General features: G+C 72.7%; 51 protein-coding genes. 21 read left to right on the top strand and 30 right to left on the bottom strand.

Features of this window, described 5'->3' with window-relative positions:
* Positions 1-11: 11 nt before the first annotated feature.
* The 4 genes from ilvD to ACZ5DC_RS12615 form a co-directional block, all read right to left on the bottom strand.
* On the bottom strand, positions 12-1,865 hold the full coding sequence (gene ilvD / locus ACZ5DC_RS12630) for a dihydroxy-acid dehydratase (protein ID WP_366750287.1): 1,854 nt from the start codon (positions 1,863-1,865) through the stop codon (positions 12-14).
* A gap of 95 nt (positions 1,866-1,960) precedes the next feature.
* Positions 1,961-2,596 (bottom strand): TetR/AcrR family transcriptional regulator, encoded by a 636-nt coding sequence (locus tag ACZ5DC_RS12625; RefSeq protein WP_468652035.1) that lies wholly within the window; start codon positions 2,594-2,596, stop codon positions 1,961-1,963.
* On the bottom strand, positions 2,593-3,414 hold the full coding sequence (locus ACZ5DC_RS12620) for a sugar phosphate isomerase/epimerase family protein (protein ID WP_165951822.1): 822 nt from the start codon (positions 3,412-3,414) through the stop codon (positions 2,593-2,595). Before ACZ5DC_RS12620 ends, ACZ5DC_RS12625 begins: the two co-directional genes overlap by 4 nt.
* Before the next feature lie 127 nt (positions 3,415-3,541).
* The gene (locus ACZ5DC_RS12615; protein ID WP_468652033.1) at positions 3,542-4,474 is read right to left on the bottom strand and encodes a Ppx/GppA family phosphatase; all 933 of its coding nucleotides are present in this window, start codon (positions 4,472-4,474) and stop codon (positions 3,542-3,544) included.
* Between the two features lie 71 nt (positions 4,475-4,545).
* Here ACZ5DC_RS12615 and ACZ5DC_RS12610 point away from each other — a divergent pair, with 71 nt between their 5' ends.
* Entirely contained in the window at positions 4,546-5,397 is an 852-nt protein-coding gene (locus ACZ5DC_RS12610; protein WP_468652031.1) for a DUF3109 family protein, read from the top strand.
* A gap of 90 nt (positions 5,398-5,487) precedes the next feature.
* Here ACZ5DC_RS12610 and ACZ5DC_RS12605 read toward each other — a convergent pair whose 3' ends face one another.
* Entirely contained in the window at positions 5,488-7,455 is a 1,968-nt protein-coding gene (locus tag ACZ5DC_RS12605; RefSeq protein WP_468652029.1) for a BACON domain-containing protein, read from the bottom strand.
* A gap of 222 nt (positions 7,456-7,677) precedes the next feature.
* On the opposite strand from ACZ5DC_RS12605, the gene radA reads away from it, so the two are divergent.
* Both radA and disA read left to right on the top strand, forming a co-directional pair.
* Positions 7,678-9,087, top strand: coding sequence for a DNA repair protein RadA (gene radA, locus ACZ5DC_RS12600; RefSeq protein ID WP_468652027.1), 1,410 nt, complete (start codon positions 7,678-7,680; stop codon positions 9,085-9,087).
* Between the two features lie 80 nt (positions 9,088-9,167).
* Positions 9,168-10,292 (top strand): DNA integrity scanning diadenylate cyclase DisA, encoded by a 1,125-nt coding sequence (gene disA / locus ACZ5DC_RS12595; protein WP_015493313.1) that lies wholly within the window; start codon positions 9,168-9,170, stop codon positions 10,290-10,292.
* Positions 10,293-10,380: 88 nt separating this feature from the next.
* Here disA and ACZ5DC_RS12590 read toward each other — a convergent pair whose 3' ends face one another.
* Positions 10,381-11,220 carry a hypothetical protein gene (locus ACZ5DC_RS12590; protein ID WP_468652025.1) on the bottom strand — a complete coding sequence of 280 codons (840 nt, stop codon included), beginning with the start codon at positions 11,218-11,220 and terminating at the stop codon, positions 10,381-10,383.
* A gap of 181 nt (positions 11,221-11,401) precedes the next feature.
* Between ACZ5DC_RS12590 and ACZ5DC_RS12585 the strand changes: the two genes are divergently transcribed.
* The 5 genes from ACZ5DC_RS12585 to cseC all read left to right on the top strand — a co-directional run bounded on the left by ACZ5DC_RS12585 (position 11,402) and on the right by cseC (position 15,909).
* Positions 11,402-12,277 carry an A/G-specific adenine glycosylase gene (locus ACZ5DC_RS12585; RefSeq protein ID WP_171154015.1) on the top strand — a complete coding sequence of 292 codons (876 nt, stop codon included), beginning with the start codon at positions 11,402-11,404 and terminating at the stop codon, positions 12,275-12,277.
* A gap of 285 nt (positions 12,278-12,562) precedes the next feature.
* On the top strand, positions 12,563-13,102 hold the full coding sequence (locus tag ACZ5DC_RS12580; protein ID WP_468652023.1) for a SigE family RNA polymerase sigma factor: 540 nt from the start codon (positions 12,563-12,565) through the stop codon (positions 13,100-13,102).
* Positions 13,090-13,743 carry a hypothetical protein gene (locus tag ACZ5DC_RS12575; RefSeq protein ID WP_366750278.1) on the top strand — a complete coding sequence of 218 codons (654 nt, stop codon included), beginning with the start codon at positions 13,090-13,092 and terminating at the stop codon, positions 13,741-13,743. The genes ACZ5DC_RS12580 and ACZ5DC_RS12575 overlap by 13 nt, the downstream gene beginning before the upstream one ends.
* Positions 13,744-13,805: 62 nt before the next feature.
* Positions 13,806-14,510 (top strand): two-component system response regulator CseB, encoded by a 705-nt coding sequence (cseB, locus tag ACZ5DC_RS12570; protein ID WP_366750277.1) that lies wholly within the window; start codon positions 13,806-13,808, stop codon positions 14,508-14,510.
* Between the two features lie 13 nt (positions 14,511-14,523).
* Entirely contained in the window at positions 14,524-15,909 is a 1,386-nt protein-coding gene (gene cseC, locus ACZ5DC_RS12565) for a two-component system sensor histidine kinase CseC (RefSeq protein WP_468652020.1), read from the top strand.
* Positions 15,910-16,252: 343 nt separating this feature from the next.
* Here cseC and ACZ5DC_RS12560 read toward each other — a convergent pair whose 3' ends face one another.
* Complete coding sequence (locus ACZ5DC_RS12560) at positions 16,253-17,851, bottom strand: MDR family MFS transporter (RefSeq protein ID WP_468652018.1); 1,599 nt, start codon at positions 17,849-17,851, stop codon at positions 16,253-16,255.
* Positions 17,852-17,976: 125 nt separating this feature from the next.
* On the opposite strand from ACZ5DC_RS12560, the gene ACZ5DC_RS12555 reads away from it, so the two are divergent.
* Positions 17,977-18,576: a TetR/AcrR family transcriptional regulator gene (locus ACZ5DC_RS12555; protein ID WP_468652015.1), complete on the top strand. Its 600-nt coding sequence runs from the start codon at positions 17,977-17,979 to the stop codon at positions 18,574-18,576.
* Positions 18,577-18,589: 13 nt separating this feature from the next.
* Here ACZ5DC_RS12555 and ACZ5DC_RS12550 read toward each other — a convergent pair whose 3' ends face one another.
* Complete coding sequence (locus ACZ5DC_RS12550) at positions 18,590-19,141, bottom strand: M23 family metallopeptidase (protein ID WP_366750272.1); 552 nt, start codon at positions 19,139-19,141, stop codon at positions 18,590-18,592.
* Between the two features lie 586 nt (positions 19,142-19,727).
* Complete coding sequence (locus tag ACZ5DC_RS12545) at positions 19,728-22,250, bottom strand: ATP-dependent Clp protease ATP-binding subunit (RefSeq protein WP_014674145.1); 2,523 nt, start codon at positions 22,248-22,250, stop codon at positions 19,728-19,730.
* A gap of 448 nt (positions 22,251-22,698) precedes the next feature.
* Here ACZ5DC_RS12545 and ACZ5DC_RS12540 point away from each other — a divergent pair, with 448 nt between their 5' ends.
* Positions 22,699-23,343 carry an SCO3374 family protein gene (locus tag ACZ5DC_RS12540; protein ID WP_468652013.1) on the top strand — a complete coding sequence of 215 codons (645 nt, stop codon included), beginning with the start codon at positions 22,699-22,701 and terminating at the stop codon, positions 23,341-23,343.
* Here the strand turns inward: ACZ5DC_RS12540 and ACZ5DC_RS12535 are convergent.
* The 10 genes from ACZ5DC_RS12535 to ACZ5DC_RS12490 form a co-directional block, all read right to left on the bottom strand.
* Positions 23,322-23,657: a histone-like nucleoid-structuring protein Lsr2 gene (locus ACZ5DC_RS12535; RefSeq protein WP_103817333.1), complete on the bottom strand. Its 336-nt coding sequence runs from the start codon at positions 23,655-23,657 to the stop codon at positions 23,322-23,324. The two genes, ACZ5DC_RS12540 and ACZ5DC_RS12535, sit on opposite strands and share 22 nt — an antisense overlap.
* A 203-nt stretch (positions 23,658-23,860) precedes the next feature.
* Positions 23,861-24,394 (bottom strand): amino-acid N-acetyltransferase, encoded by a 534-nt coding sequence (locus ACZ5DC_RS12530; protein ID WP_366750268.1) that lies wholly within the window; start codon positions 24,392-24,394, stop codon positions 23,861-23,863.
* 9 nt (positions 24,395-24,403) lie between these two features.
* On the bottom strand, positions 24,404-24,826 hold the full coding sequence (locus ACZ5DC_RS12525; protein WP_468652082.1) for a BlaI/MecI/CopY family transcriptional regulator: 423 nt from the start codon (positions 24,824-24,826) through the stop codon (positions 24,404-24,406).
* Positions 24,827-25,040: 214 nt separating this feature from the next.
* Positions 25,041-25,220, bottom strand: coding sequence for a hypothetical protein (locus ACZ5DC_RS12520; protein ID WP_366750266.1), 180 nt, complete (start codon positions 25,218-25,220; stop codon positions 25,041-25,043).
* A 60-nt stretch (positions 25,221-25,280) separates the two neighbouring features.
* Positions 25,281-25,949 (bottom strand): hypothetical protein, encoded by a 669-nt coding sequence (locus ACZ5DC_RS12515; protein WP_468652080.1) that lies wholly within the window; start codon positions 25,947-25,949, stop codon positions 25,281-25,283.
* Positions 25,950-26,126: 177 nt separating this feature from the next.
* Positions 26,127-26,924 carry a type III pantothenate kinase gene (locus ACZ5DC_RS12510; protein WP_171154041.1) on the bottom strand — a complete coding sequence of 266 codons (798 nt, stop codon included), beginning with the start codon at positions 26,922-26,924 and terminating at the stop codon, positions 26,127-26,129.
* A 5-nt stretch (positions 26,925-26,929) separates the two neighbouring features.
* Positions 26,930-27,907, bottom strand: coding sequence for a carboxylating nicotinate-nucleotide diphosphorylase (gene nadC, locus ACZ5DC_RS12505; RefSeq protein ID WP_468652010.1), 978 nt, complete (start codon positions 27,905-27,907; stop codon positions 26,930-26,932).
* A 28-nt stretch (positions 27,908-27,935) separates the two neighbouring features.
* Positions 27,936-29,633 carry an L-aspartate oxidase gene (locus ACZ5DC_RS12500; protein WP_468652008.1) on the bottom strand — a complete coding sequence of 566 codons (1,698 nt, stop codon included), beginning with the start codon at positions 29,631-29,633 and terminating at the stop codon, positions 27,936-27,938.
* Entirely contained in the window at positions 29,630-30,622 is a 993-nt protein-coding gene (panC, locus tag ACZ5DC_RS12495; RefSeq protein ID WP_468652006.1) for a pantoate--beta-alanine ligase, read from the bottom strand. The genes ACZ5DC_RS12500 and panC overlap by 4 nt, the downstream gene beginning before the upstream one ends.
* Positions 30,619-31,659: a Rossmann-like and DUF2520 domain-containing protein gene (locus tag ACZ5DC_RS12490; RefSeq protein ID WP_468652004.1), complete on the bottom strand. Its 1,041-nt coding sequence runs from the start codon at positions 31,657-31,659 to the stop codon at positions 30,619-30,621. Before ACZ5DC_RS12490 ends, panC begins: the two co-directional genes overlap by 4 nt.
* A 185-nt stretch (positions 31,660-31,844) precedes the next feature.
* Between ACZ5DC_RS12490 and ACZ5DC_RS12485 the strand changes: the two genes are divergently transcribed.
* On the top strand, positions 31,845-33,017 hold the full coding sequence (locus ACZ5DC_RS12485) for a threonine aldolase family protein (RefSeq protein WP_468652002.1): 1,173 nt from the start codon (positions 31,845-31,847) through the stop codon (positions 33,015-33,017).
* Here the strand turns inward: ACZ5DC_RS12485 and ACZ5DC_RS12480 are convergent.
* On the bottom strand, positions 33,014-33,241 hold the full coding sequence (locus ACZ5DC_RS12480; RefSeq protein WP_468652000.1) for a hypothetical protein: 228 nt from the start codon (positions 33,239-33,241) through the stop codon (positions 33,014-33,016). The two genes, ACZ5DC_RS12485 and ACZ5DC_RS12480, sit on opposite strands and share 4 nt — an antisense overlap.
* Before the next feature lie 161 nt (positions 33,242-33,402).
* On the opposite strand from ACZ5DC_RS12480, the gene ACZ5DC_RS12475 reads away from it, so the two are divergent.
* The gene (locus ACZ5DC_RS12475) at positions 33,403-34,506 is read left to right on the top strand and encodes a DUF5937 family protein (RefSeq protein ID WP_468651998.1); all 1,104 of its coding nucleotides are present in this window, start codon (positions 33,403-33,405) and stop codon (positions 34,504-34,506) included.
* Between the two features lie 679 nt (positions 34,507-35,185).
* Here ACZ5DC_RS12475 and ACZ5DC_RS12470 read toward each other — a convergent pair.
* Both ACZ5DC_RS12470 and ACZ5DC_RS12465 read right to left on the bottom strand, forming a co-directional pair.
* Complete coding sequence (locus tag ACZ5DC_RS12470) at positions 35,186-35,857, bottom strand: response regulator (protein WP_468651996.1); 672 nt, start codon at positions 35,855-35,857, stop codon at positions 35,186-35,188.
* 31 nt (positions 35,858-35,888) lie between these two features.
* A complete protein-coding gene (locus tag ACZ5DC_RS12465) occupies positions 35,889-37,094 on the bottom strand; it encodes a sensor histidine kinase (RefSeq protein WP_468651994.1) in 1,206 nt (401 codons plus the stop codon).
* 118 nt (positions 37,095-37,212) lie between these two features.
* Between ACZ5DC_RS12465 and ACZ5DC_RS12460 the strand changes: the two genes are divergently transcribed.
* Positions 37,213-38,352 (top strand): SAM-dependent methyltransferase, encoded by a 1,140-nt coding sequence (locus tag ACZ5DC_RS12460; protein WP_468651992.1) that lies wholly within the window; start codon positions 37,213-37,215, stop codon positions 38,350-38,352.
* Positions 38,353-38,376: 24 nt separating this feature from the next.
* Here the strand turns inward: ACZ5DC_RS12460 and ACZ5DC_RS12455 are convergent, their stop codons facing one another.
* Positions 38,377-39,528 (bottom strand): NADH-quinone oxidoreductase subunit D, encoded by a 1,152-nt coding sequence (locus tag ACZ5DC_RS12455; protein ID WP_468651990.1) that lies wholly within the window; start codon positions 39,526-39,528, stop codon positions 38,377-38,379.
* Between the two features lie 31 nt (positions 39,529-39,559).
* On the opposite strand from ACZ5DC_RS12455, the gene ACZ5DC_RS12450 reads away from it, so the two are divergent.
* On the top strand, positions 39,560-40,063 hold the full coding sequence (locus tag ACZ5DC_RS12450) for a PH domain-containing protein (protein WP_468651988.1): 504 nt from the start codon (positions 39,560-39,562) through the stop codon (positions 40,061-40,063).
* A complete protein-coding gene (locus ACZ5DC_RS12445) occupies positions 40,060-41,454 on the top strand; it encodes a PH domain-containing protein (RefSeq protein WP_468651986.1) in 1,395 nt (464 codons plus the stop codon). The genes ACZ5DC_RS12450 and ACZ5DC_RS12445 overlap by 4 nt, the downstream gene beginning before the upstream one ends.
* Before the next feature lie 118 nt (positions 41,455-41,572).
* Here the strand turns inward: ACZ5DC_RS12445 and ACZ5DC_RS12440 are convergent, their stop codons facing one another.
* Entirely contained in the window at positions 41,573-42,835 is a 1,263-nt protein-coding gene (locus ACZ5DC_RS12440; protein ID WP_468651984.1) for a hypothetical protein, read from the bottom strand.
* Positions 42,836-42,932: 97 nt separating this feature from the next.
* Positions 42,933-44,060 (bottom strand): alpha/beta hydrolase, encoded by a 1,128-nt coding sequence (locus ACZ5DC_RS12435; RefSeq protein ID WP_468651982.1) that lies wholly within the window; start codon positions 44,058-44,060, stop codon positions 42,933-42,935.
* Positions 44,061-44,287: 227 nt separating this feature from the next.
* Here ACZ5DC_RS12435 and ACZ5DC_RS12430 point away from each other — a divergent pair, with 227 nt between their 5' ends.
* From ACZ5DC_RS12430 to ACZ5DC_RS12405, 6 genes are all read left to right on the top strand, one after another.
* Positions 44,288-46,102, top strand: a complete 1,815-nt coding sequence (locus ACZ5DC_RS12430) for a phosphatidylglycerol lysyltransferase domain-containing protein (RefSeq protein WP_468651980.1) — start codon at positions 44,288-44,290, stop codon at positions 46,100-46,102.
* A gap of 143 nt (positions 46,103-46,245) precedes the next feature.
* A complete protein-coding gene (gene folP / locus ACZ5DC_RS12425; RefSeq protein WP_468651978.1) occupies positions 46,246-47,160 on the top strand; it encodes a dihydropteroate synthase in 915 nt (304 codons plus the stop codon).
* Positions 47,157-47,690, top strand: a complete 534-nt coding sequence (locus ACZ5DC_RS12420; protein WP_468651976.1) for a nuclear transport factor 2 family protein — start codon at positions 47,157-47,159, stop codon at positions 47,688-47,690. The genes folP and ACZ5DC_RS12420 overlap by 4 nt, the downstream gene beginning before the upstream one ends.
* Before the next feature lie 228 nt (positions 47,691-47,918).
* A complete protein-coding gene (gene folB / locus ACZ5DC_RS12415; protein WP_366750247.1) occupies positions 47,919-48,278 on the top strand; it encodes a dihydroneopterin aldolase in 360 nt (119 codons plus the stop codon).
* Complete coding sequence (gene folK, locus ACZ5DC_RS12410; RefSeq protein ID WP_171154073.1) at positions 48,275-48,886, top strand: 2-amino-4-hydroxy-6-hydroxymethyldihydropteridine diphosphokinase; 612 nt, start codon at positions 48,275-48,277, stop codon at positions 48,884-48,886. The genes folB and folK overlap by 4 nt, the downstream gene beginning before the upstream one ends.
* A gap of 73 nt (positions 48,887-48,959) precedes the next feature.
* Positions 48,960-49,448 carry a DUF3180 domain-containing protein gene (locus tag ACZ5DC_RS12405; protein WP_468651973.1) on the top strand — a complete coding sequence of 163 codons (489 nt, stop codon included), beginning with the start codon at positions 48,960-48,962 and terminating at the stop codon, positions 49,446-49,448.
* Positions 49,449-49,485: 37 nt separating this feature from the next.
* Here ACZ5DC_RS12405 and folE read toward each other — a convergent pair whose 3' ends face one another.
* The 5 genes from folE to ACZ5DC_RS12380 form a co-directional block, all read right to left on the bottom strand.
* Positions 49,486-50,091, bottom strand: a complete 606-nt coding sequence (gene folE, locus ACZ5DC_RS12400) for a GTP cyclohydrolase I FolE (RefSeq protein WP_468651971.1) — start codon at positions 50,089-50,091, stop codon at positions 49,486-49,488.
* Positions 50,092-50,223: 132 nt separating this feature from the next.
* Positions 50,224-52,263 (bottom strand): ATP-dependent zinc metalloprotease FtsH, encoded by a 2,040-nt coding sequence (gene ftsH / locus ACZ5DC_RS12395; protein WP_468652078.1) that lies wholly within the window; start codon positions 52,261-52,263, stop codon positions 50,224-50,226.
* A 195-nt stretch (positions 52,264-52,458) separates the two neighbouring features.
* Positions 52,459-53,019: a hypoxanthine phosphoribosyltransferase gene (hpt, locus tag ACZ5DC_RS12390; RefSeq protein WP_030342680.1), complete on the bottom strand. Its 561-nt coding sequence runs from the start codon at positions 53,017-53,019 to the stop codon at positions 52,459-52,461.
* A 110-nt stretch (positions 53,020-53,129) separates the two neighbouring features.
* Entirely contained in the window at positions 53,130-54,188 is a 1,059-nt protein-coding gene (tilS, locus tag ACZ5DC_RS12385; RefSeq protein ID WP_468651969.1) for a tRNA lysidine(34) synthetase TilS, read from the bottom strand.
* A gap of 191 nt (positions 54,189-54,379) precedes the next feature.
* Entirely contained in the window at positions 54,380-55,480 is a 1,101-nt protein-coding gene (locus ACZ5DC_RS12380) for a zinc-dependent metalloprotease (protein WP_468652077.1), read from the bottom strand.
* Positions 55,481-55,731: the final 251 nt, after the last annotated feature.

Below are 55,731 nucleotides of genomic sequence, written 5' to 3'. Positions count from 1 at the left end.
GGTGCCCCGGCTCAGCCCAGGCGGGACACGTCGCGCACCGCGCCCTTGTCCGCGCTCGTCGCCATCGCCGCGTAGGCGCGCAGGGCGGCGGAGACCTTGCGTTCGCGGTTCTTCGGGGCGTAGACGCCGTTCAGGGCCTGCTCGCGGCGGGCCAGCTCGGCCTCGTCGACCAGCAGCTCGATGGTGCGGCCCGGGATGTCGATGCGGATCCGGTCGCCGTCCTGGACCAGCGCGATGGTGCCGCCGGAGGCCGCCTCGGGCGAGGCGTGGCCGATGGAGAGGCCGGAGGTGCCGCCGGAGAAGCGGCCGTCGGTGATCAGGGCGCAGGACTTGCCGAGGCCGCGGCCCTTCAGGTACGAGGTCGGGTACAGCATCTCCTGCATGCCGGGGCCGCCCTTGGGGCCCTCGTAGCGGATGACGACGACGTCGCCGTCCTTGACCTCCTGGGTGAGGATGCGCTGGACGGCCTCCTCCTGGGACTCGCAGACGACGGCCGGGCCCTCGAAGGTCCAGATCGACTCGTCCACGCCGGCCGTCTTGACCACGCAGCCGTCGACGGCGAGGTTGCCGCGCAGGACCGCGAGGCCGCCGTCCTTGGAGTACGCGTGCTCGGCGGAGCGGATGCAGCCGTTCTCGGCGTCGTCGTCCAGGGCCTCCCAGCGCTCGGACTGGGAGAACGCCTCGGCGGAGCGGACGCAGCCGGGCGCCGCGTGCCACAGCTCCACGGCCTCCTGGGACGGGGAGCCGCCGCGCACGTCCCAGGTCTTCAGCCAGTCGGCGAGGGACGGGCTGTGGACGGCGTGGACGTCCTCGTTGAGCAGGCCGGCGCGGTGCAGTTCGCCGAGGAGGGCGGGGATGCCGCCGGCGCGGTGCACGTCCTCCATGTAGTACGTGCGGTTCTTGGCGACGTTGGGGGCGACCTTGGCCAGGCACGGCACGCGGCGCGAGACGGCGTCGATCTGGTCCAGGCCGAACGGGACGCCCGCCTCCTGCGCGGCGGCCAGCAGGTGCAGGATCGTGTTGGTGGAGCCGCCCATCGCGATGTCCAGGGCCATGGCGTTCTCGAAGGCCTGGAAGGTGGCGATGTTGCGGGGCAGGACGGTGTCGTCGTCCTGCTCGTAGTAGCGGCGGGTGAGGTCCATGACCGTGCGGGCCGCGTTCTCGTACAGGGCGCGGCGCGCGGTGTGGGTGGCGAGGACCGAGCCGTTGCCGGGCAGGGACAGGCCGATGGCCTCGGTCAGGCAGTTCATCGAGTTGGCGGTGAACATGCCGGAACAGCTGCCGCAGGTCGGGCAGGCGTTCTCCTCGATGCGGAGGATGTCCTCGTCGGAGATCTTGTCGTTGACGGCGTCGGAGATCGCGTCGACCAGGTCGAGGGTGCGGACCGTGCCGTCCACGAGGGTGGCGCGGCCGGACTCCATGGGGCCGCCGGAGACGAAGACCGTCGGGATGTTCAGGCGCAGGGCCGCCATCAGCATGCCCGGGGTGATCTTGTCGCAGTTGGAGATGCAGACCAGGGCGTCGGCGCAGTGCGCCTCGACCATGTACTCGACCGAGTCCGCGATCAGGTCGCGGGAGGGCAGGGAGTACAGCATGCCGCCGTGGCCCATGGCGATGCCGTCGTCGACGGCGATCGTGTTGAACTCGCGCGGGATGCCGCCGGCCTCCTTGATCGCCTCGCTGACGATGCGGCCGACGGGCTGGAGGTGGGTGTGGCCCGGCACGAACTCGGTGAAGGAGTTGGCGACGGCGATGATCGGCTTCCGGCCGATGTCCGCACCGGGTACACCGGAGGCGCGCATAAGGGCGCGGGCGCCCGCCATGTTGCGGCCGTGGGTGACTGTGCGGGACCTCAGCTCGGGCATCGTCGCTCGCTCCTTCAGACGGATGTGGCTGTTGTCGAGCGTACGCCGGTCATCCAGTGGGCGGGACAAGGTGTCCGCATCGCGGGATGCGCGTTTCACGGAGCCGTCAGGTGCCCCTGTACGACGGGGGCGACCCGGGCGATGATCCGCTCCAGGTCGGCCGACGCCAGCGGCTCCACCTTGATCACGTACCGGAGCATGGCGCAGCCCACGAGCTGGGCGGCCGCCAGCTCGGCGCGCAGCTCGGCGTCCGGCAGCTCCAGCTGGGCGGCGATGCGGCGCAGCAGCTGGGTGGCGACCAGGCGGCGGAAGACGGCGGCGGCCGTGTCGTTGTTGACGGCGGAGCGCACGATCGCGAGCAGCGGGGTGCGGGTGGTGGGGTTCTCCCAGATGCCGAGGACGAACCGGGTCAGCCGCTCGCCGACGGCGTCCGGGGGGCCTTCGGCGACCGCCTCCGGCGCGTTCAGCGCGGGGGCGAAGGCGACCTCGATGGCGGCTTCGAAGACCTGTTCCTTGGTGCCGAAGTAGTGGTGGACGAGTGCGGAGTCCACGCCGGCGGCCTTGGCGATGCCGCGTACGGACGTCTTCTCGTAGCCGCGCGCGGAGAACTCCTCGCGGGCGGCGGCGAGGATGCGGTCCCGGGTGCCGGCGGACTCGGTGCGCGGGGGGCGGCCCCGGCGCCGGGCGGGCGGCTCGGGGGCGGTGTCGTGCGCCGGCGGGGAGGCGGTCATCGGCGGGTCACCCGTACGGCCGCGGCGGCCAGGTGCTTGCGGGTGTACTCCAGGGCCTCGGCGAGGTCGGCCTCGCGCTCGGCGCCGGACATCGCCCGCCGGGTGTTGACCTCGATGACGACATGGCCGTCGAAGCCGGTGTGCACCAGGCGCTCCAGCAGTTCGGCACAGGGCTGGGTGCCCCGGCCGGGCACCAGGTGCTCGTCCTTGGCGGAGCCCCGGCCGTCGGCGAGGTGGACGTGCCCGAGCCGGTCCCCCATGCGGTCGATCATGCCCAGGGCGTCGGTGCGGGCCGTCGCCGTGTGGCTGAGGTCGATCGTGAAGTGCCGGTAGTCGTCGTGGGTGACGTCCCAGTCGGGGGCGTAGGCGAGCATCTCGCGGTCGCGGTAGCGCCAGGGGTACATGTTCTCGACGGCGAAGCGCACGTCCGTCTCGTTCGCCATCCGCCAGATCCCGTCGACGAACTCCCGGGCGTACTGCCGCTGCCAGCGGAAGGGCGGGTGGACGACGACGGTGGAGGCGTCCAGCTTCTCCGCCGCCGCCCGGGCCCGCTGGAGCTTGACCCAGGGGTCGGTGGACCAGACGCGCTGGGTGATCAGCAGGCAGGGGGCGTGGACGGCCAGGATCGGGATGCCGTGGTAGTCCGACAGGCGACGCAGGGCCTCGATGTCCTGGCTGACCGGGTCGGTCCACACCATGACCTCGACGCCGTCGTAACCGAGGCGCGCGGCGATCTCGAAGGCCGTCGCCGTCGACTCGGGGTAGACGGAGGCGGTCGAGAGCGCGATGCGCACGTCTGCGTCCCTTGGTTCAGCCACGTCCGTCACCATACGGCGCTGAGGGGCTCGGGTGTTGGGTGGCTATTCGCCGTTGTGAGGTTTGCCATTTGCCTGGTGCGGGCGCGTGGTCGCTTCCCGCGCGGTTCCCCGCGCCCCTTCGGGGGCGCTAATCCGAACCCATGTGGTCGAGGCGCCGCAGGATCACGCCCTCCCTCAGGGCCCAGGGGCAGATCTCCAGTTGCTCCACGCCGAAGAGGTCCATCGCGGCCTCTGCCACCAGGGCGCCGGCGAGGAGCTGGCCGGCCCTGCCGTCCGAGACGCCGGGGAGTTCGGCGCGCTGCTCCACGGTCATGCCGGCCAGGCGCGGGACCCACGCCTCCAGCGACTCGCGCTTGAGTTCGCGCTGGACGTAGAGGCCCTCGGCGCTGCGGGCCGCACCAGCGATGCGGGCGAGCTGCCGGAAGGTCTTGGAGGTGGCGACCACGTGGTCGGGGGCGCCGAAGCGGCTGAACTCGCCGACCGTGCGGGCGATCTCCGTGCGGACGTGGCGGCGCAGGGCGCGGACGTCCTCGGGGGCGGGCGGATCGCCGGGCAGCCAGCCGACGGTGAGACGGCCGGCGCCGAGCGGGAGGGAGACGGCCGCGTCCGGTTCCTCGTCCATCCCGAAGGCGATCTCCAGGGAGCCGCCGCCGATGTCCAGGACCAGCAGCTTCCCGGCGGACCAGCCGAACCAGCGGCGTACGGCGAGGAAGGTGAGCCGGGCCTCCTCGGCTCCGGCGAGGACCTGGAGCCGTACACCGGTCTCGTCGGCCACGCGCGCGAGGACGTCGTCGGCGTTGGTGGCCTCGCGGACGGCGGAGGTCGCGAACGGCAGCAGGTCCTCGACGCCCTTGTCCTCCGCGGCCTGGAGCGCGTCCCGTACGACGGCGATCAGCCGGTCGATGCCTTCGTCGCCGATGGCACCGCTGTCGTCGAGGAGCTGGGCGAGCCGGAGTTCGACCTTGTGCGAATGCGCGGGCAGCGGGCACGCGCCGGGGTGCGCGTCCACCACCAGCAGGTGCACCGTGTTCGAACCCACGTCCAGGACACCGAGTCTCATGTACGGAACGCTACTGCCAGATCGTCCGTCCTCGGTCCCCGATGCGGCACCCGGCCACTTACCCTGGACGGGTGCCAAAGACGAAAAAGGCAAAGGTCGACAAAGCCGACAAGTCGAACAAGGCGGACAAAGGTCACAAGGCCGCCAGAACCACCACGGAGGCGCTGATGGGCGACGAGAAGGGGCTCGACTTCGCCCGCGCCTGGGTGGAGTTTCCTGATCCGGCGGACGACGAGCAGGTCTTCCGCTGCGATCTGACCTGGCTGACCTCTCGCTGGAACTGCATCTTCGGCAGCGGCTGCCAGGGCATTCAGGCGGGCCGCGCGGACGACGGGTGCTGCTCGCTGGGGGCGCACTTCTCCGACGAGGACGACGAGAAGCGGGTCGCCGCGCACGTGGCGCGGCTCACGCCGGAGCTCTGGCAGCACCATGACGAGGGCACGCGCAACGGGTGGGTCTCCGAGGACGAGGAGGGCTCCCGGCAGACGCGGCCGTTCCAGGGGTCGTGCATCTTCCAGAACCGGCCCGGGTTCGCGGGCGGGGCCGGCTGCTCGCTGCACATCCTGGCGCTGAAGGAGGGCCGGGAGCCGCTGGAGACCAAGCCGGACGTGTGCTGGCAGCTGCCGATCCGGCGGACGTACGAGTGGATCGACCGGCCGGACGACACGCGGGTGCTCCAGGTGTCCATCGGGGAGTACGACCGCCGGGGCTGGGGGCCGGGCGGGCACGACCTGCACTGGTGGTGCACCTCGGCGACGTCGGCGCACGGCGCGGGTGAGCCGGTGTACGTGTCCTACCGGGCCGAGCTGACGGAGCTGATGGGCAAGGCGGGGTACGACCGTCTGGTCGAGCTGTGCGAGGCGCGGCTGGCGTCGCGGTTGCCCCTGGTGGCGCCCCACCCGGCCGACCCGGGAGCCTCGTGACGGCCTTCTCCGCCCGCTCACCCGGCTCTGCCGGCTCTGCCGGCTTTCCTGGCTCTCCCGGCTGACAGATCCCGTCCTCCCGGCCGGCGCCTAACTGTCCGCCGGGGTCGGGGTGCCGGTGTCGGTCGGCGTGGGAGTCGGCGTCGGGGAGTCGGAGGGGGGCGGGGACGTCGGGGTCGGCGTCGGGTCCGAGGGCGGCGGGGACTGCGTGGCGGGCGGCTCGGTGGGCGGTGTGCTCGGCGGGGGCGACGGCGGTGTCGGTGAGGCGTGGGGCGGGGCAGGGCGGCTCGGCGCCGTGCCGTAGCCGTCGATCGAGACGACCGCGCCCGCCGGTGCCACCGCCACCTGCGCGTGCCAGTGGCCGGACGGCTCGCGCAGGTGGTCGACGTACACCTTGACCGTCAGCGTCCGGCCGGGCTCCAGGGTTCCGGAGGACTGGCTGAAGTAGAGCCAGCCGGCCGACGTGGACACCGACCAGCGGACCTGGGACGCGCCGGACGCCGTGAGGGTGATCAGGGTCGTGTCGCCGTCGTTGGCGGCGCTCACCTCCAGCTGTCCGGCGCCCTTGGCGCCCGTGCCGCCGACGCTGACGACCTCCACCGAGACGTCCGCCTTGCCGTCCTTGCCCATGCGGACGCCCGGCTTCACGCTGGCGTTCCCCGCGTTCTCGTAGCCGCCGGACGTGTCGCCGCCGAGTGCCCCGGGGCCCTGCGCCTCCCGCGCGGTCGCCGGGCGCCCGTCGTCCTCCCCGGCCGGCCCGCCCCGGTAGGCGGCCCACAGGGCGAGGACCGGCGCGGCGACGACGGTGGCCACGACCGTCGTCGTGACCGCCCGCGCGCGGATGCGGTCGCGGCGGGCGGCGCGGTCCTTGGGGTCCATCGGGAAGCCGCGCCGGTCGAAGCGGGGCACGGCCGCGCCCCTCGCGCGCGGGTGGCGTGCCAGGGCCGCGCGCGGGGCTTCCAGGACGGGCAGCTCGGCGGGGGTGACCGTGGCGCCGGGCCAGTGGCCGGGGACCGCGCGCTCGGCGGTGCGGCGGCAGCGCGGACAGTCGTCGACGTGCCGGACCAGCTCGCGGCGCACCGCCGCGCTGAGGACCAGCCGGTTGTCACCGGTGAGGTGGGCCACGCTGGGGCAGCCGCCCGTCTCGACCACGGCGAGGGCCGCGCGCGTGCGCTCGACCTCGCAGGCGGCGGACGCGAGCAGTTCCCGGGCGGCGGCGGGCTCCATGCCGAGGACGGCGGCGACCTCGTGGGCGGCGAGGTGGTGACGGACGGCGAGTTCCAGGGCCTCGCGCTGCTCGGGCGTGGTCCCGGCGGCCTCCGGCCAGGCCAGCAACGCGAGTTCACGCCGCCGCCGCTCCTGGACCTCCGGGGGGAGCGCGGCCGGCGTGGAGGGTTCTCCGGCGGGGGGCTCCTTACCGGCGGACCCGGGGGGCCGGGCACTCCCGTCGGCCCAGGAGGGCCACTGAGCGGCGGCGCGGGGTCCGGCGGGCCCGTGAGACGCGGGAGACCTGTGCGATCCCAGGGGCGGTTCCGGAGATCCGGACGGCCCCTCCGTCCCTGTGAACCCGGCCGGCGCGGCAGACCCGCCCGGCCCGGCGGTCCGCTCGGCCCCGGGCGGCCCGCCTGTCCCCTTTCCGGCGCCGCCCGGCCCGCCGCGCCCCGCCGCGTGTGTGGCCTGACGTTTCTGCTTGGCCTCGGCGAGCTTGCGGAGGCAGGCCCAGCGGGCGAGGGCGTACAGCCAGGCCCTGCGGTCGCCGGGCGCACCGGGGGCCCGGTGGCCGCGCCGTTCGGCCAGGGCGAGGACGTCGCCGAGGGCGGCGGTGGCCGTGTCGTGGTCGCACAGGACGGACAGGCAGTAGGTGAACAGGCCGTCCAGGTACGGCTCGTAGCGCGCCGGCGTGCGCTGGGCGACGTTGCGTGCGGCGGCGCGGTCGCGCGCCTCCTTCTCCTCACGGTTCTCGCGCGCCTCGCGTCGTGCGTCACGGGCCTCACGTGCCCCGCGATGCGCCCGGTGCGCGCCTGTCGTGCGGGTGGTCGTCTCCGGACTGCTGCTCATCACCCGTGCGACCGTAGGCGGCCGCGGAGTGCCCCTTCTGGCACCTTGAGCACTTTTAATCCGTACGGGTGAAACGATCCCTCATAAGGGGACAGGAACCCTTTATTCCGCGGCTGGATCCCTGCGGGCGGTGGCCGAGAACGGTTCACCCACACGTGCCCCCCGCTCCCGCGCACCCGACCGCCCGCCCCGGTGTCAGTGCTCCGGGCTACGGTTCTCCGCATGGCTGCCCGTACCAAGACGACCAAGGACCGCCCGTCCTACCGCTGCACCGAGTGCGGCTGGCAGACGGCCAAGTGGCTCGGCCGCTGCCCGGAGTGCCAGGCCTGGGGCACGATCGAGGAGTACGGCGCGCCCGCGGTCCGCACCACGGCCCCGGGCCGGGTGACCAGCTCGGCGCTGCCCATCGGCCAGGTCGACGGCCGCCAGGCCACCGCCCGCACGACGGGTGTGCCGGAGCTGGACCGGGTGCTCGGCGGCGGCCTGGTGCCCGGCGCCGTCGTCCTGCTCGCGGGCGAGCCCGGCGTCGGCAAGTCCACCCTGCTGCTGGACGTGGCCGCCAAGGCGGCCGGCCCCGAGCACCGCACCCTCTATGTGACCGGCGAGGAGTCGGCGAGCCAGGTGCGGCTGCGCGCCGACCGCATCGGCGCGCTCCACGACCACCTCTATCTGGCCGCCGAGACCGACCTGTCCGCCGTCCTCGGCCACCTGGACGAGGTCAAGCCGTCCCTGCTGATCCTCGACTCGGTGCAGACGGTGGCCTCCCCGGAGATCGAGGGCGCGCCCGGCGGCATGGCCCAGGTCCGCGAGGTGGCGGGCGCGCTGATCCGGGCGTCCAAGGAGCGGGGCATGTCCACGCTGCTCGTGGGCCACGTCACGAAGGACGGCGCCATCGCCGGGCCCCGCCTGCTGGAGCACCTGGTGGACGTCGTCCTGCACTTCGAGGGCGACCGGCACGCGCGCCTGCGCCTGGTGCGGGGCGTGAAGAACCGGTACGGGGCGACGGACGAGGTGGGCTGCTTCGAGCTGCACGACGAGGGCATCACGGGTCTCGCCGACCCCAGCGGCCTGTTCCTGACCCGCCGGGCCGAGCCGGTCCCGGGCACCTGCCTGACCGTCACGCTGGAGGGCCGCCGTCCGCTGGTGGCCGAGGTGCAGGCGCTGACCGTCGACTCCCAGATCCCCTCCCCGCGCCGTACGACGTCCGGGCTGGAGACCTCCCGGGTGTCGATGATGCTGGCCGTCCTGGAGCAGCGCGGCCGGATCAGCGCGCTCGGCAAGCGGGACATCTACTCGGCGACGGTCGGCGGCGTGAAGCTGTCGGAGCCCGCCGCCGACCTCGCCATCGCGCTCGCCCTCGCCTCGGCCGCCAGCGACACCCCCCTGCCGAAGAACCTGGTGGCGATCGGCGAGGTCGGGCTCGCGGGCGAGGTCAGACGGGTCACGGGCGTGCAGCGCAGGCTCGCCGAGGCGCACCGGCTGGGCTTCACGCACGCGCTCGTACCGGGCGATCCGGGCAAGGTGCCGGCCGGCATGAAGGTCCTGGAAGTCGCCGACATGGGCGACGCGCTCCGGGTCCTGCCGCGCTCCCGTCGCCGAGAGGCCCCACGGGAGGCGGAGGAGCGCCGGTAGACTTTGCCCAGGTCTCGCCCGTCCGTACGAACCGAGTGCGGGTGCGGGAGCGCGTCAGAACCTGCGACCGGAGGAGTGCAGTGGCAGCCAACGACCGGGCAGCAGCTCCCGGCAAGTCCGGTGGGAGTGCCGGTTCCGATGGCCTGATGCGCGCCTCGCTGAGCGCCGTGGCACCCGGTACGGCCCTGCGTGACGGGCTGGAGCGCGTCCTGCGCGGCAACACCGGCGGGCTCATCGTCCTCGGCTCGGACAAGACGGTCGAGGCGATGTGCACGGGCGGTTTCGTGCTGGACGTCGAGTTCACCGCGACCCGGCTGCGGGAGCTGTGCAAGCTGGACGGCGGCATCGTGCTGTCCTCGGACCTGTCCAAGATCCTCCGGGCGGGCGTGCAGTTCGTGCCGGACGCGACGATCCCGACGGAGGAGACGGGCACGCGGCACCGCACGGCGGACCGGGTGTCCAAGCAGGTCGGCTTCCCGGTGGTCTCGGTCTCCCAGTCGATGCGGCTGATCGCCCTGTACGTGGACGGTCAGCGGCGCGTCCTGGAGGACTCGGCGGCGATCCTGTCCCGCGCGAACCAGGCGCTGGCGACCCTGGAGCGGTACAAGCTCCGGCTGGACGAGGTCGCGGGCACGCTGTCGGCGCTGGAGATCGAGGACCTGGTCACGGTCCGGGACGTGTCGGCGGTCGCGCAGCGGCTGGAGATGGTCCGCCGCATCGCCACCGAGATCGCCGAGTACGTGGTCGAGCTGGGCACGGACGGCCGTCTCCTCGCCCTCCAGCTGGAGGAGCTGATCGCCGGTGTCGAGCCCGACCGCTCGCTGGTCGTCCGCGACTACGTGCCCGAGCCCACGGCCAAGCGGTCCCGCACGGTCGACGAGGCGCTGGCCGAGCTGGACGCGCTGACCCACGCCGAGCTGCTCGAACTCGGCACGGTGGCGCGGGCGCTGGGCTACACGGGGTCCCCCGAGACGCTCGACTCGGCGGTGTCCCCGCGCGGGTTCCGGCTGCTGGCCAAGGTGCCGCGGCTGCCGGGCGCCATCATCGACCGGCTGGTGGAGCATTTCGGGGGCCTGCAGAAGCTGCTCGCCGCGAGCGTCGACGACCTGCAGACCGTGGACGGGGTCGGCGAGGCCCGCGCGCGGAGCGTGCGGGAGGGGCTGTCGCGCCTGGCGGAGTCGTCGATCCTGGAGCGCTACGTCTGAGGTCCGGCCGGGCGCCTGAGGGCTCGCAGCCGGAGGGCGTACGGCGACTGCGGGTGCGTGGGAGTGTTCGCGCGGTTCCGCGCGCTCCTCAGTCAGCCGACAGTACGAACGACGCCTGGGTCTTGCCGAAGCCCGGGGTCTTGGCCTCCAGCAGGTACGTGCCCGGCTTCGCCGCGCCCCCGGAGGGCGTCGCGCAGTGGGCCGCGCTCGGTTTGCGGTCCCACTTCACGGTGTAGGTGATGCTCTGGCCGGCGGGCACCCGGAACACCAGGCTGCCCGCGCCTCCGGGGCAGTCGGCCGACGACCAGAGCGCGTCGTCGCCGTCCGCGGGCGTGACCGTCAACACCGCGTTCTTCGGGCCGAGATCCACCTTGCAGTCGGCCGACGAGCCGTTCTTCGCGGTCAGTTCGAACGTCGGCGTCTGGTCCGGGGAGTAGGAGTTGCGCAGGCTGCGCAGGCTCAACGACACCGCTCCGGACGTGCAGTCGGGCAGCGTGGAGGACGCCGGGAGCGTGTCGCCCGCACCGACACCGCCGCCACCGGAGGCCGTACCGGAACCCGAGCCGCCACCGGAGCCCGAGGAGCCGCCGGCGGGACCGCCGTCCCCTCCGGAGGCGGAACCCGAGCCCGAGGCCGAGCCCGAGCCCGAACCGGAGCCGCTGCCGCCGGAGTTGCCGCCGCCCGACTCGTCGCGCCCGCCCGGGTGCTGGCTGATGGCGGGACCGGACGAGCTCGGTCCGGGCGTGATGGTGTGCGTGGGATTCTTGCCGTTGGACCCGTCGGCGTTCTTCTTGCCGCCCCCGCCGCCGGCGGTGACGATCCATATGATCACCAGCGCCAACAGGGCGACCACGGACAGCAGTACGGCCCTCCGACGCCAGTAGATGGTGGAGGGAAGCGGCCCGACCGGATTGCGCAGAGATCCCACGGCGCAAACTGTACGAGAGATCGCCGCGCTTGCTCGCGTCACCCGCCGCGCCGGCGTCAACTTTTCCGGATCATCATCCCGGTAACTGCCGCGGACGGCACGGCCCTTCCCGTTCCGCCACGCTCGGTGAGCGGTCGGTCACCCATCGGGCCCGCCAACCCGTGGCAGGATCGGAAGGGCCATGACTGAGAAGCTGCACGCCCCCGTGATCGCCTGGTTCGACATCCACGCCCGCGACCTTCCCTGGCGCCGCCCGGAGGCGGGCCCGTGGGGCGTGATGGTCAGCGAGTTCATGCTCCAGCAGACCCCGGTGAACCGGGTGCTGCCCGTCTACGAGGAGTGGCTGGCCCGCTGGCCGCGCCCCGCCGACCTGGCGAAGGAGGCGCCCGGCGAGGCGGTGCGCGCCTGGGGCCGGCTCGGCTATCCGCGCCGCGCGCTGCGCCTGCACGGCGCCGCGGTCGCCATAACGGAGCGGCACGGCGGTGACGTACCGACGGATCACGCGCAGTTGCTGGCGCTGCCCGGCATCGGTGAGTACACGGCCGCCGCGGTGGCCTCGTTCGCGTACGGGCAGCGGCACGCGGTGCTGGACACCAATGTGCGCCGGGTGCTCGCGCGGGCGGTGACCGGGGTGCAGTACCCGCCGAACGCCACCACGGCCGCCGAGCGGCGCCTGGCGCGGGAGCTGCTGCCGCAGGACGAGCGGACCGCCGCGCGGTGGGCCGCCGCCTCCATGGAACTGGGCGCGCTGGTGTGCACGGCGAAGAACGAGGGGTGCGCGCGGTGCCCCATCGCCGCGCAGTGCGCCTGGCGGCTCGCGGGCAAGCCGGAGCACGCGGGTCCGCCGCGCCGCGGACAGACGTACGCCGGCACGGACCGGCAGGTGCGGGGCAAGCTGCTGGCCGTGCTGCGGGAGGCGCACGCGCCGGTGCCGCAGGCGGTGCTGGACCGGGTGTGGCACGAGCCGGTGCAGCGGGCGCGCGCGCTCGACGGGCTGGTCGCCGACGGTCTGGTGGAGCCCCTTCCGGGCGGCCTCTACCGGCTGCCGCTCGGCTGACGCACGGCCGGCCCACGGCCAAGTCACAGCCGCCCGGCGTCCGTTACGGAGAAACCGATCGGACAAATCGCCCCATACCAGGACAACTTCCCCGTTGGCGCTACCCAGTTCGTCCGTCCGTTACACAACCGACGGATAGCTGATTGCCAGCCGCAGGCTGGTCCGCACAGCCCCGTGACAACCACTCCGTAGCTTCTACTGCGTGCCCGGCGGACCACCGGGCGCGGGGAGAGCGGGACTTCGGGCGAGGGCCGGAAGCACAACGGGGAACGGAGGCGGTTGATCATGGCGCAGGGCGAGGTGCTCGGATTCGAGGAGTACGTCCGCAGCCGGCAGGACGCGCTGCTGCGCAGCGCCCGCCGGCTGGTCCCGGACCCGGTCGACGCCCAGGACCTGCTGCAGACGGCGCTGGTGCGGACGTACGGCCGCTGGGACGGCATCGCCGACAAGCGCCTCGCCGACGCCTACCTGCGCCGCGTCATGATCAACACGCGGACCGAGTGGTGGCGGGCGCGCAAGCTGGAGGAGGTGCCGACCGAGCAGCTGCCGGACGCCTCCGTCGAGGACTCCACCGAGCAGCACGCCGACCGGGCCCTGCTGATGGACGTCATGAAGGTGCTCGCACCGAAGCAGCGCAGCGTCGTGGTGCTGCGACACTGGGAGCAGATGTCCACTGAGGAGACGGCCGCTGCCCTCGGCATGTCGGCCGGTACGGTCAAGAGCACGCTGCACCGGGCGCTCGCCCGGCTCCGTGAGGAGCTGGAGGCCCGCGATCTGGACGCACGCGCTCTGGAGCGTGAGGAGCGGGAGCGTTGCGCGGCCTGACCGGGGCCGGGCCCGACCGGGCCCGAGGCAGTACACAGGCGGTGATCGCGGTGGGGGCCGCGCTCGCCGCCCCCGCCCTTTTCCTCGCCGCGTGCGGCAGCGGGGGCACGGGCGCACGGGACGAGGGCCCGGCACACGCCTCGGCGATGGCGGGGGCCGTCGCCTCCCCCTCCCCCAGCCCGTCCGAGCACTACCGGCGGGTGGACCCCGTGGCGCTGGTCAAGAGCGATCCCGAGGTGTCGCCGGCGGTCAAGCGCGAGCTGAAACCGTGCAACGGTGATGAATATCCGGTCGACGTCTCCTACGGCAATCTGACCGGGGCCCCGGTGGACGACGTCGTCGTCAACGTGCTGACCTGCGCCGACGCCGTCGGCATCGGCTCGTACGTGTACCGGGACGCCGGTGGCTCGTTCCGGAGCGTCTTCAAGAGCGAGGAGTCCCCGGTCTACGCCGAGATCGACCAGGGCGTCCTGTCGGTGACCAGGCAGTACTACGAGAAGGGCGACCCGATCTCCAGCCCGTCCGGTGAGATCGTGACCCCGTACACCTGGAAGGCGGGACGGTTCGCCCAGGGCAAGCCCACGCGCAACGAGTACAGCAAGTCGGCCGGCGGGGGCCCGACACCCGTGCCGGACAGCTGACCGCCCCGCACCCTCGCACACCCGACCGCCGCACCTACCCCACGAAGACTGAGAGCACCGGGATGGCAGACCAGACCCACGTCCTGTTCGTCGAGGACGACGACGTCATCCGCGAGGCCACCCAGCTCGCCCTGGAGCGGGACGGCTTCGCGGTCACCGCGATGCCCGACGGCCTGTCGGGCCTGGAGGCGTTCCGGGCGAACCGCCCCGACATCGCGCTGCTGGACGTCATGGTGCCGGGCCTGGACGGCGTCAGCCTGTGCCGCCGGATCCGGGACGAGTCGACCGTGCCGGTGATCATGCTGTCGGCGCGCGCCGACTCCATCGACGTCGTCCTGGGGCTGGAGGCGGGCGCCGACGACTACGTGACCAAGCCCTTCGACGGTGCCGTGCTGGTCGCCCGGATCCGCGCGGTGCTGCGCCGCTTCGGGCACGCCGGCGGGTCCGCGCAGGCGGAGGAGGCCGTGTCGGCGGACGGCGGCGGCACGCTCGCCTTCGGCGACCTGGAGATCGACACCGACGGCATGGAGGTGCGCCGGGCCGGGCAGCCGGTGGCGCTGACACCGACCGAGATGCGGCTGCTGCTGGAGTTCTCCGCCGCCCCGGGCACCGTGCTCTCCCGCGACAAGCTGCTGGAGCGGGTGTGGGACTACGGCTGGGGCGGCGACACCCGGGTCGTGGACGTGCATGTGCAGCGGCTGCGGCAGAAGATCGGCCAGGACCGGATCGAGACGGTCCGCGGCTTCGGCTACAAGCTGAAGGCCTGAGCGGAGCGGCGGTATGCGGGGGATTCTTCGGCATCCGGTCCGGCGCATGGAGCGCGCGGGCCTGCGCACCGGGCTCCGGTGGAAGGTCAGCGCGGCCATCGCGCTGGTGGCCGGGCTGGTGGCGATCGTCCTCAGCCTGGTCGTGCACAACGCGGCCCGCGTCTCGATGCTGGACAACGCGCGCGAGCTGGCCAACGACCGGGTCCTGATGGCCCAGCGCAACTACGAGCTGAACCGGGGGCCGGTCTTCCCCTACGTCAAGGTCGACGACCCAGAGCTGCCGGCCGCGCTGCGCGAGAGGGTCGAGCGGGGCCGCCGGGCGAGCGACGTCTCCGAGCACCACGGGGTGGCGGACGTCTGGGCGGCCGTACCCGTGAAGGACGGACATGTGCTGTCCCTGCACAGCCATCTGCCCGACCGCAGCACCGACATGCTGCAGGACCTGGACCAGGCCCTGGTCATCGGCTCGGTGGCGGTCGTGCTCGGCGGCAGCGCGCTGGGCGTGCTGATCGGCGGGCAGCTGTCCCGCCGGCTGCGCAAGGCGGCGGCCGCCGCGAACCAGGCCGCGGCCGGTGAGACCGACGTACGCGTGCAGGAGGCCATCGGCGGGGTCGTACGGGACGAGACCGACGAACTCGCGCGCGCGGTGGACGCCATGGCGGACGCGCTGCGGCAGCGCCTGGAGGCCGAGCGGCGGGTCACCGCCGACATCGCGCACGAGCTGCGCACCCCGGTGACGGGTCTGCTGACGGCGGCCGAGCTGCTGCCGCCCGGCCGGCCCACGGAGCTGGTCCTGGACCGGGCCAAGGCCATGCGCACCCTGGTCGAGGACGTCCTGGAGGTGGCCCGGCTGGACGGGGCCTCGGAGCGGGCGGAGTTGCAGGACATCATGCTCGGCGAGTTCGTCGCGCGCCGGGTGGCGGCCAAGGATCCGGACATCGCCGTACGGGTGGTGCACGAGTCGGAGGTCACCACCGACCCGCGGCGGCTGGAGCGGGTGCTGTTCAACCTGCTCGCCAACGCCGCCCGGCACGGCCGGCCGCCGATCGAGGTCACCGTGGAGGGACGGGTCATCCGGGTCCGCGACCACGGCCCCGGCTTCCCGGACGAGCTGCTCGCCGAGGGGCCGAGCCGGTTCCGCACCGGCAGCAAGGACCGCGCCGGGCAGGGCCACGGCCTCGGCCTGACCATCGCGGCGGGCCAGGCGCGGGTGCTGGGGGCCCGGCTGACGTTCCGCAACGTACGGCCCGTGGCGGCGCCCGCCGGTGTTCCCGCGGAGGGTGCGGTGGCCGTGCTGTGGCTGCCGGAGCACGCCCCGACCAACACGGGCAGCTATCCGCTCCTGCCCGCGTCCGGCGGCACGTCGCTGCCGTCCCACCGCGCGCCCCGGGACACGTGAGGACGCACCGCGCACCGGGGCCCGATCCGTATCCCGCCGCCCAGGCTCACCGCTCACCGGGAAGCCCGAGCCAGAGCCCGCCGCCCAGCCCCGGCACCGCGCCGGTACCGTCCGGGCTCAGCGCCGCCCCGGCCCGGCACCGCCCCGGCCCAGTCCAGCCCAGCACCGGAACCGTCCCGGACTAGCACCGTCCGGGGCCAGCACCGCCCAGGCCCAGCACCGCGGCCCGGCACCGTCCAGGCCCAGCGCCGCCCGGCCTCGGCGCCGTCCCGGGCCCGCGCCTCGGACGGCCGAAGGCCCCGGCGCTGTGGACGCGCGCCGGGGCCTTCGGGCTATGGCTGGTTCAGACGGCCTCGACCACGGTCACGGGCGCCGCGTCGGCGCCCTCCGCGGCGGCCTTGGGACCGCCCTTGAGCGGCACCTCCTTGACGAACAGCGCCGCGATCAGCACCAGCACCGAGATGCAGGCACCGAGCAGGAACGCCGAGTGCGTGCCGGAGGACACCGCGTGCTGGTACGCCTCGCGGGCCGCCGCCGGGAGCTTCGCCAGGCTCTTCGCGTCCAGCTGCGCCGACTGTTCGGTCATCTTGGCCCCCGCCGCGCCGGCCCGCTCGGCCATGACGTCCTGGACCCGGTGGTTGAACAGGGCGCCCATGATGGCCACGCCGAAGGAGGAGCCGAGCGTACGGAACAGGGTGGTGGAGGAGGACGCCACGCCCATGTCCCTCATCTGGACGCTGTTCTGCGCGACCAGCATGGTGATCTGCATCAGGCAGCCCATGCCCGCGCCGACCACGGCCATGTAGAGACCGGAGGTCAGGCGGGTCGTGCCGGTGTCCATCAGGGACAGCAGGTACAGGCCGACGGTCATCAGGACGCCGCCGACGATCGGGAAGATCTTGTACCGGCCGCTGTTGGTGGTGACCCGCCCGGCGACCATCGAGGTCACGAGCATCGCGCCGAGCATCGGCAGGAGCAGCAGTCCGGAGTTGGTGGCGGAGGCGCCCTGCACGGCCTGCTGGTAGAGCGGCAGGAACAGGGTGGCGCCGAACATCACGAAGCCGGTGATGAAGCCGATGACCGACATCAGGGTGAAGTTGCGGCTCTTGAAGATGTGCAGCGGCACGACCGGTTCGGCGGCCTTGGTCTGCCAGAACACGAACCCGACCAGCGCGGCCACGCCGATGCCGGTCAGCTCCATGATCCGCGCGGAGGTCCAGGCGTACTCGGTGCCGCCCCAGGTGGTGACCAGCACGATGGAGGTGATGCCGACGGTGAGCAGCAGCACGCCCAGGTAGTCGATGCCGGCCTTGGAGCGCTTCTTCGGCAGGTGCAGTACGGCGGTGACGAGCGCGAGGGCGACCGCGCCGAGCGGCAGGTTGATGTAGAAGGCCCAGCGCCAGCCCCAGTTGTCGGTGATGGTGCCGCCGACGAGCGGGCCGCCGATCATCGCCAGCGCCATCACGCCGGCCATCATGCCCTGGTACTTGCCGCGCTCCCGCGGCGGGATCAGGTCGCCGATGATCGCCATGACGCCGACCATCAGACCGCCGGCGCCCAGGCCCTGTACGGCACGGAACCCGATCAGCTGGCCCATGTCCTGGGCCATGCCGCTCAGCGCCGAGCCGAGCAGGAAGATCACGATCGAGCTGAGGAAGGCGCCCTTGCGCCCGTACATGTCGCCGATCTTGCCCCAGATGGGGGTGGAGGCCGCGGTGGCCAGGGTGTAGCCGGTGACGACCCAGGAGAGGTGTTCCAGGCCGCCCAGCTCGCCCACGATCGTGGGCATCGCCGTACCGACGATCATGTTGTCCAGCATCGCGAGCATCATCGCGATCATCAGTGCGAGCAGCACCACCCGCACGCTCCGGGGCGGTTTGCCCTCGGCAGCACTCTGGGGCTGTCCGCCCTCAGCTATGACACTTTCGACCGTGTCCGCCATCGTCTTTCCATTCCCCCTGCGGCAGCTACTTACTTGCCGCCCGGCTAGTTACTACACTGCGGAAGGTAGACCCGCTACTAGCCGGTCGTCAAGTAAGTTTTCGCGGGAGCGCGAGGAGTACGAGGATGGGCCTCACCATGGACGGCACCAAGCACCAGCGCCGCGGCAACACCCGCCAGCGCATCCAGGACGTGGCGCTCGAACTCTTCGCGGAGCAGGGCTACGAGAAGACCTCCCTGCGGGAGATCGCCGAGCGCCTCGACGTCACGAAGGCGGCCCTGTACTACCACTTCAAGACGAAGGAAGAGATCATCGTCAGCCTCTTCGCGGACCTGACGAAGCCGATCGAGGACCTGATCGAGTGGGGCGGGCGGCAGCCGCACACCCTGGAGACCAAGCAGGAGATCGTCCGCCGCTACAGCGAGGCGCTGGCCGGCGCGGAACCGCTGTTCCGCTTCATGCAGGAGAACCAGGCGACGGTCCGGGAACTGCGCATCGGCGACACCTTCAAGGACCGGATGCGCGGCCTGCGAGACATCCTCATCGACCCGGAGGCGGAGCTGGTCGACCAGATCCGCTCGGTCAGCGCGATGTTCACGCTGCACGCCGGGATGTTCGTGATGCAGGACCTCGAAGGCGACTCCGAGAAGAAGCGCGAGGCTGTTCTCGAAGTCGCCATGGACCTCGTGGCGCAGGCGCACGAACACGCCCGCGAGAAGGGCTAGGGCCCGTCGTAGGTCAGACCTTCACGCCCTGGGCGCGCAGGAACGGGACCGGGTCGATGCCGGAGCCGTAGTTCGGGGTCGTGCGGATCTCGAAGTGCAGGTGCGGACCCGTGGAGTTGCCGGTGGAGCCGGAGAGCGCGATGTGCTGGCCGGTCGCGACGACCTGGCCGATCCGGACGTCGACGCGGGACAGGTGCGCGTACTGCGAGTAGGTGCCGTTGCCGTGCTTGATGACGATGGCGTTGCCGTACGCCGGGCCGTCGCCGGCGCCGTTGGGGCCGGCCTTGACGACGGTGCCGCCGTGCGCGGCGACGACCTCGGTGCCGGTCGGCACGGCGAAGTCCTGGCCGCTGTGCTTGTGCGCCCAGTGGCTGCCGGCCTGCGCGAAGCCCGCCGAGAGCGCGTACTTCTTGACCGGGTCGACCCAGGAGCCGGCGGACGCGGTGGCGGCGCTCGCGACCCCAGTGCCCAGCACGGCCGCGGCGCCGAGTCCGGCAGCCAGGACGGTCACACGGGAACGGAGCGAGGACGTACGGGAGGAGCGGGACGTGAAGCGCTGGAACATCTGGACCTCGTGAACTCGGAGACACTTCCGCCACCCGGCGTACGGACGTCCATGGAGACGTTTCACCGGAGCGGCTGTTCCTTGGTAACCGAGCACCCCATCAAGCCCAAAACACCCCAAGTACGGCATCACGTAGTAGAGGCCGCTAATACCACTTACTTTCTTGACAGCCGCCCCCTCCCGCGCACAGGGCCCTGACGACGCACTTCCCAGGCGTGACCCCGCCGAATAGATCTTTCCCCTTTGTCCGTTTTGCCTATACGACGCATCCCACTATGCCGTCTAGTACCGGACATTTCGCCTGTGCCGCATATCACCGGCACCCCTTGCCGGGAAATGCAGAAATGTGACGCAGACCTCTAGGCGCCTACCCTCCAGTAACCGTGGCCGCCGCCCCGGCGTCCTGGCCGGCGGCCACACCGAGAAGACCTTCAAGCTGCCGGACTACGACGGACAGCTGTCGTAGGACCGCAGACGCCCGGCACGGACGCGTCCCGGGCACGCGACCGCGCCCGGGAACGCCGAAGAGGCCGGTGCCCGAAGGCACCGGCCCCTAAAGTCCGGCTGGACCGCCGGAGGCTGACGCTTACTCCTTGCTCAGGTTGGGCCCTGCCCCACCCGCGGCCTGCTCGATCGGCGGGACGTCCGGCAGTGCCGACTTCTCCTCACCCCGGAAGGTGAAGGTGGCGGCGTCGCCCTCGCCCTCGGTGTCCACGACCACGATGTGACCGGGGCGCAGCTCACCGAAGAGGATCTTCTCCGAGAGCGTGTCCTCGATCTCGCGCTGGATCGTGCGGCGCAGCGGCCGGGCGCCCAGCACCGGGTCGTAACCCTTCTTGGACAGCAGCTCCTTCGCGGACTGGGACAGCTCGATGCCCATGTCCCGGTCCTTCAGGCGCTCGTCCACCTTGCTGATCATCAGGTCGACGATCCGCAGGATGTCCTCCTGCGTCAGCTGCGGGAAGACGACCACGTCGTCGACGCGGTTGAGGAACTCGGGGCGGAAGTGCTGCTTGAGCTCGTCCGACACCTTGTTCTTCATGCGCTCGTAGTTGGTCTTCGTGTCACCCGCGGCGGCGAAGCCGAGGTTGAAGCCCTTGGAGATGTCCCGGGTGCCGAGGTTGGTCGTCATGATGATGACCGTGTTCTTGAAGTCCACGACCCGGCCCTGCGAGTCGGTCAGACGACCGTCCTCCAGGATCTGCAGCAGCGAGTTGAAGATGTCCGGGTGGGCCTTCTCGACCTCGTCGAAGAGGACGACCGAGAACGGCTTGCGGCGGACCTTCTCCGTCAGCTGGCCGCCCTCCTCGTAGCCCACGTATCCGGGGGGCGAACCGAAGAGACGCGACACCGTGTGCTTCTCGCTGAACTCCGACATGTCGAGGGAGATCAGCGCGTCCTCGTCGCCGAAGAGGAACTCGGCGAGCGCCTTGGACAGCTCGGTCTTACCGACACCGGACGGGCCGGCGAAGATGAACGAACCACCGGGACGCTTCGGGTCCTTCAGGCCCGCACGCGTACGACGGATCGCCTTCGACAGCGCCTTGACGGCGTCGTTCTGGCCGATGACCCGCTTGTGCAGCTCCTCCTCCATGCGGAGCAGGCGGCTGGACTCCTCCTCGGTCAGCTTGAAGACCGGGATGCCGGTGGCCGTGGCGAGGACCTCGGCGATCAGCTCGCCGTCGACCTCGGCGACGACGTCCATGTCGCCGGCCTTCCACTCCTTCTCCCGCTTCGCCTTGGCGGCCAGGAGCTGCTTCTCCTTGTCGCGCAGGGACGCGGCCTTCTCGAAGTCCTGCGAGTCGATCGCGGACTCCTTGTCCCGGCGGACGGCGGCGATCTTCTCGTCGAACTCGCGCAGGTCCGGCGGAGCGGTCATCCGGCGGATGCGCATCCGGGAACCGGCCTCGTCGATCAGGTCGATCGCCTTGTCCGGCAGGAAGCGGTCCGAGATGTAGCGGTCGGCCAGGGTGGCCGCCTGGACCAGGGCCTCGTCCGTGATGGAGACGCGGTGGTGCGCCTCGTACCGGTCGCGCAGGCCCTTGAGGATCTCGATCGTGTGCGGCAGGGACGGCTCGGCGACCTGGATGGGCTGGAAGCGGCGCTCCAGGGCCGCGTCCTTCTCCAGGTGCTTGCGGTACTCGTCCAGCGTGGTCGCACCGATGGTCTGCAGCTCACCGCGGGCCAGCATCGGCTTCAGGATCGAGGCCGCGTCGATGGCGCCCTCGGCGGCACCCGCACCGACCAGCGTGTGCAGCTCGTCGATGAACAGGATGATGTCGCCGCGGGTGCGGATCTCCTTGAGCACCTTCTTCAGGCGCTCCTCGAAGTCACCGCGGTAGCGGGAGCCGGCGACCAGGGCGCCGAGGTCCAGCGTGTAGAGGTGCTTGTCCTTGAGGGTCTCGGGCACCTCGCCCTTGACGATGGCCTGGGCGAGGCCCTCGACGACGGCGGTCTTGCCGACGCCGGGCTCACCGATCAGCACCGGGTTGTTCTTCGTGCGGCGGGACAGCACCTGCATGACCCGCTCGATCTCCTTCTCGCGCCCGATGACCGGGTCGAGCTTGGACTCACGAGCGGCCTGGGTGAGGTTCCGGCCGAACTGGTCCAGGACGAGAGAGGTCGAGGGGGTGCCCTCGGCCGGGCCGCCCGCGGCGGCGGTCTCCTTGCCCTGGTAACCGGAGAGCAGCTGGATGACCTGCTGCCGCACCCGGTTGAGGTCTGCGCCCAGCTTGACCAGGACCTGGGCGGCGACGCCCTCGCCCTCGCGGATCAGGCCGAGCAGGATGTGCTCCGTGCCGATGTAGTTGTGGCCCAGCTGAAGGGCCTCGCGGAGCGACAGCTCCAGGACCTTCTTGGCACGGGGGGTGAAGGGGATGTGACCGGACGGGGCCTGCTGGCCCTGGCCGATGATCTCCTCCACCTGCTGGCGGACCGCCTCAAGCGAAATGCCGAGGCTCTCCAGGGCCTTAGCGGCGACACCTTCGCCCTCGTGGATGAGACCCAGGAGGATGTGCTCGGTGCCGATGTAGTTGTGGTTGAGCATCCGGGCTTCTTCCTGAGCCAGGACGACAACCCGCCGCGCGCGGTCGGTGAACCTCTCGAACATCGTTAATCGCTCCTCAGAGCGGTCAGGCAGTGGGGGGAACTTCCCCTCCCTGTCCTTCCGCAGCTTAGTCCCGCAAGCGGGGACCGCTCATTCCAACTGCCGACACCGTCGATGGCCTCCTGACCCGTGACGCCGACATCTGCTCCAACCCGATGGTGCGAGACGATGTTCCCGCAGGCCAGGCAGTTACCCCAGTCGCCAGTACGCCGATGGCGAACGTGAGACGGCCTTTCCTGCGTGTCGCCCCCTCCCACTAGGCATGTCTTACCCGCAGGGACTGACACTCCATGCGGCGCGCACCGGTTCCCTCCGCTATGGGCGAACAACCTTGCGCCTCCCCGCACCCCCACACGCCCCCGCTTCCGGCACTGTGCGCAGTCGGCAGAGCACCCAGCGTAACCCGAAAGGGGGTCCGGCTGTTGCTCCTGGCATGGTTGGCTCGGTCCGCATGACCTCCACGGTCCCCCTTCCCCGCCGGCCCGTCGATCCGGAGGCCCGGGCCCGGCACTGGTACGAGAACGATCTGGGGTGGCCGACCGTGCCCGGACGGCCGCTGCGGCTGCGCACGGGGGTGCGGTTCGACGTGCTGGACGTACCGGCCGAGGCGGGCGCGAAGGCGCTCCGGCATCTCGCGCCGGACTCCCCGGTGGCCCTGCGGGGCGACCGGATGCGGCTGCTGGTGGCCGCGGGCAGCGCGGAGGAGCTGCCCGGTCTGCTGGCCTGGCTGGAGTGGGGCGCGGTGGCCCTGGACCTACGCGCCCTCGGGGCGGGCGGGACGATGGAGGCCCCGCCGCCGCCCGCGGGGTCCGCCGTCGCGGGGCCCGGGTCCGTACGGGCCGGGGCCGCGCCCCGGCGGTCCGAGCAGGGGGCCGCCGTGTGGATGCGGCCCCCCGGTCCGGGACTCGAGGCCGGGGCCTCGCTGCCCGCCATGCCGGCCGTGCCGGCGTCGCCCCCCGCGGGGCGCGAGGGGAACGCCCCCGATCTCGTGCGACTGGTGGACACGGTGGCAGCGGAGTGCCACCGGGTCCGGCTGCGGCGCGCGTGCGCCGGGCACCCCGCCGACCGGCGGGATCAGCCGTTGGCCTTCTCGTAGGCCTCGCGGATGGACGCGGGAACCCGGCCGCGGTCGTTGACCTCGTAACCGTTCTCCTTCGCCCAGGCGCGGATCGCCGCGGTGTCCTGGTTGCCGCCGGTGGCGGCACGCGCCTTTCCACGCCCGCCGGAGGAACGGCCGCCGGTACGGCGCCCGCCCTTCACATAGGGGTCGAGAAGGGTGCGCAGCTTGTCCGCATTGGCAGTCGTGAGATCGATCTCGTACGTCTTGCCGTCCAGCGCGAACGTCACGGTCTCGTCCGCCTCGCCGCCGTCGAGGTCGTCGACAAGAAGGACCTGAACCTTCTGTGCCACCGCATTTCCTTTCATCGATAACGTTGAGGGCCAGGGCTGTGCGGCGTCCGCCGTTTCGCCGCCCCTGTTATATGCAGTACTGCAGTACGTCGGAAAGCAAACCGCTTTTGCCGGAAAAACACAAACCCTCGGGAGTGACTCAGTGGACCGCCCCCGCCCGGAAACATGCGCGTTTCGGACATAGGCCACCGGGGCAATGACGATCACAGATGCAGAAGCATCCGGCTGTTGCCCAAGGTGTTCGGCTTCACTCGTTCGAGACCGAGGAACTCGGCGACGCCCTCGTCATAGGAACGCAACAGCTCCGCGTACACATCCGTGTCGACCGGTGTCTCCCCGATCTCCACGAAGCCGTGCTTCCCGAAGAAGTCGACTTCGAAGGTCAGGCAGAAAACGCGTCGAACGCCGAGCCAGCGCGCGGTCTGGAGCAACTTCTCCAGAACCTGATGACCGACGCCGGCGCCCTTGAGGCCGGGCTTCACCGCCAGTGTGCGGACTTCCGCCAGGTCCTCCCACATGACGTGCAGCGCTCCGCAGCCGACCACCTCGGCGTTGTCGTCGCGTTCGGCGACCCAGAACTCCTGGATGTCCTCGTAAAGCGTGACCGTGGCTTTGTCGAGCAGGATGCGGTCGCGGACGTAGGCGTCGAGGAGGCGGCGCACGGCGGGGACATCGCTGGTCCGGGCCCGGCGGATGCTGATGGCTTTTGCGGGGACTTCGGGACGCTCTGTCGACATGAGCGGACGCTATCGCCCGCCGGTGCCCTCCGGCGCGCCGGGGTTCTCCTCTCCGCGGGCTTCGGCGGGTTCCTGTTGCCTGGCTTCGGGGGCTTCCCGGGTTTCTTCCGGTCCCTGGACGATGCGTACGGCGTCCCTGAGGGCCTGGCGCTGTTCCTCGCTCATCATGCCGAAGAAGGCGACGAGCGCGGCGGCCGGGTTGTCGCTCTGCGACCAGGCGTCGTTCATGAGGGCGGCGGCGTACGCGGCCCGTGTCGACACGGCCTCATATCGATAGGCCCGCCCTTCGGCCTCGCGACGCACCCAGCCCTTCTGATGGAGATTGTCCAAAACGGTCATCACGGTGGTGTACGCGATGGAGCGTTCCCGCTGGAGGTCTTCCAGGACTTCTCGAACGGTCACCGGGCGGTTCCACTTCCACACCCGCGTCATGACCGCGTCTTCGAGTTCTCCCAAGGGGCGAGGCACAACTCAGAACAATAGTGGGAGATCCCGGCAATGGCGTGCCAGACGTGCACTAGAGCTGCAAACGCGAACAAAAAGGGCGTACGACTCGTGGCGCGCCAGGGCGCGGGGAGTCGTACGCCGGGGGCCGGCCGGGGTGCTGTGACCTGTGGTGATGCGGTGTGCTCCGCCGCGGGTCCGGTCAGGCGTCGCCGGCGGCGGAGGCCTGGCGGGCGCTCTCCGCGCGGGCGAGAGCGGCGTCGACGGCCGCGTCCTCCTTGGCCTTGGCCGCCCCGCCCTGGGTCTTCACGATCACCCTGACCACACCGATGAAGAACACGGCCATGACGACCGGGGGCACGAGCGCGGAGATGTAGTCCATGGCTCCAGAGTAGCCACGCCGGAACGCCGAAAAGGGGCAGGGGCGCCCCTCAGGGCCTTTCTAACCCGCGGCCAGCCGGCACGGCGCGGACTGCGCCGGGGGCGCCGGCTTGCGGGGCGGGAAGACCTCCCCGGGTGTCGGGATGGGCCGCTTGGGGGCCGCCGGTTCCGGAGCCGGCCGGTCCGAGGGGCCGGGCGACGGCTTCTGCCCGGGCTCCCGCGCGGGCTCCTGAGGGGGCCTGGAGGGCCCGTCGGACTCCCCCGCGCCCTGCGGGGCCCCGGACTCCCCCGCGCCGCCCGGAAGCGCCAGCAGGCGCGTCCTGGCCGTCGGCACGGCGGGCGCGGGCGCCTTCCGCCCGCCCTGCGCGAACCGTGCCCGCACGTCCTGCTCGGCCAGCTCCCGGCAGCGGTCCAGCAAGGCCGCCGCCGCGGGGTTCCCGCGCAGCGCCCGGAGCGCGGCCAGGTCGTCCGGCGTCGGCCGGTGCCCGGCGCCGAGCACCTCCTCCAGGAGGGTGAGGTAGCCGGCGGCGGTACCCGGCAGGGCGGCCCGGTAGCGGCCGAGGTCGGCCACCAGGAAGGCGCGCAGCCTGGCCCCCTCGCACATCGCCTCGTCGAGCGTCTCTGCGAGCCGGAGGCAGTCCTGCACGTCCTCGGCGGAGGCGTGGCCGGGGTGGAGGGCGAGAGCGAGGGCGCGGCGGAGCACACGCAGCTCCTCCGCGCCGAACGCCATGCCGCCGCGGGATCCGTATGGCGTGGGCATGCGGCGACGCTACCCACTAATCGGACAAAAGTGACGATTCCGCATCTCTTTTCCCCCGCGTGTCGCTCCGGCTTCCTCCATCCGGTGCCACTCGCGGCGGGGGCCCTCACGGAACGGCCCGGCGCCCCGTCGGGCGCCGGGCCGTTCTCACAGCCGTGAGACGTTGCGTTCGTAGACCAGGCGGAGGCCCATCAGGGTCAGCCACGGCTGGTGCTCGTCGATCACCGAGGACTCGCCCAGCACCATCGGCGCCAGTCCGCCCGTGGCGATCACCGTCACGTCCTCCGGGTCGTCGGCCAGCTCCCGGGCCATCCGGCTGACGACCCCGTCGACCTGCCCGGCGAACCCGTACACGATGCCCGCCTGCATCGCCTCGACCGTGTTCTTGCCGATCACGCTGCGCGGCCGGGCCACCTCGATCTTCCGCAGCTGCGCGCCCTTGACGCCGAGCGCCTCCACGGAGATCTCGATACCGGGCGCGATCACCCCGCCGACGTACTCCCCGCGCGCGGAGACCGCGTCGAAGGTGGTCGCCGTGCCGAAGTCCACGACGATCGCGGGACCGCCGTACAGGTCGACGGCCGCGACGGCGTTGATGATCCGGTCGGCGCCGACCTCCTTGGGGTTGTCGGTGAGGATCGGCACGCCCGTCTTCACGCCCGGCTCGACCAGGACGGCGGGTACGTCGCCGTAGTACCGCCGGGTGACCTCGCGCAGTTCGTGCAGCACCGACGGGACGGTCGCGCAGATGGCGATGCCGTCGATGCCGTCGCCCAGCTCCTCGCCGAGCAGCGGGTGCATGCCCATCAGGCCCTGGAGCAGCACCGCCAGCTCGTCCGCCGTGCGGCGCGCGTCCGTGGAGATGCGCCAGTGCTCGACGATGTCCTCACCGTCGAACAGGCCGAGGACGGTGTGCGTGTTGCCGACGTCGATCGTGAGGAGCATCGCCGTTACTCCGCCTCGCGCAGGTCCAGGCCGATGTCCAGGATCGGCGAGGAGTGGGTCAGCGCGCCGACGGCGAGGAAGTCCACGCCGGTCTCGGCGTACGCGCGCGCGCCCGCGAGCGTCAGCCGCCCGGACGCCTCCAGCAGCGCCCGACCGCCGACGATGCCGACGGCCTCCTCGCACTCGCCGGGCGTGAAGTTGTCCAGCAGGATCAGGTCGGCGCCGGCGTCCACGACCTCGCGCAGCTGGTGCAGGGTGTCGACCTCGACCTCGATCGGCACGTCCGGGAAGGCCTCCCGTACGGCCTTGAAGGCCTGTGCGACGCCGCCGGCGGCGACCACGTGGTTGTCCTTCACCAGGGCCGCGTCCGACAGCGACATGCGGTGGTTGACGCCCCCGCCGCAGCGGACGGCGAACTTCTCCAGCGAGCGCAGGCCCGGCGTCGTCTTGCGGGTGTCGCGCACGCGCGCCTTGGTGCCCTCCAGCGCGTCCGCCCACGCGCGCGTGGCGGTCGCGATGCCGGACAGCCGGCACAGGATGTTCAGCGCGCTGCGCTCGGCGGTGAGCAGGTCACGCGTGCGCGTGGTGACCGACAGCAGCTTCTGCCCGGCCTCGACCCGGTCGCCGTCCTCCACGTGCCGCTCGACCTCGAACTCGTCCGTGCACACCACGGAGAGCACGGCCTCGGCGACCCGGAGGCCGGCCACGACGCCCGCCTCGCGCGCGGTGAAGTCGGCGGTGGCGACCGCGTCCTCCGGGATGGTCGACACGGTCGTCACGTCCACACCGCCGTCCAGGTCCTCCTGGATGGCGACGTTGGCGATGTCCTCGACCTCGATCGGGTCCAGTCCGGCGGCGGCCAGCAGTTCGGCGAGCGCGGGGTCGAGCCCGCACTCCAGGTACTCCTCGTCACCCTCGGCGCCGCAGGTGCAGCCGTCGCCGCAGCCGCCGTTCGAGGCGAGGGGAAGGTCGTCGGTGCTCACGTCTGTCACTGCTCCTGGGGCGCTGGTGTTACCGGACAGGGGGGAAGTCTGCGGTGTCGGTGGTGCGTACGGCCAGCGACCGGTCCGGATTGAGCCGTACGACGATGTGGCGCCGCCAGTTCGCGTCGTCGCGCCCGGCGCGGTCCTCGCGCCAGTGGCAGCCGCGGGTCTCCTCGCGCAGCCGGGCGGCGGCGACCAGGACCCGGGCCACGCACAGGAGGTTGGTGGCCTCCCAGGTGTCCACGCCGGGCTCGGCGGTCTTGCCGTTATCCTCCAGCGCGTCCTGGGCCTCGGTGTGCAGCCGCTGGAGCTGGTCAGCGGCCCTGGCGAGGGACTCCTCCGAGCGCAGCACGCCCGCGCCCTCGGTCATGGTCCGCTGGATGGCGAACCGGGTCTCGGGGGTGAGCAGCGGGTGGGCCGGCTTCGCGGGCTCCGGGACCGGTACGGGCACGCGCGCGTGCAGGCCGTCCGCCGCGCGGGCGGCGGCGATGTCGGCGGCGATCCGCTCGGCGTAGACGAGGCCTTCGAGGAGGGAGTTGGAGGCGAGCCGGTTGGCGCCGTGCACGCCGGTACAGGCGACCTCGCCGCAGGCGTACAGGCCCGGGACCGTGGTGCGTCCCCGCGCGTCGGTGCGGACGCCGCCGGAGGCGTAGTGGGCGGCCGGGGCGATCGGGATGGGCTCGGTGACCGGGTCGATGCCGTTGGCGCGGCAGGCGGCCAGGATGGTCGGGAAGCGGTGCTCCCACATCGCGGCGCCGAAGTGCCGGGCGTCGAGGTACATGTGCTCGGCGCCCCGCTCCAGCATCCGCCGCAGGATGCCCTTGGCGACGATGTCCCGGGGCGCCAGCTCGGCCAGCTCGTGCTGGCCCACCATGAAGCGCACGCCGTCCGCGTCGACCAGGTGCGCGCCCTCGCCGCGCACCGCCTCGGAGACGAGCGGCTGCTGGCCCTCGGCGTCCGCGCCGAGGAACAGCACGGTCGGGTGGAACTGCACGAACTCCAGATCGCTGACCTCGGCGCCCGCGCGCAGCGCCAGCGCCACGCCGTCGCCGGTCGACACGGACGGGTTGGTGGTCGCCGAGAACACCTGTCCCATGCCGCCGGTCGCGAGGACCACGGCGGGCGCGTGCACGGCGCCCACGCCGTCGTGCTGGCCCTCGCCCATCACGTGCAGGGTGACCCCGGCCGTGCGGCCCTCGGCGTCCGTCAGCAGATCGAGGACCAGCGCGTTCTCGATCGTGCGCAGCCCGCGCGCGCGTACGGCCTCCACGAGCGCCCGGGAGACCTCCGCGCCGGTCGCGTCGCCGCCCGCGTGCGCGATCCGGCGCCGGTGGTGGCCGCCCTCGCGGGTGAGGTGGATGTCGCCCTCGTCGTCGGTGTCGAAGTGGGCGCCGGTGGAGATGAGCCGCCGGACGGCGTCGGGGCCCTCGGTGACGAGGATGCGCACGGCCTCCTCGTCGCACAGGCCCGCTCCGGCCACCAGGGTGTCGTCCAGGTGCTGCTCGGGGGTGTCGCCCTCGCCGAGGGCCGCGGCGATGCCGCCCTGCGCCCAGCGCGTGGAGCCGTCGTCGAGGCGGGCCTTGGTGACGACGACCGTGGTGAGCCCGGCGGCCTCGCAGCGCAGCGCAGCGGTCAGGCCGGCCACTCCGGAGCCGACGACGACCACGTCCGCGGAGATGCTCCACCCGGGGGCGGGTGCGTGCAGTCGTATGCCTGTGCTGGTCACGAGGCGGCTCCGAAGGTGAGAGGGAGATTGTCGATCAGCCGGGTCGTGCCGACCCGGGCCGCGACGGCGAGAACGGCCTCGCCGGTGAAGTCGTCGCCGATCTCGGTGAAGTCGGAGGGGTCGACGAGGGCCAGGTAGTCCAGCCGGAGGGGCGGTTCGAGGCGGGCGGCCTCGTCCAGGACCTGGCGGGCGGCGGCGCGGACGGCCGCCGGGCCGCCGGGCGCGGCGGTGGCCACCGCGTGCGCGTCGGCCGCCGCGCGGGACTCCCCTATGGCGCTCAGCGCCTCGGCACGCGCGTGCGTGGAGGGCACTTCCCGGGCCCGCGCGCGCAGCGCCTCCTGGGCCGCGTGCCGGTCCCGGCCGGCGAACAGCGCGCGGGACAGCGCGAGGGCGGTACGGCGCTCGCCCGCCGAGAGGTAGCGGTTGCGGCTGGACAGCGCGAGTCCGTCCTCCTCGCGGACGGTCGGTACGGCGACGATCTCGACGCCGAAGTTGAGGTCCCGCACCATGCGCCGGATCAGGGCCAGCTGCTGGGCGTCCTTCTGGCCGAACAGGGCGGCGTCGGGGCGGGTGAGGTGCAGCAGCTTGGCGACGACGGTAAGCATCCCGTCGAAGTGCCCGGGCCGCGAGGCACCCTCCAGGCGCCCGCCCATGGGCCCCGCGGAGACGCGCACCTGGGGTTCGCCGCCCGGGTAGACCTCGTCCACGGAGGGCGCGAACACGGCGTCCGCGCCCGCCTGCCCGGCGAGCTCGAGATCAGCGTCCAGGGTGCGCGGGTAGCGGTCGAGGTCCTCGCCCGCGCCGAACTGCAACGGGTTGACGAAGACCGTGACGACGACCTCGCCGCCGGGGCCGGCGGCCTCCCGCGCGGCGCGGATGAGCGTCGCGTGGCCCTCGTGCAGAGCGCCCATGGTCATCACGACGGCGCGGCGGCCGTGGCGCACACGCGCGTGCAGCTCGTCGGCGGTGCTCAGCAGGGCGGTGCTCATCGGTCGTTCCCCTCGGTGCCGGTCGTGCCGTCGGAGCCGTTCGGGCCGTCCGAGCCGTTCGGGCCGCCGGTTCCCTCGCCGTCCTGGCCTCCTCCGCCTCCCTGTGGTCCCTGTCCTCCCTGGCCTCGGCTTTCGCCCCCGTCGGCGAGTACCCCGAGGAGGTCCTCGGCGAGTTCCGGCTTCAGCAGGCCGTGGGCGAGCGCGCGGTCGGCCGTCGCGCGGGCCATCGCCAGATAGCCCGCCACGGTCTGCGGGGCGTGCTCGCGCAGCTCGGTGACGTGCGCGGCGACCGTACCGGCGTCCCCGCGCGCGACCGGGCCGGTCAGGGCGGCGTCACCGAAGCGCAGGGCGTTGTCCAGAGCGGCCCCGAGGAGGGGTCCGAGCATCCGGTCGGGCGCCGCCACACCGGCGGTGCGCAGCAGCTCCATGGACTGGGCGACCAGGGTCACCAGGTGGTTGGCGCCGAGCGCGAGGGCCGCGTGGTACAGCGGGCGGTTCCCCTCGCTGATCCACTCCGGTTCCCCGCCCATCTCGATCACCAGGGCCTCGGCGGCCAGCCGCAGCTCCTCGGGCGCGGTGACGCCGAAGGAGCAGCCCGCGAGCCGCTGGACGTCGACCGGCGTGCCGGTGAAGGTCATCGCCGGGTGCAGGGCCAGCGGCAGCGCGCCCGCGCGCAGGGCGGGGTCGAGCACCTTCGCGCCGTACCGGCCGGAGGTGTGCACCAGCAGTTGTCCCGGCCGCACCGCGCCGGTCTCGGCGAGGCCGGCGACCAGGCCGGGCAGGACGTCGTCGGGGACCGTGAGCAGCACCAGGTCGGCGCGCTGGAGCACCTCGGCGGGCGGCACCAGCGGGACGTCCGGGAGCATGGTCTCGGCGCGCCTGCGGGAGGCGTCGGAGACTCCGGAGACGGCGACCGGGCGGTGCCCGGCGAGCTGGAGGGACGCGGCCAGCGCGGGGCCCACGCGACCGGCGCCGACGACGCCGACGGTGAGCCGCGCGGGGCGGTCCCTGAGGTCTGGTTGGTGGACTGTACTCACGCGACGGCGGCCTTCCCGTTCCAGTCCGCTCTGGGTACCGGACGATTTCTCGTCATGTTAACGCTATCGGGTGGGGCGGCGGCCGGTTGTCCACAGGCTGTGGGTTTCGCCACGTCCCTCTCCCGCCCTTCCCCGCGGGAAAACCGGGCTGCCGCGCGGGCGCCGCGCGAGGCATGATCCACGGCATGACTGATGTGGCTGAGCAGGACGACGAACGGTCGGCGGAGAAGCGCTCGCGGGAGCGGCGCAGGGCCGCCCAGCGGGGAGCGCGGCGCATCCTGGCGCACGCGACCCCCCGGGACTCCATCCGCGAACGGCTCACGCAGCTCCAGGAAGCGGGCGCCGAGGTGTACGACCTGGACGAGCCCGGGGACGTCTACGGCGACCGGATCGTGGCCGCCCTGGAGGAGCGGGTCGCCGCGCTGCTCGGCACCGAGGCCGCCGCGTTCTTCCCGACGGGCACCATGGCCCAGCAGGTGGCCCTGCGCTGCTGGGCGGCCCGCACCGGGAACCCGGCGGTGGCCCTGCACCCGCTGGCCCACCCGGAAGTCCACGAGCGGCAGGCGTTCAGCCAGGTCAGCGGGTTGCGTCCGGTCAGGGTGGGCGGGGAGCGGCGGCTGCCCACGGCGGCCGAGATACGCGACCTCGAAGAGCCCTTCGGCGCGCTGATGCTGGAGCTGCCCCTGCGGGACGCCGGTTTCGTGCTGCCGACCTGGGAGGAGCTGACCCAGACCGTCGCGGCGGCGCGGGAGCGTGACGCGGTGGTGCACTTCGACGGCGCGCGCCTGTGGGAGTGCACCGAGCACTTCGGGCGCCCCCTGGCGGAGATCGCCGGCCTCGCCGACAGCGTCTACGTCTCGTTCTACAAGTCCGTCGGCGGCTTCGGCGGCGCCGCGCTCGCCGGTCCGAGGACGCTGGTGGAAGAGGCGAAGACCTGGCGGCACCGGTACGGCGGCACGGTCTTCCAGCAGTTCCCGACCGTGCTGTCCGCGCTCGTCGGCCTGGACCGCGAAGTGCCCCGGCTGCCCGAGTACGTGCGGCACGCGCGCGTGGTGGCCGCCGCGCTGCGCGAAGGCTTCGCGGCGGCCGGGGTGCCCTGGGCCCGTGTCCACCCGGAGGAGCCGCACACCCACCAGTTCCAGGTCTGGCTGCCGTACGAACCGGAAGTGGCCGCCGAGGCGTCGCTCCTTCAGGCCGAGGAGACCTCGGTGATGCTGTTCGCGAACGTCTGGAACACCGGCGGGCCCGGCCTCGCCTTCACGGAGGTCGGCGTCCAGGCCGCGGGGCTGGAGTGGACGGCGGACGACGTCCGCGCGGCCGTGCGGGACTTCGTGGACCGCCTGCCCGGCAGGGCCTAGAGGGCGCGGGGGCGCGCCCGGCGGGCCAGGGCGCGCAGCCGGCGGGCCAGGGCGCGCCGGAGCCGCCCGGGTGCCGGACGTCCGGCGATGACGGCGCGGAAGTGCCGATGGTCGCGCACCTCGCGGAGGAGGCTGAGGTCGTGGCGGCCCGGCGCGGGCGGCCCGGGCTCGCCGTGCAAACGGGCGCGGTAGCTGTCGAGGAGGTACTGCTGGGTGATGCTCATGGCTGATCGCCTTCTCGTGACGTGGCTGACCGGTGACCGACCGGGCGCCGCGGCGGCCCCGGCCCCTCGACGCTGCCCCTGACCGGCGTGGATGTCCCGTGGATTGACGGTTGCCGTCAATCCACGGGGGCGCTGTCAGTGGCCCGGTGCACCATGGAGCCATGAGCGTGACCATCGACATCACCGGACTGCCTCTGGAGAGGGTCTTTGTCGTGCCCTCCCCGCTGGCGGAACTGGGGATGGCGCTGCACGCGCTGAGCGAGCCCGGGCACCACCCGGAGCTGCGGGGCTGGGCGGCCGCCGTCTCCTCCCGGCTGGAGCCCTCCCTGGCCGACCGGCTGTGCGAGGCGGACTTCCTGTGGCGCACGACGTTCTCGGACGTCTTCGCCCCGTTCGCCGGCCTCCCCGGCGGACGCGCGCTCCCCGGCGCGACGCTCGCCGAAGAGCTGGACCAGCTGGACGAACTGACGGACCAGCAGTTCGTCAACGCCGCCCTGGAGTTCACCTGCCAGCTCCGCTACGACGTCCAGGAGCCCGGTCCGCTGGAGGACCCGGAGCTGCGCCGCCGCTCCCTGGAACTGGCCGCCGCGCGCGGTGCCGTACAGGAGCGGTTCACGCGCCGCCTGCTGGCCGACCCGCCGGCCGTGCGCGCCTGGTTCCGCCGGCTGATGCTCGACTGCGACGAGGCCTTCTTCGCCGACACCTGGGCCCGTGTCCAGCCCCAGCTCGCCGCCGACGCCCGGCACCGGACCGAGCTGCTGCGCCGCAAGGGACTCGGCGAGGCCCTCGCGTCCCTGTCCGGGGCCGTCTCGCTGGACGAGGAGGCCGGACTCGTCACGGTCGACAAGCTGCTGGTGGGCCGCGCCGCCACCGGCGACGGCAACCTGGTGCTGGTGCCGACCAGCCTCGGCTGGCCGCACGTGATGGTCCTGCACCGGTACGGCTGGCAGCCCTCGATCACCTACCCCGCGAGCGGTCCCCGGCCGCAGGCGCCCTCCGTCGAACAGCTCACGCGCCGGCTGGAGGCCCTGGCCCACCCGGTACGGATGCGGCTGTGCCGGCACCTCGCGCGCGCCCCGCACACCACGAGCGAACTGGCCGACGCGCACGGCATGTCGGCGCCCGAGATATCCCGGCACCTGACGGTGCTGAAGAAGGCGGGCCTGATCACCGACTGCCGCCGCGGCCGGTACGTCCAGCACCAGCTGGACCTGACCGCGGTGGCCCGGCTCGGCAGCGACTTCATCGAGGGCGTCCTGCGCTGACCAACCGGGGCCCGGCCGGGCGGCTCTCGCGAAGGAAGCGGGGCCCGGGGCCGGGCGGCCCTTGCTGAGCAAGCGGAGCCCGGGGCCGGGCGGCCCACGCCGAGCAAGCCGGGCCCAAGACCGGGCGGCCCATGCCGAGGAAGCCGCGTCCAAGGCTGACGGCTCACCCGAGCACGCCGGGCCAAGGGCCGGTCGGCCGACGCCGAGGAAGCGGGACCCGGGGCCGCGGGCGGCCCACGCCAAGCAAGCCGGGCCCGAGACCGGGCGGCCCATTCCGAGCAAGCGGAGCCCACGGCCGGGCGGCCGACGCTGAGGAAGCGGGGCCCGAGGCTGACGGCCCACGTCGAGGGAGTCGAGGCTGACGACTCACCCGAGCAAGCGAAGCCCAGGGCCGGGCGGCCGACGCCGAGCAAGCGGAGCCAGTGGCCGGGCGGCCCACGCCGAGGAAGCCGGGCCCAAGCTGACCGCCCACTCCGGGCAAGCCAGGCTCAAGGCTGACGGCCCACGCCGAGGAAGCCGGGCCCGAGCCCAGCGGCCCACGCTGAGGAGGCCGGGCCCGAAACCAGCCGTCCACGCCGAGCAAGCCCGCCCGAAACCAGCCCCCCCGCCCAGCAAGCCGGCCCAAGACCAGCCGCCCCGCCCAGCAAGTCGGCCGAGTCGTGAGCGTCAGCCGTGGGCGTCAGCCGTGGCCGCCGGCGCGTACCAGTCCCGTCTCGTACGCCAGCACGACCACCTGTACCCGGTCGCGCAGGCCGAGCTTGGTCAGGATGCGGCCTACATGGGTCTTCACGGTCGCCTCGCTCAGCACCAGCCGGGCCGCGATCTCGCCGTTGGACAGACCCTGCGCCACCAGCACCATGACCTCGCGTTCCCGCTCGGTGAGCCGTTCCAGCTCCTTGTGCTGGGGCCCCTTGCCGGCGGAGGGCAGCATCGGCGCGAAGCGGTCCAGCAGGCGCCGGGTGGTGGAGGGCGCCACGACCGCGTCGCCGCTGTGCACGGCGCGAATGGCGGCGAGGAGATCACCGGGCGGCACGTCCTTGAGCATGAAACCGGAGGCGCCCGCCTTCAGCCCGGAGAAGGCGTACTCGTCCAGGTCGAACGTGGTCAGGATGAGGACCTTGGGCGCGTCCGGCTCCGCGCAGATCCGCCGGGTGGCCTCCACACCGTCCAGCTTCGGCATCCGCACGTCCATGAGGACGACGTCGACGGCGGTCGACCGCACCACCTGGAGGGCCTCGACGCCGTCGCCCGCCTCGGCGACGACCTCCATGTCCGGCTGGGCGGCGAGCACCATCCGGAACCCGGTGCGCAGCAGCACCTGGTCGTCGACGAGCATCACGCGGATCGTCATCGGGCTTCTTCCGTTCGGGATCAAGGGTCGGTCAGTGTGCCGGTTTGAGCGGCAGCAGGGCGCTGATGCGGAATCCTCCGCCTGGGCGCGGGCCGGCGTCCAGGGTGCCGCCGACCATGCCGACGCGCTCGCGCATGCCGATCAGGCCGTGGCCCTGTCCGTCGGCGCCGCCCTCCTCGTACAGCTCGTGCGGGGCGCCCTTGCCGTCGTCCTCGACCAGCAGGCCGAGACCGTCGTCGAAGTAGACCAGGCGGACGCTCGCGCCCGCGTGGGGGCCCCCGTGCTTGCGGGTGTTGGTCAGCGCCTCCTGCACGATGCGGTACGCGGTCAGCTCCACGCCGCTGGGCAGTGGCCGCGGGGTGCCCTCCACCTTGAAGTCGACCGGGAGGCCGGAGCTGCGGCACTGCTCGATGAGGTCGTCGATCTGCTCGACGTCGGGCTGGGGGACGTACTCCCCGCTCTCCTGGTGCTCGCCGGTGCGCAGCACGCCCAGCAGGCGGCGCATCTCGGCCAGGGCCTGACGGCCGGTGGAGGAGATCGTCTCCAGGGCCTTCCTGGCCTGGTCGGGGGCGGTGTCCATGACGTAGGCGGCGCCGTCGGCCTGCACCACCATCACCGACACGTTGTGCGCGACGACGTCGTGCAGCTCGCGCGCGATCCGCGCGCGCTCGGCGGCGACCGCGACCTTCGCCTGCGCCTCGCGCTCCTTCTCCAGCCGGGCCGCGCGCTCCTCCAGCTGGGCGAAGTAGGCCCGCCGGGTGCGCATGGAGTCGCCGAGGACCCAGGCGAGGGCGAAGGGCACCGTCTGGAAGACCGCTATGGCCGCCTGCCCGAGGAGGCCACTGTCCGCGGCCGGCCAGCGGATCTGGGCCACGGCCGCCGCGCAGAGGCTGACGGCGAGCGCCAGCCGGGAGGCCCAGCGCGCGCCGACCGTCGCGACCGTGTAGGTGATCACCAGCATGGCGAAGTCGGCGACGGTCGTCTCGATGTCCAGGACCAGTTGCACCAGCCCGGCCACGAGGGCGAGCAGCAGCATCGGCTCCGGCAGACGGCGGCGCAGCGCCACGACCACGCACAGGACGGTGGACACGGCCAAGCCGCCCGGGATCGTCCCGTGGTGACCTCGCACCCCGTCGAGATTGACCACGCTCAGCGCGGACAGCCCGAACAGGACGACGGCCCAGAAGGAGTCGACCCAGATCGGGTGGCGGCGGAGGAAGTCGTAGAGGCGCTGCACGTAACCCAGAGTAGGGAAACCAGATGCGTGCAGGGGTCAACCGGAGGACCGATCCGTGCCCGGTGCGCGTACTCCCCAAGGTGGATGCCGTGATCAACGATGTGCCTAGTCTGGTGCGGTGACGGATGGGACGACGGCGGAGGGTCCCCGCCACGGCAGCGAGGGCTCCCGCCACGGCGGCGCGGACCGCGCCCCGCGCGGCTGGCGCGCGGCGGCCGGGGCGGCCCTGTACGGGCCGGGCGGCTTCTACCGGCGCCCGGAGGGCCCGGCGGGTCACTTCCGCACGTCGGTGCACGCCTCCCCGCTGTTCGCGCGGGCCGTGGCCCGGCTGCTGTGCCGGGTCGACGTGGCGCTCGGGCGGCCCCAGGTGCTGGACTTCGTCGACCTGGGCGCCGGGCGGGGGGAGCTGGTCGGCGGGGTGCTCGCCGCGCTGCCGGCCGACGTGGCCGCACGCGCGCGTGCGTACGCCGTCGAGATCGCCGACCGCCCGGCCGGCCTGGACGAACGGATCACCTGGCTGGGCGAACTCCCGCAGGCGGTCACCGGGCTGCTGTTCGCCAACGAGTGGCTGGACAACGTGCCCGTGGACGTCGTGGAGGTGGATCCCTCGGGCGTGCCCCGGCTGGTGCTCGTCGCGGAGGACGGATCCGAGCGGCTCGGGGAGCCCGTGACGGGCGCGCCGGCCGACTGGCTCGCCCGCTGGTGGCCGCTGCCGGCCGGGCCGGGGCTGCGGGCGGAGGTCGGGCTGCCCCGGGACCTGGCCTGGGCGTCGGCCGTGGACCGGGTCGAACGGGGGCTCGCGGTGGCCGTGGACTACGCGCACACCGTCGACACGCGCCCCCCGTTCGGCACCCTCACCGGCTTCCGCGAGGGACGTCAGACGGCGCCTGTCCCGGACGGCTCCTGTGACATCACGGCCCATGTGGCCCTGGACGCGTGCGCGGCGGCGGCCGGTACGGTCCGCGCGCCCTCCGGTACGGCGCGCACCCCCTCCGCTGCCGCGCGGGCGCGGCAGCTTCCCGGCGCCCGTCTGCTCACGCAACGCGCCGCTCTGCGCGCCCTCGACATCACCGGCGCACGCCCTCCGCTCGCGCTCGCCTCCGCGGACCCCGCCGCCTATGTGCGCGCCCTCGTGACCGCCGGTGAGGCGGCCGAGCTGACGGCACCGGGCGGCCTCGGCGACTTCGGCTGGCTGCTCCAGCCGGTCGGCATCCCGGACCCGCTGGAACCGGACCCGCGGGAGGCGCCCGGACGGTGAGGCCCCGCCCGCCGATGCCGCCGGCTACTTGTCGATGTCGCCGACCACGAAGAACAACGACCCCAGGATCGCCACCATGTCCGCCACCAGCGTCCCCGGCAGCAGCTCGGTCAGCGCCTGGATGTTGTTGTACGAGGCCGAGCGGAGCTTCAGCCGGTACGGGGTCTTGTCACCCTTGCTGACCAGGTAGTAGCCGTTGATGCCGAGCGGGTTCTCGGTCCACGCGTACGTGTGCCCCTCGGGCGCCTTCAGCACCTTCGGCAGCCGCTGGTTGATCGGCCCCGGCGGCAGCTCGGCGAGCCGGTCCAGGCAGGCGTCGGCGAGGTCCAGCGCGTTGTGGGTCTGCGCCAGCAGCACCTCGAACCGGGCGAGGCAGTCGCCCTCGCTCCGGGTGACGACCTCCAGGGTGTCCTGGAGATCGCCGTAGGCCAGGTACGGCTCGTCGCGGCGCAAGTCGAAGTCGACGCCCGAGGCGCGCGCGATGGGGCCGCTCACGCCGTAGGCGTGCACCGCCTCCGGCGTCAGCACGCCCACCCCGCGGGTGCGCCCCCGGAAGATCTCGTTGCCGAGCACCAGGTCGTCGAAGACGTCCATGCGGGAACGCACGGCGGCGACGGCCTCCCGCGCGCGTGCCGCCCAGCCGGCCGGCAGGTCCTCCTTGAGGCCGCCGACCCGGTTGAACATGTAGTGCATGCGCCCGCCGGAGACCTCCTCCATGACGTTCTGGAGCACCTCGCGCTCCCGGAACGCGTAGAACACCGGCGTGATCCCGCCCAGCTCCAGCGGGTAGGAGCCGAGGAACATCAGGTGGTTCAGCACCCGGTTCAGCTCGGCGAGCAGCGTGCGCGTCCACACCGCCCGCCCGGGGACCTCCATGCCGAGCATCCGCTCCACGGCGAGGACCACGCCCAGCTCGTTCGAGAACGCCGACAGCCAGTCGTGGCGGTTGGCGAGCACGATGATCTGGCGGTAGTCGCGCGCCTCGAAGAGCTTCTCGGCGCCCCGGTGCATGTAGCCGATCACCGGCTCGGCGCGGACGATGCGCTCCCCGTCCAGCACCAGCCTGAGCCGCAGCACGCCGTGCGTGGACGGGTGCTGGGGCCCGATGTTGAGCACCATGTCCGTGCTCTCCGCCGCGCCGCCGATACCGACCGTGGTCTCCGTCGTAGGAGTCATGGGCCCAGTTTCCCCTACGTACGCTGGGCGCATGGAAACGGGGAGTCCCGAAGGGACCGGAGCGCCGGCGGACCAGCCGGTGTGGCGCGGGCTGCGGCCCGCTCTGCTGCGCGTGCGCCGGCTGCTGCTGGTGGTGTGGACGGCGGTGCTCGCGCTCGCCGCGGGGCTCCTGCCGGGCCTCCTCACGGGGCCCGGGTGGGCGGTCTGGGCCCTGCTGCCGCTCGCGTGCGCCGCCTGGTGCTGGTGGCTGCTGGAGCGCAACTGGCGCTCGTGGCGGTACGCCGAGCGCGCCGACGACCTGCTGATCAGCCGCGGTGTCCTGTGGCGTGAGGAGACGGTGGTGCCGTACGGGCGGATGCAGCTGGTGGAGGTGACCTCCGGGCCGTTGGAGCGGCGTTTCGGGCTGGCCACCGTGCAACTGCACACGGCCGCCGCCGCGACCGACGCGACCATCCCCGGCCTCGACCCGGCCGAGGCGGAACGCCTGCGCGACCGGCTGACCGAGCTGGGCGAGGCACGATCGGCGGGCCTGTGACCTCCCCCGACGGCCTCGAAGGCGTACCGGACGGCGGCATACCGAGCGGAGGCGGACCTCAGGGCGGCACGCCGCACGGCGGTACACGCGAGCGCCCGCCCGTGACCGAGCACCGGCTGCACCCGGTCACGCCCTTCCGCCGGGCGTGGGCGCCGCTGGCGGTGCTGGCCGGCTGGGCCGCGCACGACCCGAACGGCGCGCAGGAGCAGCTCGACCGGCTGACCGGCACCGTGCTCCTGCTGGGGCTCGCGGTACTGGTGCCGGCGGCCGGCCTCTACGGCTTCCTGTCCTGGTGGTTCACGCACTACGCGGTCACCGACACCGAACTGCGCATACGCACCGGACTGTTGTTCCGGCGCACCGCGCACATACGGCTGGAGCGCGTCCAGGCCGTGGACGTCTCGCGTCCGCTGCTCGCGCGGATGGCGGGCGTCGCGAAGCTGCGGATCGACGTCGTCGGCGCCGACAGCAAGGACGAGCTGGCCTTCCTGGGCGAGCGGGAGGCGGGCGCCCTGCGCGCGGAACTGCTCGCGCGCGCGGCGGGTTTCGCGCCCGAGGCGGCGCACGAGGTCGGAGAGGCACCGGCGCGCGTACTGCTGCGCGTGCTCCCGCGGGAGCTGGCACGCTCCCTGGTGCTGACGGGTGCCACCTGGGGCTCGCTGTGCGCGGCGGTGGTGGTCCCGACCGTGCTGTGGCTCGTCACCCACAGCCTGTGGACGGTCGTCGGGACCGCCCTGCCCCTGGTCGGCGCGGCCGGCGCGAGCAGCGTGGGCCGGTTCGTCACGGAGTTCGACTGGACGGTGAGCGAGTCCCCGGACGGGCTCCGCATCGACCACGGGCTGCTCGACCGCACGCACGAGACGGTGCCGCCCGGCCGGGTGCAGACCGTGCGGATCGTGCAGCCGCTGCTGTGGCGGTGGCCGGGCTGGGTGCGGGTGGAACTGGACGTGGCGGGCTCCGCCAACTCCGTGCTGATCCCCGTCGCCCCGCGCGCGGTCGCCGAGACCGTCGTCGCGCGCGTGCTTCCCGGCGTGACCGTGCCCGGGGAGCTGTCGCGGGTGCCGCGCCGGGCCCGGTGGTGCCTGCCGTTGTGGTGGCGCGGGCACGGGCTCGCGGTCACCGGCGCGGTGTTCGCCGCCCGGAGCGGCCTGCTGTGCCGCCGGCTCTCCCTCGTCCCGCACGCCAAGGTGCAGAGCGTACGGCTCACCCAGGGGCCCTGGGAGCGCCGCTGGGGGCTCGCCGACGTCCACGTGGACACCGGCGCGGACAAGACCGTCACGGCCCGGCTGCGGGCCGCCGAGGAGGCCGCGCGGCTCCTGGACGAGCAGGCGGAGCGGTCCCGCACGGGCCGCCGGGAAGCCCTCCCCGACCGCTGGATGACCACCGGCTGACCGGCGCCGCCCACCGGACCCGCCGACTCAACGGTCCGGCGCGTCGGCAACGCCCCGGGCCCGGCTCCCCTCGCGGGAAGGCCGGGCCCGGTGCTCGTCGCGTACGGCTGACGCCGGTTCAGGAGGCCGCGCTGCGCAGCCCCTGGAGGTCGATCTGCTCCGTCTCGTCGTGCGCGGTCAGGTCGATGACCTGGCCCACGCCCCGGGACCGCTCGTCGGCGGCCTTGAACCCGGCCTCGGACTCGGCCTTGTGCACGGCGAGCGCCTCGGGGCCGACGACGTCGGCGAGGTCCTCGTTCTGCACGGAGTCCAGCGTCGTCTTCGGTGCGCTCTTCTGGGTGCCGAAGAAGTCGAAGCCGCCCTCGACCACGGGGCGCCGCGCGGGCGCGGCCGGTACGACGGCCACGGCGGTCGGCACGGTGAAGTGCCCGGCGGGCGGCCGGCCGGCGGGACGCGCGGGTTCGGTGGCCGGCGCCTGGCCGGCGTCCTCCTTCACGCCGTCCGCGGGTTCTCCTTTGGCGGCGGCCCCGGCGGCGGCATCCCCGGGAGCCGGGTGAGTCTCCGGCTCGGACGCCTCCGACGCGACGGCGACGGGCTCGGCGGACCCGGCCTCCTGGGCAGCGTCAGCGGACTCGGCGGACCCGGCAGCGTCAGCGGGCTCGGCGGACTCGGCCTCCTCGGCCTCGGCTGCGGCCTCGACCTCGGCCTCGGCGTCGGCCCCGGTCTCCCCCTGGCCCGCACCCTCCCGGTCGAACCGCGCGAGGGCCGTCAGCGCCGACCGGTACAGCGAGGCGCCCTCGGGCGAGAACGCCGCCGGCCGCTCCTCGGGGCCGGCCGCCTCCACAGCAGCGGCGGCCGCGGGCTCCGCGCTGCGCGCCGGCGGCAGCGCGCGCGGCGGCGAAGGCGCGGGGTCCGGCTCGGGCACCGCCGCTTCGATCTCCAGCAGACGCCGTCCCTCCAGGGCGCTGGCGCGCTCGGTCTCCGCCGTGGCGTACCGGCGCAGCAGGGCCGCGTGCTCGTTGCGCAGGCCCGCCAGCTCCGCCCGCTTGGCGCGCAGCCGCTGTTCCAGCTTCGCGCGCAGCTCGCGGGACTCCTCCAGGTCGGTCTCCAGTTCGGCGACCCGTTCCTCGAACCGCCACTCGTCGCCCACACGCGCACGCGTGAGTTCGGCGACCTGCTTGCCCGCCTGCGCGTCCCAGCGGCGCATCACGACCGCACCGGCGACCGCCGTCGCGGCGGCCGCAGCGGCCAGCGCGCGCAACACGGTGACCTCGGAGAACACCCACGGACCCAGCGCGCAGGCGACGGATACGCCGGCGATCGCCGACGGGGGCAACAGCCGGTGCAGAGGCGGGGAATGGCGGTGGCGTCCACGTGGCATGGCCAGAAACTTACCGCGCGTAGGCGAATCGTGGGCCCCCGCCCCGTAAAAACACGGCCACACCGTGGACCTCACGGGGCGCCGGGGCCACGACGGCTCAGCGGTCGGTGAGCCGTCCGCTGAGCCACTGGAGCGTCGGCGGGATCTCGCGCCGCCAGGTGTTGAAGTTGTGCCCGCCGCTGCCGAGGATGATCGACGAGATCCGGGTCAGATCGGTGGCCTGGACCCGCTGGATGAACTTCATCGTGGCGTTGTAGTTGTGCTCGCCGACCTTGCTGCTGGTGACGAGCAGCGAGGTGTCCGGCGCGTCCTCGTGTTTCAGCAGCCAGAACAGGTCCGCGCGGTTCCGCAGCTTCTCGTCGCCGTGGAAGAGGTCACCGGTGGTCGGGTCGATCGGCGCGTTGTAGTACGGCGAGAGACCTGCGGCGGCCGCGTACACGTTCGGGTGGTGCATGGCGAGCTTGAGGGCGCAGTAGCCGCCCGTGGAGTCGCCGACGAGGCCCCAGCTGCCCGGCCGCTTGCCGGCCCGGTAGTGCCCGAGGACGGCCTCCGGCAGGTCCTTGGCGAAGAACGTCTCCGCCTGCGGCCCGCCCGGCACGTCGACGCACTCGGTGTCCCGCGGTGGTGCCACGGTCGGCCGCAGCATCACCATGATCATCGGCTGCACCTGCCCGTCCTTGGCCATCCGCTGCGCCGTGCTCGGGTAGTCCAGCTTCTCCACCAGCGCCCGCGCGGTGCCCGGGTAGCCGGTCAGCACGACCGCCACCGGGAACGTACGCGCGCGGTACTGCGGCTGGAAGTACTCCGGCGGCAGGTACACGTAGGCCGGCGTGACGATGTGGGTCGCACGGCCCACGATGTCGACCTTCTGTATCTGCCCGCCGATCTCCGGCCGCGCGGCGCTCACGCCCGGCACGTCGGAGGTGGAGACCACCTGGAGCGGGCCGCCGGTGCTGCCGTTGGCCGAGTGGTCGACGACGACCCCCTGGTCGGTCTCCTGGCCGAACAGGTCCGCCCAACTGGCGTAGAAGCCGAAGGCCTGGTTGGCGGCGAGCCCGACGCAGGCGAAGAGCGCCACCTGGGTGAACAGCAGCAGACCGACCCGCCCGCTGACGGACCGCCAGTTCGAGCGGGCCAGGCGCGGCCACAGCCATACCGTGCCGACGAACAGCACGACGGCGATCAGACTCGCCAGCACCAGCACTTTGTTGCTCGTGAGACCCATGCGCTGCTTCCTGCCTGTGCTTTCCGCCCGCGTCGTGCCCGCGCGACGTTGCGAGGGCTTGCCCGGGGCTTTCCTTGGCCTTTGACCCGACTTTTCGATGGGGAGTGAACCTCTCCCCCCGAGACACCGTCCTAGAGGGCGCAATGTCGCCGGATGCCCGATCGGGCCCGGGTTCAAGGTCTCTCGCAGAACTACGGGATGCGATGTCTGTCAGGATAGATGGGGAAATGTCGGGCGGGGTTCCGGGCCGATCAAGCCGGGCGCGGCGCATACTGCGCGGCCCGCGCCCCGAGGCCGTTCCCTCCGTGGTCGGCAGGGCCGCCGCGCTCGTGGGCGCCCTGGACATCGCCGCGGGCGTGTTCCCGCGCTTCCGTCACAGTCGCATGCACGCCCTGGCGGAGGTGCTGCCGGGCTCCTTCGGGCCGTTCGCGGCGGCGCTCTCGCTCAGCGCGGGCGTGCTGTTGCTGCTGCTCGCGCACGGGCTCAAACGGCGCAAGCGCCGGGCGTGGCGTGCGGCGGTCGCGCTGCTCCCGGCGGGTGCGGTGGCGCAGTTCGCGTACCGGCACTCGGTGGTGGGCGTGCTGATCGCGGTCGCGCTGCTGGTGCCGCTGCTGCGCCACCGCGACCAGTTCGCGGCCCTGCCCGATCCGCGCAGCAGGTGGCGCGCGCTCGCCAACTTCGTGCTCATGAGCGCCGGTTCCCTCGCCCTCGGTCTCGTCATCGTCAGCGTCCACCCGCACCGGACGATCGGCGATCCGAGCCTGGCCGACCGGCTGACGCACGTCATCTACGGCCTGGCCGGCTTCGAGGGCCCGGTCGACTACCAGGGCAACACCTCCTGGACGGTCGCCTTCTCCCTCGGCGCCCTCGGCTGGATCACCGCCGCCACCACGATCTACCTTGCCTTCCGCCCCGAGCACCCGGCCGCCCGCCTCACCGAGGACGACGAGGTCAGGCTGCGCGCGCTGCTGGACAAGCACGGCAGGCGCGACTCGCTCGGCCACTTCGCGCTGCGCCGCGACAAGGCCGTCGTGTTCTCGCCCAGCGGCAAGGCCGCGGTCACCTACCGGGTCGTGTCCGGCGTGATGCTCGCCAGCGGCGACCCCATCGGGGACGTCGAGGCCTGGCCGGGCGCCATCGAGCGCTTCATGGACGAGGCCAGGGCCCACTCCTGGACGCCCGCGGTCATGGGCTGCTCGGAGACCGGTGGCGAGGTGTGGACCCGCGAGACCGGCCTGGACGCCCTGGAACTGGGCGACGAGGCGGTGGTGGACGTGGCGGATTTCTCGCTCGCCGGACGCGCGATGCGCAACGTGCGCCAGATGGTCAAGCGCATCGAGCGGGCCGGCTACGAAACCCGGGTACGGCGCATCCGTGACGTCGGCGAGGCCGAGCTGGAGCGGATCCGCCGGGCCGCGGAGGACTGGCGCGGCACGGACACCGAGCGCGGCTTCTCCATGGCGCTCGGCCGCATCGGCGACCCGGCCGACGGCGACTGCCTGGTCGCCACCGCGCACAAGCAGGATGACGCGCCGGGCGAGTACGGCGACCTGAAGGCGATCCTCCACTTCGTGCCCTGGGGCAAGGACGGCATGTCGCTGGACCTGATGCGCCGGGACCGCAGCGCCGACCCGGGCATGAACGAACTGCTCATCGTCGCCGCCCTCCAGGCCGCCCCCAGGCTCGGCATCACCCGGGTCTCGCTGAACTTCGCGATGTTCCGCTCCGCCCTCGCCCGCGGCGAGAAGATCGGCGCCGGCCCGGTGCTGCGCGCCTGGCGCGGACTGCTCGTGTTCCTCTCGCGCTGGTTCCAGATCGAGTCGCTGTACAAGTTCAACGCCAAGTTCCAGCCGCGCTGGGAGCCGCGGTTCGTGGTCTACCGGAACTCCGCCGACCTGCCCCGCATCGGCTTCGCCGCCATGCAGGCGGAGGGCTTCGTCAACCTCGCCGTGCCGCTGCCGCGGTTCCTGCGCCGGCGCCGGGCGACGGCCCAGCGCACGTGCGCGCACGCGGTGGCCGAACGCGACGTCCGGGCGGCCTGATCCGGCCCCCTGCCCCGAACCCCGACACGCCGAGCGGCACAACCCCCGGGACCGGCCCGGGCGGAGCCCCACCCCCTCCGGCACGGGGGCTTCCGCCCGGGCCGCGGCGCGTTCCGGCGCGGTCCTGGGCCTACGCTGAACGTATGAACAACCTCAGCGGGCGCGGCCGAGTAGCCGGCCTTCCGGCATGGGACCGGTGCGCGGTCATGGGGGTCGTGAACGTGACCCCCGACTCCTTCTCCGACGGCGGCCGCTGGTTCGACACGACCGCCGCCGTCAAACACGGCCTGGACCTGGTCACCGAGGGCGCGGACCTGGTCGACGTCGGAGGCGAGTCCACCCGGCCCGGTGCCACGCGCGTGGACGAGGCCGAGGAGCTGCGGCGGGTCGTCCCCGTGGTGCGCGGCCTCGCCTCCGAGGGCGTCGTCGTCTCCGTCGACACCATGCGCGCCTCCGTCGCCGCGCAGGCCCTCGCGGCCGGCGCCGCCCTCGTCAACGACGTCAGCGGCGGCCTCGCCGACCCGGCGATGATCCCGGTGGTCGCCGACGCCGGCGCCCCCTTCGTCGTCATGCACTGGCGCGGCTTCCTCGAGGGCGGCAACGTCAAGGGCGTCTACGGGGACGTCGTCGGGGAGGTCGTGGACGAACTGCACGCGCGCGTGGAGGCCGTTCTGGCGGGCGGTGTCGCCCCGGACCGCATCGTCGTCGACCCGGGCCTCGGCTTCTCCAAGGAGGCCGAGCACGACCTCGCCCTCCTCGCCCACCTCGACCGGCTGGCCCGCCTCGGCCACCCGCTGCTGGTCGCCGCCTCCCGCAAGCGGTTCCTCGGCCGGGTCCTCGCCGGACCGCAGGGTGCGCCCCCGCCGGCCCGGGAGCGCGACGCGGCCACGGCCGCCGTCTCCGCCCTCGCCGCGCAGGCCGGCGCGTGGGCGGTGCGCGTGCACGAGGTGCGCGCCACGGCGGACGCGGTCCGGGTGGCGCGGGCCGTTCAGGAGGCGCGCGGCGCGGCGGACGCGCCCGGCGCCGGCGGCGAGCGCGGGGCGGAAGGAGAGCGGTGAGCGCCCCCCACACCGACGTCGAGCAGGTGGAGGCCGCCAACACCGCCTTCTACGAGGCACTCGAACGCGGCGACTTCGAGGAGGTCTCCTCACTCTGGCTGACCCCCGCCGACCTGGGCGTGGACGAGACCTACCACGACCCCGCCGACAGCGGTGTCATCTCCTGCGTCCACCCCGGCTGGCCGGTGCTCTCCGGCCGCGGCGAGGTCCTCAGGTCGTACGCCCTGATCATGGCCAACACCGACTACATCCAGTTCTTCCTCACCGATGTGCACGTCTCCGTGACCGGCGACACCGCGCTCGTGACCTGCACGGAGAACATCCTCAGCGGCGGCCCCGCCCCCGAGGAGGGCGCGGAGCTGGGCCCGCTGGTCGGCCAGCTCGTCGTGGCCACGAACGTGTTCCGGCGCACCCCCTCCGGCTGGAAGCTCTGGTCGCACCACGCCTCCCCCGTGCTGGCAGAGACCGACGAGGACGACGACGACAACCACGTGAACGGCGTGAACCCGGACGACGAACCCCTGGCCTGACCCCGAGAAGTGGTTGGAATCACCTACCCCGGGGTAGAAGCGGCTACCAGCCCATGGCGGGACCGGGTTCCCGGGGGAAACGACCGGTGAACCCCGCGGACACCGGCTCGTGCCGACGCCCCCGCGGCCCGGCTCTGTCGGTGCCCGCAGGTAGATTCGTCTGAGGCCGGTGTGCCGCCCGCACGCGGCACGGGCCGGTCGTTCCCGACGATTGCAGGAGTGATTCGCGTGGATCGTGTCGCGCTGCGCGGCCTCAAGGCCCGCGGGCACCACGGGGTGTTCCCCAAGGAGCGCGAGGAGGGCCAGACCTTCATCGTGGACATCGTCCTGGGCCTGGACACCCGGCCGGCCGCTGCCGACGACGACCTGACGAAGACCGTGCACTACGGCATCGTGGCCGAGGAGGTCGTGGCCGTGGTCGAGGGCGAACCGGTGAACCTCATCGAGACCCTCGCCGAGCGGATCGCCCGGACCTGCCTGAAGCACGAAGGGGTGGAGGAGGTCGAGGTCCGCGTCCACAAGCCGGACGCCCCGATCACCGTCCCCTTCGACGACGTGACCGTCACCATCACCCGGAGCCGAGTATGACCCGACCTTTCCACCAGGGTCACAGCGACCCGACCGTCCAGCCGGTGCCCGCCTCGGTCCTCGAGCAGGTCGACGCCGCCGACACCACGCTGAGCAACCCGAAGTGGGCCGTGATCTCCATCGGCTCCAACCTCGGCAACCGCCTGGAGACCCTCCAGGGGGCCGTCGACGCCCTGGAGGACACCCCGGGCGTCCGGGTGAAGGCCGTCTCCCCGGTGTACGAGACCGAGCCGTGGGGCGTGGAGCCGGGCAGCCAGCCGTCGTACTTCAACGCGGTCGTGGTCCTCAAGACGACCCTGCCCCCGTCGTCCCTGCTGGAGCGGGCGCACGCCGTCGAGGAGGCCTTCCACCGCGTCCGGGACGAGCGCTGGGGCCCGCGCACGCTGGACGTCGACATCGTCGCCTACGCCGGCGTCACCTCGGACGACCCGCGGCTGACGCTGCCCCACCCGCGCGCCCACGAGCGCGCCTTCGTCCTCGCGCCCTGGCACGACGTCGACCCGCAGGCGCAGCTCCCCGGCCGCGGCACGGTGGCCGACCTGCTGTCCGCCGTCACCCGTGAAGGTGTCGCGCCCCGCGCGGACCTGGAACTCCGGCTGCCCGAGTAGTCGTTAAGGTCGAGACGGGTCAGGACCAAGACGACCACCGTCCGGAACGGTCCGGGGGAACTGAAGGGACACCGTGAGAGAGCTGCGCATCAGGGTGCTGGCGGGCGTGTTCGTCGTGGCAGGCATCCTGTCCTGGGCGGGTGCCCGCCTCTGGAACTCGATCGGGACCCTCCCCAGCGTCCCCCTGGCCGCCCCCGTCGTCCTCGGGCTGATCGCGGTGGTCCTGCTCTCGACGGCGCTGTCGCTTCGCGCCCGTCTCAAGGCCCAGCGCGAGCGCCGGCCCGGCGCCAAGGGCGTCGACCCGCTGATGGCCGCCCGGGCGGTCGTCTTCGGCCAGGCCAGCGCCCTGGTGGCCGCGCTCGTCGCCGGTATGTACGGCGGCACGGGCGTCTTCCTGCTGGAGCTGCTGGACATTCCGGCCCGCCGTGACCAGGCGATCTACGCCGGTTTCTCGGTCGTGACCGGCCTCGGCGTGATAGCCGCCGCCATCTTCCTGGAGCGGGTCTGCAAGCTCCCGGAGGACGACGACCAGAACCACCCGGGGGCGGAGCCGGTGGCCTGACCGCCTGCCCCGCGTCCCGGCGTGTCCCCCGGCCCGCTCAGCGCGCCATGATGAGGCTCATCGCCTCGTTCCGCGTCGCGGCGTCCCTCAGCTGACCGCGGACGGCGGAGGTTATCGTCTTCGCGCCCGGCTTGCGGATGCCGCGCATGGACATGCACATGTGCTCGCACTCGATGACCACGATGACGCCCCGCGGCTCCAGGATGTTCATCAGGGAGTCCGCGATCTGCGTGGTGAGACGTTCCTGCACCTGCGGCCGGCGGGCGTAGACGTCGACCAGGCGGGCCAGCTTGGACAGACCCGTGATCTTGCCGGTCACGGACGGGATGTAGCCGACGTGGGCGACGCCCCGGAACGGCACCAGATGGTGCTCGCAGGTCGAGTACACCTCGATGTCCTTCACCAGGACCATCTCGTCGTGCCCCAGGTCGAACGTCGTCGTCAGGACGTCCTCCGGCTGCTGCCACAGACCGGCGAAGATCTCCTTGTAGGCACGCGCGACCCTGGCCGGCGTCTCCCGCAGCCCCTCACGGTCCGGGTCCTCGCCGACCGCGATCAGCAGTTCGCGTACGGCGTTCTCGGCGCGCTTCTCGTCGAACTCGCCGATGGGGCCCTCGCCGTCCAGCGTCACCGGGTCGGTCATCTGGGTTCCTCGTTCCTGTGCCTCGCACGCGGATAGCTCGCGTTCCGTCCGCGGACATGCGAAATGCCGCGCCCCCCAGGCTAGAACCTTGGGGGGCGCGGCATCCATTCCGGGCCTTCGGCCGGGACGGGGTCAGCTCTCGGAGCGGTCCTCGGGGGCCTGCTCCGTCACCGGGGCGGACTCCGCGGCGGTGGACTTCACCGTGCTGATCGCCGCCGTCGCGCCGTTCGCACCGTTGGTCAGTGCCAGCTCCTTCGGGGAGAGCACCGGCGGGCGGGTGGACGGGGTGCGGCGGGAGGAGCCGGTCCAGGCGGGCCGCGGCGGGCGCTTGACGATCGGGGCGAAGATCTCGGCGATCTCCTCCTTGCCCAGCGTCTCCTTCTCCAGCAGCTGGAGCACGAGGTTGTCGAGGACGTCCCGGTTCTCGACCAGGATCTCCCAGGCCTCGTTGTGCGCGGTCTCGATGAGCTTCTTGACCTCTTCGTCCACCAGCGCGGCGACCTCTTCCGAGTAGTCGCGCTGGTGAGCCATCTCACGGCCCAGGAACGGCTCGGAGTTGTCGCCGCCGAACTTGATCGCGCCGAGGCGCTCGGTCATGCCGTACTGGGTGACCATCGCGCGGGCCAGGTTCGTGGCCTTCTCGATGTCGTTCGCGGCGCCCGTGGTCGGGTCGTGGAAGACCAGTTCCTCGGCCGCCCGGCCGCCCAGCATGTAGGCGAGCTGGTCGAGCATCTCGTTGCGCGTGGTCGAGTACTTGTCCTCGTCCGGCAGGACCATCGTGTAACCGAGGGCACGGCCGCGGGACAGGATCGTGATCTTGTGGACCGGGTCGGAGTTCGGCGAGGCCGCCGCGACCAGGGCGTGACCGCCCTCGTGGTACGCGGTGATCTTCTTCTCCTTGTCCGACATGATCCGGGTCCGCTTCTGCGGGCCCGCGACCACGCGGTCGATCGCCTCGTCCAGCGCCTTGTTGTCGATCAGCTTCTGGTCGCCGCGGGCGGTGAGCAGCGCGGCCTCGTTCAGCACGTTGGCGAGGTCGGCACCGGTCATGCCCGGGGTGCGGCGGGCCACGGCGGACAGGTCGACGTCGGGCGCGACCGGCTTGCCCTTCTGGTGGACCTTGAGGATCTCCAGGCGGCCCTGCAGGTCCGGCGGGTCGACCGCGATCTGCCGGTCGAAGCGGCCGGGGCGCAGCAGCGCCGGGTCGAGGATGTCCGGGCGGTTCGTGGCGGCGATCAGGATCACACCGCCCTTGACGTCGAAGCCGTCCATCTCGACGAGCAGCTGGTTCAGGGTCTGCTCGCGCTCGTCGTGACCGCCGCCGAGGCCGGCGCCGCGGTGGCGGCCGACCGCGTCGATCTCGTCCACGAAGACGATCGCCGGGGCGTTCGCCTTGGCCTGCTCGAACAGGTCACGGACCCGGGAGGCACCGACACCGACGAACATCTCGACGAAGTCCGAACCGGAGATCGAGTAGAACGGGACGCCCGCCTCGCCGGCGACGGCGCGCGCGAGCAGCGTCTTGCCGGTACCCGGGCGGCCGTAGAGCAGCACGCCCTTGGGGATCTTGGCGCCGACGGCCTGGAACTTGGCCGGCTCCTGGAGGAACTCCTTGATCTCCTGGAGCTCCTCGACGGCCTCGTCGCAGCCCGCGACGTCGGAGAAGGTCGTCTTGGGGGTGTCCTTGGTGATGAGCTTCGCCTTGGACTTGCCGAAGTTCATGACCCGGGAGCCGCCGCCCTGCATCTGATTCATCAGGAACAGGAAGACGACCACGATCAGGACGAAGGGCAGCAGCGAGAGCAGGACGCCGACGAACGGGTTCTGCTTGGACGGCGCGACCGTGTAGCCGTCCGGAATCTGCTTGTCCTGGTACTTGGTCTGCAGCGTGCCGGCGATGGTCACGCCCTGGTCGCCGATGTAGCTCGCCTGGATCTTCGAGCTGCCCTGGACCTTGTAGCCGTCCTTGAGCGTGACCTTGATGCTCTGCTCGTCACCGGTGGTGAGCTTGGCCGACTCGACCTTGTTGTCGTTGATCGCCGCCACGACCTGGCCGGTGTCCACCGTCTTGTAGCCGCCGGACGAGCCGACGACCTGCATCAACACGACCACGGCAAGGACGGCCAGCACGATCCACATGACCGGCCCACGGAAGTATCGCTTCACGTCCATCCATACGGAGCGGTGCCGCCCCGTCCCTCCTGCCATAGTGAGTTTGATAAGACAGTTCTTCTGACGGTACCCCAGCATTGTCGCCCGAAGCCGCACGGAGCCGTTTCGACGGCTGGGGAACCCGTCTCTGCATCCTTCAACGGCGGGGAACCCGCTGGGGTTCCCGATCGTCCTACTGGGCTTGGGCCGACTGGCTCAGCCGCCGTAGACGTGGGGCGCGAGCGTACCGACGAACGGCAGGTTGCGGTACTTCTCGGCGTAGTCGAGGCCGTAGCCCACGACGAACTCGTTCGGGATGTCGAAGCCGACCCACTCCACGTCGATGGCGACCTTGGCGGCGTCCGGCTTGCGCAGCAGCGTGCACACCTTCAGGGAGGCGGGCTCGCGGGAGCCGAGGTTGTTGATCAGCCAGGACAGGGTCAGGCCCGAGTCGATGATGTCCTCGACGATCAGGACGTGCCGGCCCTTGATGTCGGTGTCGAGGTCCTTGAGGATCCGCACGACACCGGAGGACTGGGTGCCCGCGCCGTACGACGACACGGCCATCCAGTCCATGGTGACGGGGGTGGACAGCGCCCGGGCCAGGTCGGCCATGACCATCACCGCGCCCTTGAGGACGCCGACGATGAGCAGGTCCTTGCCCGCGTACTCCGCGTCGATCTTCGCGGCCAGCTCGGCCAGCTTCGCGTCGATCTCTTCCTTGGTGATGAGCACCTGCTGGAGGTCGGCACCCATGTCTTTCGCGTCCACCCGCATCACTTTCGGTCGTCCCGCACTTACGGCCGCGTGCGCGGCCACCGGCTCCGGCCGCGCGCACGGCCTCCGGCTGCCCGGCCCGCCGGAGGTCGCTCCGGGAAGGTCGGGATTCAGCCTTGCCGAATCACCAGTCTGCCACCCTGCCGCTGGGCGACGACCCTGCCCGGGAGATTGATGGCTCCCTGGCCGCGCCAGCCGGTGATCAGACGGTCGACTTCCTCGATGTGGCGGGCGAACAGAGCGCCGGCCGGAGCACCGGCCTCGATGGCGGCGCGGCGCAGGATCCGGCGGCGCACGGCGGGCGGGAGGGCGTACAGCTTGGCGCATTCCAGCAGGCCGGCGGCGTCCCGGACGGAGGCCTCGGCCTGGCGGGCCCAGGCGTCCAGGGCGTCGGCGTCGTCGCGGGAGAGCTGGGCGGTGCGGGCGAGCGCTTCGACGACGCCCTTGCCGAGGGCCTTCTCCAGGGCGGGCAGGCCCTCGTGCCGGAGCCGGGAGCGGGTGTAGGCGGGGTCGGCGTTGTGCGGGTCGTCCCAGACGGGCAGCGACTGGACCATGCAGGCCTTGCGGGCGGTCTGCCGGTCGAGCTGGAGGAAGGGCCGCCGGTAACGGCCGCCGGCCCCCGAGACCGCGGCCATGCCGGACAGGGAGCGGATGCCGGAGCCGCGGGCGAGGCCCAGCAGGACGGTTTCGGCCTGGTCGTCGCGGGTGTGGCCGAGCAGGACCGCGGCGGCGCCGTGGCGTTCGGCGGCGGCGTCCAGGGCGGCGTAGCGGGCGTCGCGGGCGGCGGCTTCGGGGCCGCCCGCGCGGCCGACGGTCACGGCGACGGACTCGGCCGGATCGAGTCCGAGTCCGCGCAGCCGCAGGACGACCTCCTCGGCGCGGAGGTCGGAGCCGGGCTGGAGGCCGTGGTCGACGGTGACCCCGCCGGCCCGGACGCCGAGCTTGGGTGCCTCGAAGGCGAGGGCGGAGGCGAGGGCCATGGAGTCTGCGCCGCCGGAGCACGCGACGAGGACGAGCGGGGAGGGGGGCCGCTCGGCCGTCCGGTCCGGGCGCGCGCCGGCCGGCTGCGGGGCCGGGGGCGCGGGGAGGGCCTGGTGGTCGTTGAGGATGTCGTGGAGGACGCGGCGAACCGCCAGGCGTATCGCCGCGACCGCAGGATGGGGACCCATGTCCGGTTCCCTTCATGAAGTTTTCGGGGGGTGAACCCGCTACGGTCACTCAGAGTGTGTAGATGGTGACAGAAGCGGGCCGTTCCCCGAGCATTGCACGCCTACGCATGGCCCACGGTCCCTCGGACGGGTGATTGGAGGGGCGTTCGCCTGCCGTCGGCCGGATTCCTTTCACGACGTCCACGTGACGTTCACGACTCGGCCTTGCGGTGCACCCGCGCGACCCAGTCCGCCGGTTTGGCGATCTCCGCCTTGGTGGGGAGGGTGTTGGGCGAGGTCCACACGCGGTTGAAGCCGTCCACGCCGACCTGTTCGACCACGGCCCGCACGAACCGTTCGCCGTCCCGGTACTGCCGCAGTTTGGCGTCCAGACCCAGCAGCTTGCGCAGGGCCATGTCCAGACGGGAGGCGCCCTTCGCGCGGCGCTGCTGGAACTTCTCGCGGATCTCCGCGACGGTCGGCACGACGCTCGGGCCGACGCCGTCCATGACGTAGTCGGCGTGACCCTCCAGCAGGGACATCACGGCGGTGAGCCGGCCGAGGATCTCGCGCTGGGCGGGGGTCTGCACCAGTTCCACGAAGGAGCGTCCGGCGTCCTCCTCCTCGCCCTCGGGACGGCCGCCGACCAGGGACTGGGCGGCGTCCCGGACGCGCTCCAGGAAGGTCATCGGGTCGACGTCGGTCTCCGCGAGGAACGACTGGATCTCGCCCTCCAGGTGGTCCCGCAGCCAGGGCACGGCGGTGAACTGCGTGCGGTGGGTCTCCTCGTGCAGGCACACCCACAGCCGGAAGTCGTGCGGCTCCACGTCGAGTTCGCGCTCGACGTGGACGATGTTCGGCGCGACGAGCAGCAGCCGCCCGCCGCCGTTCTCGCCGGCCGGCAGGTCGCGGCCGGCGGGCGCGAAGGTCTCGTACTGGCCGAGGACCCGGGAGGACAGGAACGACAGGAGCATGCCGAGTTCGACACCGGTGACCTTGCCGCCGACGGCGCCGAGGACCGCGCTGCCCGGGTTGCCGCCGCGCCGTTCCTGCATCTTCTCCAGGAGCGGGCGGAGGATCTCGCGGAAGCCGGCGACGTTGGCGCGGACCCAGCCGGGCCGGTCGACGACGAGGACGGGGGTGTCGTGGGTCTCCTCGGTGCCCATACGAGTGAAGCCCCGGACGTGTCCCTCCGAGGCCTTCGCGTGCCGGCGCAGCTCCGCGACGACGGCCCTGGCCTCGTCGCGGCTGACGTCGGGGCCGGGGCGTACGAGGCGGGTCGCGGTCGCCACCGCGAGGTTCCAGTCGACCATCCCGGGAGATGCGGTGCCACCGAAGCCAGTCATGCTGTCAACCGTACGTGAGCGCCCCCCTTTCGGGCAGGCCGTGGGGACACCGACAGGGCCGACCGTGCTTTCCGGTCACCCGGCGCCGCGAGGTGTCCCAGGGCCGGCGGAGCCCGGGGCCACGGCCGGGGCGGTGGCCTCCGTGGTCAGCCCGCCAGCGCCGTCGCCGCCTTGTCCAGGGCCGCCTGCGCCGCCAGGGGGTCGGTCGTGTCCGAGGC

This window comes from Streptomyces sp. NPDC031445 (genome assembly GCF_055581365.1).
The sequence above is the reverse complement of the archived record's forward strand: the minus strand, read 5'-3'. Positions and strand labels throughout refer to the sequence as shown.

Excerpts from the sequence above, each read along its gene's own strand:
- ilvD (WP_366750287.1), bottom strand. The coding sequence starts at position 1,865 with ATGCCCGAGCTGAGGTCCCGCACAGTCACCCACGGCCGCAACATGGCG.
- ACZ5DC_RS12625 (WP_468652035.1), bottom strand. The coding sequence starts at position 2,596 with ATGACCGCCTCCCCGCCGGCGCACGACACCGCCCCCGAGCCGCCCGCC.
- ACZ5DC_RS12615 (WP_468652033.1), bottom strand. The coding sequence starts at position 4,474 with ATGAGACTCGGTGTCCTGGACGTGGGTTCGAACACGGTGCACCTGCTG.
- ACZ5DC_RS12605 (WP_468652029.1), bottom strand. The coding sequence starts at position 7,455 with ATGAGCAGCAGTCCGGAGACGACCACCCGCACGACAGGCGCGCACCGG.
- radA (WP_468652027.1), top strand. The coding sequence starts at position 7,678 with ATGGCTGCCCGTACCAAGACGACCAAGGACCGCCCGTCCTACCGCTGC.
- ACZ5DC_RS12585 (WP_171154015.1), top strand. The coding sequence starts at position 11,402 with ATGACTGAGAAGCTGCACGCCCCCGTGATCGCCTGGTTCGACATCCAC.
- ACZ5DC_RS12580 (WP_468652023.1), top strand. The coding sequence starts at position 12,563 with ATGGCGCAGGGCGAGGTGCTCGGATTCGAGGAGTACGTCCGCAGCCGG.
- cseB (WP_366750277.1), top strand. The coding sequence starts at position 13,806 with ATGGCAGACCAGACCCACGTCCTGTTCGTCGAGGACGACGACGTCATC.
- cseC (WP_468652020.1), top strand. The coding sequence starts at position 14,524 with ATGCGGGGGATTCTTCGGCATCCGGTCCGGCGCATGGAGCGCGCGGGC.
- ACZ5DC_RS12560 (WP_468652018.1), bottom strand. The coding sequence starts at position 17,851 with ATGGCGGACACGGTCGAAAGTGTCATAGCTGAGGGCGGACAGCCCCAG.
- ACZ5DC_RS12555 (WP_468652015.1), top strand. The coding sequence starts at position 17,977 with ATGGGCCTCACCATGGACGGCACCAAGCACCAGCGCCGCGGCAACACC.
- ACZ5DC_RS12550 (WP_366750272.1), bottom strand. The coding sequence starts at position 19,141 with ATGTTCCAGCGCTTCACGTCCCGCTCCTCCCGTACGTCCTCGCTCCGT.
- ACZ5DC_RS12545 (WP_014674145.1), bottom strand. The coding sequence starts at position 22,250 with ATGTTCGAGAGGTTCACCGACCGCGCGCGGCGGGTTGTCGTCCTGGCT.
- ACZ5DC_RS12540 (WP_468652013.1), top strand. The coding sequence starts at position 22,699 with ATGACCTCCACGGTCCCCCTTCCCCGCCGGCCCGTCGATCCGGAGGCC.
- ACZ5DC_RS12530 (WP_366750268.1), bottom strand. The coding sequence starts at position 24,394 with ATGTCGACAGAGCGTCCCGAAGTCCCCGCAAAAGCCATCAGCATCCGC.
- ACZ5DC_RS12525 (WP_468652082.1), bottom strand. The coding sequence starts at position 24,826 with ATGACGCGGGTGTGGAAGTGGAACCGCCCGGTGACCGTTCGAGAAGTC.
- ACZ5DC_RS12520 (WP_366750266.1), bottom strand. The coding sequence starts at position 25,220 with ATGGACTACATCTCCGCGCTCGTGCCCCCGGTCGTCATGGCCGTGTTC.
- ACZ5DC_RS12515 (WP_468652080.1), bottom strand. The coding sequence starts at position 25,949 with ATGGCGTTCGGCGCGGAGGAGCTGCGTGTGCTCCGCCGCGCCCTCGCT.
- ACZ5DC_RS12510 (WP_171154041.1), bottom strand. The coding sequence starts at position 26,924 with ATGCTCCTCACGATCGACGTCGGCAACACGCACACCGTCCTCGGCCTG.
- panC (WP_468652006.1), bottom strand. The coding sequence starts at position 30,622 with ATGAGCACCGCCCTGCTGAGCACCGCCGACGAGCTGCACGCGCGTGTG.
- ACZ5DC_RS12485 (WP_468652002.1), top strand. The coding sequence starts at position 31,845 with ATGACTGATGTGGCTGAGCAGGACGACGAACGGTCGGCGGAGAAGCGC.
- ACZ5DC_RS12480 (WP_468652000.1), bottom strand. The coding sequence starts at position 33,241 with ATGAGCATCACCCAGCAGTACCTCCTCGACAGCTACCGCGCCCGTTTG.
- ACZ5DC_RS12475 (WP_468651998.1), top strand. The coding sequence starts at position 33,403 with ATGAGCGTGACCATCGACATCACCGGACTGCCTCTGGAGAGGGTCTTT.
- ACZ5DC_RS12470 (WP_468651996.1), bottom strand. The coding sequence starts at position 35,857 with ATGACGATCCGCGTGATGCTCGTCGACGACCAGGTGCTGCTGCGCACC.
- ACZ5DC_RS12455 (WP_468651990.1), bottom strand. The coding sequence starts at position 39,528 with ATGACTCCTACGACGGAGACCACGGTCGGTATCGGCGGCGCGGCGGAG.
- ACZ5DC_RS12450 (WP_468651988.1), top strand. The coding sequence starts at position 39,560 with ATGGAAACGGGGAGTCCCGAAGGGACCGGAGCGCCGGCGGACCAGCCG.
- ACZ5DC_RS12440 (WP_468651984.1), bottom strand. The coding sequence starts at position 42,835 with ATGCCACGTGGACGCCACCGCCATTCCCCGCCTCTGCACCGGCTGTTG.
- ACZ5DC_RS12435 (WP_468651982.1), bottom strand. The coding sequence starts at position 44,060 with ATGGGTCTCACGAGCAACAAAGTGCTGGTGCTGGCGAGTCTGATCGCC.
- ACZ5DC_RS12430 (WP_468651980.1), top strand. The coding sequence starts at position 44,288 with ATGTCGGGCGGGGTTCCGGGCCGATCAAGCCGGGCGCGGCGCATACTG.
- folP (WP_468651978.1), top strand. The coding sequence starts at position 46,246 with ATGAACAACCTCAGCGGGCGCGGCCGAGTAGCCGGCCTTCCGGCATGG.
- folK (WP_171154073.1), top strand. The coding sequence starts at position 48,275 with ATGACCCGACCTTTCCACCAGGGTCACAGCGACCCGACCGTCCAGCCG.
- folE (WP_468651971.1), bottom strand. The coding sequence starts at position 50,091 with ATGACCGACCCGGTGACGCTGGACGGCGAGGGCCCCATCGGCGAGTTC.
- ftsH (WP_468652078.1), bottom strand. The coding sequence starts at position 52,263 with ATGGACGTGAAGCGATACTTCCGTGGGCCGGTCATGTGGATCGTGCTG.
- hpt (WP_030342680.1), bottom strand. The coding sequence starts at position 53,019 with ATGCGGGTGGACGCGAAAGACATGGGTGCCGACCTCCAGCAGGTGCTC.
- tilS (WP_468651969.1), bottom strand. The coding sequence starts at position 54,188 with ATGGGTCCCCATCCTGCGGTCGCGGCGATACGCCTGGCGGTTCGCCGC.
- ACZ5DC_RS12380 (WP_468652077.1), bottom strand. The coding sequence starts at position 55,480 with ATGGTCGACTGGAACCTCGCGGTGGCGACCGCGACCCGCCTCGTACGC.